Annotated in this window: 50 protein-coding genes (1 of these 50 cut by a window edge); 22 read left to right on the top strand and 28 right to left on the bottom strand. The window is 69.9% G+C overall.

All coding sequences use genetic code 11. The features are described 5' to 3' along the window. From rpsR to rpsF, 3 genes are all read right to left on the bottom strand, one after another. Nucleotides 1-195, bottom strand: the 5' portion of a protein-coding gene (rpsR, locus tag ACWDU4_RS16350; protein ID WP_007537290.1) for a 30S ribosomal protein S18. The gene continues 48 nt to the left of window position 1, outside the view; only the first 195 of its 243 coding nucleotides appear in the window; its start codon is at nt 193-195; the stop codon falls past the left edge of the window. Nucleotides 196-243: 48 nt separating this feature from the next. Further along, complete coding sequence (locus ACWDU4_RS16345; protein WP_450114955.1) at nt 244-759, bottom strand: single-stranded DNA-binding protein; 516 nt, start codon at nt 757-759, stop codon at nt 244-246. Between the two features lie 85 nt (nt 760-844). Next, the gene (gene rpsF, locus ACWDU4_RS16340; RefSeq protein WP_450114954.1) at nt 845-1,132 is read right to left on the bottom strand and encodes a 30S ribosomal protein S6; all 288 of its coding nucleotides are present in this window, start codon (nt 1,130-1,132) and stop codon (nt 845-847) included. 171 nt (nt 1,133-1,303) lie between these two features. On the opposite strand from rpsF, the gene ACWDU4_RS16335 reads away from it, so the two are divergent. Together ACWDU4_RS16335 and ACWDU4_RS16330 are read left to right on the top strand one after the other, a co-directional pair. Then, a complete protein-coding gene (locus tag ACWDU4_RS16335; RefSeq protein WP_450114953.1) occupies nt 1,304-2,671 on the top strand; it encodes a glycosyltransferase 87 family protein in 1,368 nt (455 codons plus the stop codon). Nucleotides 2,672-2,884: 213 nt separating this feature from the next. Continuing rightward, nucleotides 2,885-5,233 carry an arylsulfatase gene (locus ACWDU4_RS16330; protein WP_450114952.1) on the top strand — a complete coding sequence of 783 codons (2,349 nt, stop codon included), beginning with the start codon at nt 2,885-2,887 and terminating at the stop codon, nt 5,231-5,233. A gap of 302 nt (nt 5,234-5,535) precedes the next feature. Here the strand turns inward: ACWDU4_RS16330 and ACWDU4_RS16325 are convergent, their stop codons facing one another. From ACWDU4_RS16325 to ACWDU4_RS16315, 3 genes are all read right to left on the bottom strand, one after another. Beyond that, on the bottom strand, nt 5,536-7,149 hold the full coding sequence (locus ACWDU4_RS16325) for a glycosyltransferase family 87 protein (protein ID WP_450114991.1): 1,614 nt from the start codon (nt 7,147-7,149) through the stop codon (nt 5,536-5,538). A 24-nt stretch (nt 7,150-7,173) separates the two neighbouring features. Then, a complete protein-coding gene (locus tag ACWDU4_RS16320) occupies nt 7,174-9,363 on the bottom strand; it encodes a transglycosylase domain-containing protein (RefSeq protein WP_450114990.1) in 2,190 nt (729 codons plus the stop codon). A gap of 582 nt (nt 9,364-9,945) precedes the next feature. Next, a complete protein-coding gene (locus tag ACWDU4_RS16315; RefSeq protein WP_450114951.1) occupies nt 9,946-10,371 on the bottom strand; it encodes a DUF5318 domain-containing protein in 426 nt (141 codons plus the stop codon). Nucleotides 10,372-10,517: 146 nt separating this feature from the next. On the opposite strand from ACWDU4_RS16315, the gene ACWDU4_RS16310 reads away from it, so the two are divergent. The 6 genes from ACWDU4_RS16310 to ACWDU4_RS16285 all read left to right on the top strand — a co-directional run bounded on the left by ACWDU4_RS16310 (nt 10,518) and on the right by ACWDU4_RS16285 (nt 16,410). Next, nucleotides 10,518-11,372, top strand: a complete 855-nt coding sequence (locus tag ACWDU4_RS16310) for a DUF1707 SHOCT-like domain-containing protein (RefSeq protein WP_450114950.1) — start codon at nt 10,518-10,520, stop codon at nt 11,370-11,372. A gap of 5 nt (nt 11,373-11,377) precedes the next feature. Beyond that, on the top strand, nt 11,378-12,163 hold the full coding sequence (locus ACWDU4_RS16305) for a DUF1707 SHOCT-like domain-containing protein (RefSeq protein WP_450114949.1): 786 nt from the start codon (nt 11,378-11,380) through the stop codon (nt 12,161-12,163). A gap of 142 nt (nt 12,164-12,305) precedes the next feature. After that, entirely contained in the window at nt 12,306-12,866 is a 561-nt protein-coding gene (locus ACWDU4_RS16300) for a PadR family transcriptional regulator (RefSeq protein ID WP_450114948.1), read from the top strand. Then, complete coding sequence (locus tag ACWDU4_RS16295; RefSeq protein WP_450114947.1) at nt 12,859-13,953, top strand: inositol-3-phosphate synthase; 1,095 nt, start codon at nt 12,859-12,861, stop codon at nt 13,951-13,953. The genes ACWDU4_RS16300 and ACWDU4_RS16295 overlap by 8 nt, the downstream gene beginning before the upstream one ends. A gap of 309 nt (nt 13,954-14,262) precedes the next feature. Next, nucleotides 14,263-15,879 carry a ribosomal protection-like ABC-F family protein gene (gene abc-f, locus ACWDU4_RS16290; protein ID WP_450114946.1) on the top strand — a complete coding sequence of 539 codons (1,617 nt, stop codon included), beginning with the start codon at nt 14,263-14,265 and terminating at the stop codon, nt 15,877-15,879. An 87-nt stretch (nt 15,880-15,966) separates the two neighbouring features. Beyond that, on the top strand, nt 15,967-16,410 hold the full coding sequence (locus tag ACWDU4_RS16285; RefSeq protein WP_450114945.1) for a hypothetical protein: 444 nt from the start codon (nt 15,967-15,969) through the stop codon (nt 16,408-16,410). 66 nt (nt 16,411-16,476) lie between these two features. Here the strand turns inward: ACWDU4_RS16285 and ACWDU4_RS16280 are convergent, their stop codons facing one another. After that, nucleotides 16,477-17,484, bottom strand: a complete 1,008-nt coding sequence (locus tag ACWDU4_RS16280; protein WP_450114944.1) for an ABC transporter permease — start codon at nt 17,482-17,484, stop codon at nt 16,477-16,479. Between the two features lie 105 nt (nt 17,485-17,589). Here ACWDU4_RS16280 and ACWDU4_RS16275 point away from each other — a divergent pair, with 105 nt between their 5' ends. Next, on the top strand, nt 17,590-18,399 hold the full coding sequence (locus ACWDU4_RS16275; protein ID WP_450114943.1) for a TetR/AcrR family transcriptional regulator: 810 nt from the start codon (nt 17,590-17,592) through the stop codon (nt 18,397-18,399). 39 nt (nt 18,400-18,438) lie between these two features. On the opposite strand, the gene ACWDU4_RS16270 is transcribed toward ACWDU4_RS16275, so the two are convergent. Genes ACWDU4_RS16270 through ACWDU4_RS16260 form a run of 3 tightly spaced genes read right to left on the bottom strand, consistent with a single transcriptional unit; the run spans nt 18,439 to nt 21,502 of the window. Continuing rightward, nucleotides 18,439-19,200, bottom strand: coding sequence for an SDR family oxidoreductase (locus ACWDU4_RS16270; RefSeq protein WP_450114942.1), 762 nt, complete (start codon nt 19,198-19,200; stop codon nt 18,439-18,441). Then, the gene (locus ACWDU4_RS16265) at nt 19,200-20,273 is read right to left on the bottom strand and encodes a phosphotransferase family protein (protein WP_450114941.1); all 1,074 of its coding nucleotides are present in this window, start codon (nt 20,271-20,273) and stop codon (nt 19,200-19,202) included. Before ACWDU4_RS16265 ends, ACWDU4_RS16270 begins: the two co-directional genes overlap by 1 nt. Further along, nucleotides 20,270-21,502, bottom strand: coding sequence for an acyl-CoA dehydrogenase family protein (locus ACWDU4_RS16260; protein ID WP_450114940.1), 1,233 nt, complete (start codon nt 21,500-21,502; stop codon nt 20,270-20,272). Before ACWDU4_RS16260 ends, ACWDU4_RS16265 begins: the two co-directional genes overlap by 4 nt. 93 nt (nt 21,503-21,595) lie before the next feature. Between ACWDU4_RS16260 and ACWDU4_RS16255 the strand changes: the two genes are divergently transcribed. The 4 genes from ACWDU4_RS16255 (at nt 21,596) to ACWDU4_RS16240 (ending at nt 26,556) form a co-directional block, all read left to right on the top strand. Next, entirely contained in the window at nt 21,596-22,225 is a 630-nt protein-coding gene (locus ACWDU4_RS16255) for a TetR/AcrR family transcriptional regulator (RefSeq protein ID WP_450114939.1), read from the top strand. 144 nt (nt 22,226-22,369) lie between these two features. Further along, nucleotides 22,370-24,976 carry a LuxR C-terminal-related transcriptional regulator gene (locus ACWDU4_RS16250; protein ID WP_450114938.1) on the top strand — a complete coding sequence of 869 codons (2,607 nt, stop codon included), beginning with the start codon at nt 22,370-22,372 and terminating at the stop codon, nt 24,974-24,976. Between the two features lie 124 nt (nt 24,977-25,100). Next, nucleotides 25,101-25,529, top strand: a complete 429-nt coding sequence (locus ACWDU4_RS16245; RefSeq protein WP_450114937.1) for a hypothetical protein — start codon at nt 25,101-25,103, stop codon at nt 25,527-25,529. Nucleotides 25,530-25,608: 79 nt separating this feature from the next. Then, nucleotides 25,609-26,556: a DUF1254 domain-containing protein gene (locus ACWDU4_RS16240; protein WP_450114936.1), complete on the top strand. Its 948-nt coding sequence runs from the start codon at nt 25,609-25,611 to the stop codon at nt 26,554-26,556. A 102-nt stretch (nt 26,557-26,658) separates the two neighbouring features. Here the strand turns inward: ACWDU4_RS16240 and ACWDU4_RS16235 are convergent, their stop codons facing one another. From ACWDU4_RS16235 to ACWDU4_RS16210, 6 genes are all read right to left on the bottom strand, one after another. Beyond that, a complete protein-coding gene (locus ACWDU4_RS16235; RefSeq protein WP_450114935.1) occupies nt 26,659-28,863 on the bottom strand; it encodes a transglycosylase domain-containing protein in 2,205 nt (734 codons plus the stop codon). Nucleotides 28,864-29,042: 179 nt separating this feature from the next. Beyond that, nucleotides 29,043-29,246, bottom strand: coding sequence for a hypothetical protein (locus ACWDU4_RS16230; RefSeq protein WP_450114934.1), 204 nt, complete (start codon nt 29,244-29,246; stop codon nt 29,043-29,045). After that, complete coding sequence (locus tag ACWDU4_RS16225) at nt 29,243-30,283, bottom strand: carbohydrate ABC transporter permease (RefSeq protein ID WP_450114989.1); 1,041 nt, start codon at nt 30,281-30,283, stop codon at nt 29,243-29,245. Before ACWDU4_RS16225 ends, ACWDU4_RS16230 begins: the two co-directional genes overlap by 4 nt. Continuing rightward, nucleotides 30,280-31,368 (bottom strand): carbohydrate ABC transporter permease, encoded by a 1,089-nt coding sequence (locus ACWDU4_RS16220; RefSeq protein WP_450114933.1) that lies wholly within the window; start codon nt 31,366-31,368, stop codon nt 30,280-30,282. Before ACWDU4_RS16220 ends, ACWDU4_RS16225 begins: the two co-directional genes overlap by 4 nt. Nucleotides 31,369-31,478: 110 nt before the next feature. Next, nucleotides 31,479-32,759, bottom strand: a complete 1,281-nt coding sequence (locus ACWDU4_RS16215) for an ABC transporter substrate-binding protein (RefSeq protein ID WP_450114932.1) — start codon at nt 32,757-32,759, stop codon at nt 31,479-31,481. Between the two features lie 151 nt (nt 32,760-32,910). Then, nucleotides 32,911-34,011: an ABC transporter ATP-binding protein gene (locus ACWDU4_RS16210; protein WP_450114931.1), complete on the bottom strand. Its 1,101-nt coding sequence runs from the start codon at nt 34,009-34,011 to the stop codon at nt 32,911-32,913. 235 nt (nt 34,012-34,246) lie between these two features. Between ACWDU4_RS16210 and ACWDU4_RS16205 the strand changes: the two genes are divergently transcribed. The 4 genes from ACWDU4_RS16205 to ACWDU4_RS16190 all read left to right on the top strand — a co-directional run bounded on the left by ACWDU4_RS16205 (nt 34,247) and on the right by ACWDU4_RS16190 (nt 38,469). After that, complete coding sequence (locus tag ACWDU4_RS16205; protein ID WP_450114930.1) at nt 34,247-35,041, top strand: LLM class F420-dependent oxidoreductase; 795 nt, start codon at nt 34,247-34,249, stop codon at nt 35,039-35,041. Between the two features lie 147 nt (nt 35,042-35,188). Then, nucleotides 35,189-35,833, top strand: coding sequence for a DNA alkylation repair protein (locus ACWDU4_RS16200; protein ID WP_450114988.1), 645 nt, complete (start codon nt 35,189-35,191; stop codon nt 35,831-35,833). Between the two features lie 83 nt (nt 35,834-35,916). Continuing rightward, the gene (locus ACWDU4_RS16195) at nt 35,917-37,707 is read left to right on the top strand and encodes an ABC transporter substrate-binding protein/permease (RefSeq protein WP_450114929.1); all 1,791 of its coding nucleotides are present in this window, start codon (nt 35,917-35,919) and stop codon (nt 37,705-37,707) included. A 3-nt stretch (nt 37,708-37,710) separates the two neighbouring features. Then, entirely contained in the window at nt 37,711-38,469 is a 759-nt protein-coding gene (locus ACWDU4_RS16190) for an amino acid ABC transporter ATP-binding protein (RefSeq protein ID WP_450114928.1), read from the top strand. Nucleotides 38,470-38,472: 3 nt separating this feature from the next. On the opposite strand, the gene ACWDU4_RS16185 is transcribed toward ACWDU4_RS16190, so the two are convergent. Continuing rightward, entirely contained in the window at nt 38,473-39,246 is a 774-nt protein-coding gene (locus tag ACWDU4_RS16185) for a crotonase/enoyl-CoA hydratase family protein (protein ID WP_450114927.1), read from the bottom strand. Between the two features lie 165 nt (nt 39,247-39,411). On the opposite strand from ACWDU4_RS16185, the gene ACWDU4_RS16180 reads away from it, so the two are divergent. Then, nucleotides 39,412-41,310 (top strand): alkyl/aryl-sulfatase, encoded by a 1,899-nt coding sequence (locus ACWDU4_RS16180; protein ID WP_450114926.1) that lies wholly within the window; start codon nt 39,412-39,414, stop codon nt 41,308-41,310. A gap of 57 nt (nt 41,311-41,367) precedes the next feature. Here ACWDU4_RS16180 and ACWDU4_RS16175 read toward each other — a convergent pair whose 3' ends face one another. The 5 genes from ACWDU4_RS16175 to ACWDU4_RS16155 all read right to left on the bottom strand — a co-directional run bounded on the left by ACWDU4_RS16175 (nt 41,368) and on the right by ACWDU4_RS16155 (nt 47,205). Beyond that, the gene (locus tag ACWDU4_RS16175; RefSeq protein ID WP_450114925.1) at nt 41,368-42,108 is read right to left on the bottom strand and encodes a glycoside hydrolase family 25 protein; all 741 of its coding nucleotides are present in this window, start codon (nt 42,106-42,108) and stop codon (nt 41,368-41,370) included. A gap of 101 nt (nt 42,109-42,209) precedes the next feature. Then, nucleotides 42,210-43,547, bottom strand: a complete 1,338-nt coding sequence (ggh, locus tag ACWDU4_RS16170; RefSeq protein WP_450114924.1) for a glucosylglycerate hydrolase — start codon at nt 43,545-43,547, stop codon at nt 42,210-42,212. A 60-nt stretch (nt 43,548-43,607) separates the two neighbouring features. Then, complete coding sequence (locus ACWDU4_RS16165) at nt 43,608-43,898, bottom strand: hypothetical protein (protein WP_450114923.1); 291 nt, start codon at nt 43,896-43,898, stop codon at nt 43,608-43,610. Nucleotides 43,899-44,071: 173 nt separating this feature from the next. Beyond that, on the bottom strand, nt 44,072-45,586 hold the full coding sequence (locus tag ACWDU4_RS16160; protein WP_450114922.1) for an aldehyde dehydrogenase family protein: 1,515 nt from the start codon (nt 45,584-45,586) through the stop codon (nt 44,072-44,074). Then, nucleotides 45,583-47,205: a GMC family oxidoreductase gene (locus ACWDU4_RS16155; protein ID WP_450114921.1), complete on the bottom strand. Its 1,623-nt coding sequence runs from the start codon at nt 47,203-47,205 to the stop codon at nt 45,583-45,585. Before ACWDU4_RS16155 ends, ACWDU4_RS16160 begins: the two co-directional genes overlap by 4 nt. Nucleotides 47,206-47,324: 119 nt before the next feature. Between ACWDU4_RS16155 and ACWDU4_RS16150 the strand changes: the two genes are divergently transcribed. Continuing rightward, the gene (locus ACWDU4_RS16150) at nt 47,325-48,002 is read left to right on the top strand and encodes an SDR family oxidoreductase (protein ID WP_450114920.1); all 678 of its coding nucleotides are present in this window, start codon (nt 47,325-47,327) and stop codon (nt 48,000-48,002) included. On the opposite strand, the gene ACWDU4_RS16145 is transcribed toward ACWDU4_RS16150, so the two are convergent. The 4 genes from ACWDU4_RS16145 to ACWDU4_RS16130 all read right to left on the bottom strand — a co-directional run bounded on the left by ACWDU4_RS16145 (nt 47,999) and on the right by ACWDU4_RS16130 (nt 53,208). After that, nucleotides 47,999-49,171, bottom strand: a complete 1,173-nt coding sequence (locus ACWDU4_RS16145) for an NADH:flavin oxidoreductase (protein WP_450114919.1) — start codon at nt 49,169-49,171, stop codon at nt 47,999-48,001. The two genes, ACWDU4_RS16150 and ACWDU4_RS16145, sit on opposite strands and share 4 nt — an antisense overlap. A 184-nt stretch (nt 49,172-49,355) precedes the next feature. Beyond that, entirely contained in the window at nt 49,356-50,864 is a 1,509-nt protein-coding gene (locus ACWDU4_RS16140; RefSeq protein WP_450114918.1) for an MFS transporter, read from the bottom strand. A 301-nt stretch (nt 50,865-51,165) separates the two neighbouring features. Further along, entirely contained in the window at nt 51,166-52,824 is a 1,659-nt protein-coding gene (locus tag ACWDU4_RS16135; protein ID WP_450114917.1) for an FAD-binding protein, read from the bottom strand. A gap of 12 nt (nt 52,825-52,836) precedes the next feature. Further along, a complete protein-coding gene (locus ACWDU4_RS16130; RefSeq protein WP_450114916.1) occupies nt 52,837-53,208 on the bottom strand; it encodes a nuclear transport factor 2 family protein in 372 nt (123 codons plus the stop codon). Between the two features lie 273 nt (nt 53,209-53,481). Between ACWDU4_RS16130 and ACWDU4_RS16125 the strand changes: the two genes are divergently transcribed. After that, complete coding sequence (locus tag ACWDU4_RS16125) at nt 53,482-54,396, top strand: SGNH/GDSL hydrolase family protein (RefSeq protein WP_450114915.1); 915 nt, start codon at nt 53,482-53,484, stop codon at nt 54,394-54,396. Between the two features lie 253 nt (nt 54,397-54,649). After that, entirely contained in the window at nt 54,650-55,468 is an 819-nt protein-coding gene (locus tag ACWDU4_RS16120) for a DUF5602 domain-containing protein (protein WP_450114914.1), read from the top strand. A 12-nt stretch (nt 55,469-55,480) separates the two neighbouring features. Here ACWDU4_RS16120 and ACWDU4_RS16115 read toward each other — a convergent pair whose 3' ends face one another. Together ACWDU4_RS16115 and ACWDU4_RS16110 are read right to left on the bottom strand one after the other, a co-directional pair. After that, nucleotides 55,481-56,002, bottom strand: coding sequence for a flavin reductase family protein (locus ACWDU4_RS16115; RefSeq protein WP_450114913.1), 522 nt, complete (start codon nt 56,000-56,002; stop codon nt 55,481-55,483). Nucleotides 56,003-56,133: 131 nt separating this feature from the next. Then, nucleotides 56,134-56,706 (bottom strand): TetR/AcrR family transcriptional regulator, encoded by a 573-nt coding sequence (locus ACWDU4_RS16110; protein WP_450114912.1) that lies wholly within the window; start codon nt 56,704-56,706, stop codon nt 56,134-56,136. 98 nt (nt 56,707-56,804) lie between these two features. Between ACWDU4_RS16110 and ACWDU4_RS16105 the strand changes: the two genes are divergently transcribed. Next, on the top strand, nt 56,805-57,197 hold the full coding sequence (locus ACWDU4_RS16105; protein WP_450114911.1) for an SPW repeat protein: 393 nt from the start codon (nt 56,805-56,807) through the stop codon (nt 57,195-57,197). The last annotated feature ends 227 nt before the right edge of the window (nt 57,198-57,424 follow it).

Raw genomic sequence — 57,424 nt, 5'->3', positions numbered from 1 at the left:
CTTCACGGCAACCGCGACGTCCCGCTGGTGCTGGACGCAGTTGCCGGTGACACGGCGCGCGCGGATCTTGCCGCGGTCGCTGACGTACTTACGCAGCAGCGTCGTGTCCTTGTAGTCGATCTGCACGTTCTTTTCCTTGCAGAAGGTGCAGACCTTCTTCTTCATCACCTTGTCGCGCAACGGCGGCTTCGGCATTGTCCTTCTCCGTACTTCTCAATGTTCATCGCGTCCGACCCCGGAGGGTCAGAACGGCGGTTCGTCGTTTCCACCGCCACCGAAGGAACCGGACGCCTGCGGGGCGCTGCCCCACGGGTCGTCGGTCGGCCCGGCCGCGGGGCGTCCACCGCCCGCGCCGCCCGAGGAACCGAAGCCGCCACCGCCGCCACCGCCACCGCGGTTGGCCTTGTTGACCTTGGCCGTGGCGTACCGGAGCGAGGGGCCGATCTCGTCGACCTCGAGCTCCACGACAGTGCGCTTCTCGCCCTCACGGGTCTCGTAGGACCGCTGCTTGAGCCGGCCCTGGACGATCACCCGCGAACCGCGAGTCAGCGACTCCGCGACGTTCTCCGCTGCCTCACGCCAGATGTTGCAGCGGAGGAACAGCGCTTCGCCGTCCTTCCACTCGTTGCTCTGGCGGTCGAACGTGCGGGGCGTGGACGCGACGGTGAAGTTCGCGACCGCGGCACCCGCGGGGGTGAAGCGGAGCTCGGGATCGGCCGTCAGGTTCCCGACGACGGTGATCACGGTGTCGCCTGCCATGTGGTTCCTCCTGCAGTGTGTGGAATCCAGATGCCCCGAGCCTAGGGCGTCGATACGACAGCCGTCGGGCCCGGCGCGGACAGGATCACTTGTTGTGGCGCAGAACCTTGGTGCGCAGCACCGACTCGTTCAGGCCGAGCTGGCGATCCAGCTCGTTGACCGTGTCCGGGGTCGCCTTCAGATCGATCACCGCGTAGATGCCTTCGCTGTGCTTGGCGATCTCGTAGGCGAGGCGACGCTTGCCCCAGATGTCGACGTTGTCGACGGAGCCGCCGTCCTTGCGGACAACATTGAGGAACGTATCCAGCGACGGGGCGACAGTGCGCTCGTCCAGGCTGGGGTCGAGAATGACCATCAGTTCGTAATGACGCATAAGACCTCATCACCTCCTATGGACTGTGAAACGGTCACGGACGTTCCGTGACAGGAGGGTCGTTGCGTCAGCAACCTTTGCAGGGTACACGAGGTGCCCCTGACCTGCGAAATCGCACCCCTCGCCGCGGCGGAACCGAGTCCCGGCGCCCGGGCACCTAGGGTGGGGCGCATGCGGACACCGGCCCGGGCCAGCACCACCACGACCGTCGCCGTGACCCTGGTGTGCGGCCTGACGCTGGCCCTGGCCTACCTGAACAAGGCCCGCTGCGCCGGCGCCCCGTTCGACGCCCTCGGCCGCAGCCTGGTCTTCGACCGGATCAAGGACTCGTCCGTCTGCTACTCGGACATCCAGTTCCTGTGGATCGGCCGCGACATCGACAACCACGTCTTCCCCTACCTGACCGGCGGCATCACCGACACGGGGGTCCTCACCGGCGGCACGGTGGAGTATCCGGTGCTCAGCGGGCTGCTGATGTGGCTCGGCGGCGTAGGCTCGCACACCGACGCCGAGTTCCTGCTGCATTCGGCGCTGATCCTGACGCCGTTCGGGCTCGCGACCGCGTGGATGCTGGGCAGGCTGGCCGGGTGGTCGGCGCTGCTGTGGTCGGCGGGACCGCCGCTGGTGCTGTACGCCTTCCACAACTGGGAACTGCCCGTGGTCGCCGCGGCCACCGCCGCGGTGTTCGTGGTCGCCGTATTCGACCGGGTGCCGCTGCGGACCCGGGGCGCCCTGGCGGCGGTGCTGCTGGCGGTCGGGTTCTGCCTGAAGATCTATCCGGGCGCGTTCGTGCTGCCGCTGATGGCGTACGTGTTCACCGGCGGCATCGGCGGACGGGAACTGCCGGCGACGGTGCCCGGCCGGTACGACCCGAAGGGAGCGCTCGCCGTCGCCGGCGCCGCGGTCGCGACGACGGTCGCGATCAACCTGCCGTTCGCCGCGCTGGGCTGGCAGGGGTGGCTCGCATCGTTCGCGTTCCAGTCGGACCGCCAGGCGGACATCACCACGAATTCGGTGTGGTACTGGGGAGTTCGGCACCTGTTCACCTCGGGGGAGGGCCCGGACAGCGACTACGCCCACTTCGTGTCGGTGGCGTCGCCGCTGTTGATCTTCGCCGCGTTCGCGGCGGCGGTGTGGCTGGGGTGGCGGCGCCACCAGCGGGAGGGCACCTACCCGTGGGTGGCGGTCAGCGCCGCGATGCTGTGCGGATTCATGTTGCTGCACAAGGTGCATTCGCCGCAGTACACGTTGTGGCTGATCCCGTTCCTGGTGCTGCTACGGGTGCCGTGGACGCTGGTCGGCGCCTACCTGCTCGCCGACCTGGCGATGGGTGTCGGCGTGTTCCGGTACTTCGCCGCGCTCGGCGCCGGCGCGGACGCCTCCACCGAGGAGGTGTTCGTCGAGATCGGTGTCTGGGGTCGCGCCGCGCTGCTGGTCGTGTTCTACGTCCTCTTCCTGCGGGCCCGGCCCCGTACCCCCGCGGCCGAGCCCGTTCCCCACGCCGAGCCGACCCCCACGACCACCGCACGCACCGGATGACCGAATCCCACAGGCGGCGGCGGTCATTCGACACCCTCGACGTGAGGTTCACACTGTCGTGGCCCCGGGGGCGGCGATAGGCTCGGATTCGCGGTGCCCCACTTCGACGGTGTACGCGACTCGGACGTCCACGGCCCGAGCGTGCCGAGGTGTGCCCCAAGCGGGGGTACCGCGGTCGTCGGGCCACGCGTCAGCCGACCGAGGAGCGCCGCCATGGCCTATCGGGGCAAGATCAACATCGACATTCGCGACTCCGAGCCGGACTGGGAGCCCTTTCTCGCGCCCCGGGCGCCGGAGGGTGCACCGAACGTGCTGATGATCGTCTGGGACGACGTCGGGTACGGCACGATGGACGTGTTCGGCGGGCCGGTGGAGACCCCAACCATGCGGCGCATCGCCGAACGAGGGGTGCGGTACGCGAACTTCCACACCACCGCGCTGTGCTCCCCGACGCGGGCCTCGCTGCTGACGGGCCGCAACGCGACCACCAACGGGATGGCGACGGTCGCGGAGCTCAGCGCCGGGTACCCGGGATTCTCCACCCGGATCCCGTTCGAGAGCGGCCTGCTGTCGGAGGTGCTCGCCGAGCACGGCTGGAACACCTACTGCGTCGGCAAATGGCATCTGACGCCGGGAGACGAGACCGGGATGTCGGCGTTCAAGGGCCGGTGGCCGCTCGGCCGCGGGTTCGAACGCTTCTACGGATACCTCGGCGGGGAGTCGAGCAGTTGGTACCCCGACCTCGTGTACGACAACCACCCCATCGACGCCCCCGGCACCCCGGAGGACGGATATCACCTGTCGAAAGACCTGGCGGACAGGTCGATTCAGTTCATCCGCGACGCCAAGGTGATCGAACCAGAGAAGCCGTTCCTGCTGTATCTCGCCCCGCAGGCCGGGCACGCCCCGCACCACGTGTTCGCCGAGTGGGCCGACCGGTACCGGGGCGTGTTCGACGAGGGCTACGAGGCCATCCGACCTCGAATCCTGCAGCGCCAGAAGGAACTCGGCCTGCTCCCCGCCGACACCGAGCTCTCGCCGATCAACCCGCACGGCGAGCCGGACGTCACGGGACCCGACGGACAGCCGTGGCCGATGCTCGACACCGTCCGCCCGTGGGACTCGCTCACCGACGACGAGCGACGCCTGTTCATCCGCATGGCCGAGGTGTTCGCCGGGTACATCTCCTACGCCGACGACCAGATCGGCCGGGTGATCGACCATCTCGAGGAGTCGGGGCAGCTCGACAACACGATCGTGGTCGTGATCTCCGACAACGGCGCCAGCGGGGAGGGCGGGCCCAACGGGTCCTTCAACGAGTGGCGCTTCTTCAACGGGATGCTCGACTCCGCCGAGGAGACGTTGCCGCACATCGACGAACTCGGCGGGCCGGTGTCGTACAACCACTACAACACCGGTTGGGCGTGGGCGTTCGACACCCCGTTCCCGTACTGGAAGCGGTGGGCCGGTTACGAGGGCGGCGTCGCCGACATGTGCCTGGTGTCGTGGCCGGCGAAGATCCCGGCACAGGAACAACCACGGCAGCAGTACGTGCACGCCGTCGACGTCGTTCCCACCCTGTACGAGCTGCTCGACATCGATCCGCCGGAAACATTGAAGGGCCACACACAGATTCCGATCGAGGGCGAGAGCTTCGCGGCGTCACTCACCGATCCCGAAGTGCCCGGGAAACGGACGCAGTTCTACACCATGCTCGGCCAGCGTTCGATCTACCACGACGGGTGGCTGGCCTGTTCCCAGCATCCGCCGCTGTCGGGCTGGGGCCACTTCGACCACGACCGCTGGGAGCTTTACCGCCTGGATCTGGACCGGTCCCAGTCCACCGACCTCGCGGCCGACGAACCCGATCGGCTCGAAGCACTCAAGGGGATGTGGTTCTACTACGCGGGCCGCTACAACGGCCTCCCGCTCGACGACCGCAACACCCTCGAACAGATCCTCGCCGACCGGCCGCGGGCCGGCGTCGCCCGGGACCAGTACGTCTACTACCCCGGCAGCGCGGACGTGCCGGAGCCGGCCGGCGTCTCGATCGTCGGCCGCTCGTTCACGATCGCCGCGGGCGTCGATGTCGCCGCCCCCGACGCGGAGGGGGTGTTGTACGCGCACGGCGGGACGGCGGGCGGCCACAGCCTCTACGTCAAGGACCACCGGCTGCACTACACGTTCAACTGGGTGGGTACACACCTGCAGGAAGTGGTCGCCGACCGGCCCATCGAACCCGGAAGACACATCTGCACAGCCGAATTCGTCGCCGAAGGGAAGAACACGGACCCGGCCATGCCGGGATTCTCGGGCACCCTCAACCTGTACCTCGACGACCAGCGGGTCGCCACCGACCACCTCGTCACCCAACCCGGCCCGTTCTGTGCCGTCGGGGACGGCATCTGCGCCGGCCGCGACAGCGCGTCGCCCGTGACCCCCGACTACCGGTCGCCGTTCCCGTTCACGGGCGGCACCATCGACAAGGTCGTCGTCGACGTCTCCGGCGAGCGGTATCTCGACCACGAGGCAACGGTGCGAGGCTGGTTCCTCACCGACTGACCCGAACGAGCCCCCGCCGAGGGTCGGGGTTTCGGCGGGGGCTCGTTTCGACGCATGTCGTCAGAGGACGCTGCCGAGGCCGCCGAGCAGACCGCCCAGCACACCGCCCAGCAGTTCCAGCAGGCCGTTGACGGCCAGCCCGAGAGTTCCGAGAAGCATTCGTGTACACCTCCTTTCCTTTGTAGCAGTGATTGAGCGTTAAACACTAACAACGACGTGGCGAAGCCGCGTGGATTGAACATCCGTGTCGCGCCTCGAACGCGCGGCCCGGACGGATCGCCGCGAAGGCAGGAGAGGTCGGGTCAGCGCGCGACGGCCTGCGGGCCCGCGACCGACCAGGCGATCGACGTGGTCCTCGGACGCAGCCACCGCGGCAACCAGTGCGGCGGCGCGTCGGGTGCGCCGTCGAGGACGCCGCCGACCGGGTCGTCCACCCCGGCACCGCGCACCAGATCCTCCGCGGGCCGGTAGATCTGCCGAACGATCATGGCGCACAGGGCGAGCACCGCCAGGTCCCGGACCACGACGGTGGCGGTGAACCACTGCTCGGGCAGCCCCTTGTTGCCGACGCCGAGGTAGTAGTACATCCTCGGCACCCACACCAGGGCGTCGATCGTCATCCACGCCAACAGGATCCGGCGGTGCGGCAGCGCCAGCACCGCCAGCGGCACCAGCCACAGCGAGTACTGCGGGCTCCACACCTTGTTGGTCAGCAGGAACCCGGCGACGACCAGGAAGCACAGTTGCGCGACCCGCGGCCTGCGCGGCGCCGTCAACGCGATCCACCCGACACCGACGCACACCGCCACGAACAGCAACAGCGACACCGTGTTCAGGATCGTCGGGCTCTCACCGCGGGCAAGCACGCCGTCGAATCCCGCCCACCCGGTGAACGAGGAGACCACGTTGTACAACGAATCCGGGTCGGCGCCGCGCTCGGAGTTGAGCCGGAAGAACTCGCGCCACCCGTTCGGGAAGGCCAGGGCGATCGGCAGATTCACAAGCAGCCACGCCGCCGCGGCCGCGGCCGTCGCGCGCCACCAGTCGCGGAGCCGACCGGCGCGCAGGCACAGCACCAGCAGGGGACCGAGCAGCATCAGCGGGTACAGCTTCGTGGCCCCGCCCAGCCCGAGCAGCACCCCGGCCAGGACCGGCCGCCGCCGCGCCCAGGCGAGCAGTCCGGTACCCGCGAACGCCGTTGCCAGCGGATCGAAATTGGTGAACGCGTGCACCACCACCAGCGGCGAGACCGCGACCAGCGCCGCGTCCCAGACCCGGCGGCCTGCCAGCAGCACCGTCGACCACACCGTCACCAGCCAGGCCAGCGCCAGGCCGAACGCGACGACGTTGAAGTAGAGCACGACCTGCAGCGCGCCCGGCAGCCACGGCGTCGCGTGCCACGCCTTCGCGACCGTCATCGACGCGTACTGGTACAACCCGGCCAGCACCGGGTACTCCATGTACCGGGTCTGCACCGACCCGTCGGGAGCCGGTTCCTCCCACGACTTCTTGTACGGGAACGCACCCTCGTCGAGGCGTTCGGCCCCGTACAACGGCACGGTGTCCGAGTAGCACAGCGCGGTGTACTGACGGCTGCCGCTCCAGTCCAGTCCGAGCGCGCCGTCCGGCCCGTTCGGGGCCTGCTGGATGCACGCCGCCTTCGTCGACCAGCCGAGGCCGAGAAAGATCACCGCCAGCAGCAGGATCACCCGCAGCGGGGTCCAGAACCGCTGCCGCCCGATCAGGGCTCGGCGGCCCACCGGCCCGCCGAGCACCGACGACGCCTGCGCGGTCAGCGGGTCGGTGCGGCCGGGCAGGTCCCGGTCCGCGGACCGCCGGTCGTCCGCGAGCACGGCCGGCGATCCCAACGCCCGGTCCGCCGCACCCTCCGCTGTGCTGTCCCCTGAGTCCTCCACCACCGACGCGACGTTACCGACCGGCTAGCCGCCCTGTCCCCGCGGCACGGCCTGCCGCGCGCCCGGTTGCGCGACCTCGTCCTCCCCGGTGGTCGGCTGCCCGGGCAGCGGACCGGCGGTCGTCGCCGCGGGTGCCTGGGTGGTGGGCGCCGGCTTGAGGCCGGGGATCGGGATGGTGACGCCCGGCAGGATCTCCACCGGCGTCTGCGTGACCTCCATGGGCGGCAGCGTGAGCTGCGGAACGGACGTGCTCGACGGGGGAGCGGCGGTGGTCTTCGGCGGGGTGTACGGCGCGGTGTACGCGGGCACACCGGCCTGCCCGCCGATCGCGTCCGGCGTCGGGAACGACTCGACGTCGGTGCCCTCGAGCGCACCGTCCATCGTCGCCTTCCAGATGTCCGACGGCAGACCCGAGCCGTACATCAGGCCGCCCCACGAGTTCTGCAGCGGCAGGCCCTGTTCGGTGCCGACCCAGACCGCGGTCGCCAGCGAGGGCGTGTAGCCGACCATCCAGGCGTCCTTGTTCTGCCCGGTGTCCCCGAGCTGCGCGGTGCCGGTCTTCGCCGCCGACGGGCGACCGCCGGCGAGGCCGTGGCCCCGCGAGTAGGCGGCGATCGGCTGCATCGCGGCGGTCACGTTGTCCGCGACGGCCGGCTTGAGCCGGGCCTCACCGACGGAGGCGCCGCCCCGGTCGAGCAGCACCGTGCCGTCCGCGGTGACGACCTTCTGGACGAAGTGCGGCGTGCGGTACACACCGGACGCGGCGAGCGTCGCGTACGACGACGCCATGTCGATGACGCGGGACTGGTACTGGCCGAGCACGATGCCGTTCTCGGACTTGCCGTTCGACTCCTGCAGGCTGGTGCCCGCGACACCCGGGATGTCCTCCGGGATGCCCGCCTTGTGCGCGATCTCGGCGATCTTCTCCGGGCCGTTCTCGATCGAGAGCATCTGCCGGTAGAAGCTGGTGTTCAGCGACCGCTTGAGCGCCTCGGCGATGGTGCAGGTGCCGCAGGACTCGCCCTCGACGTTGGTGATGGTGACCCCGCCCAGGGTCAGCGAGCTGCTGTCGTACATCTTCGACAGCGGGATGCCCTCGTTCAGCGCCGACGCCAGACCGAACACCTTGAACGACGAGCCGGTCTGCAGTCCGGCCTGCGCGAAGTCGTAGCCCGACCCCTCGGCGCCGCCGTAGTAGGCCTTGACGCCACCGGTCTTCGGGTCGATCGAGACGACCGCGGTCCGCAGTTCCTCGTTCTCACCCTCCATGTTGGTGGTGACCGCGTCCACCGCGGCCTGCTGCGCCTGGTCGTCGATGGTGGTGGTGATCTGCAGGCCCTCGGTGTTGAGGACCTGCTCGTTGATGCCGTTGGCCTCGAGTTCCTTGACCACCTGGTTGCGGATCAGGCCGGCCGGGCCGCTGCCGACGGCGCCGGTGTCCACCTCGGACAGCGGGACCACGTGCGGGTACACCATCCCCGAGCGCTGCCCGGAGTCGAGCGTCTTGGCTCCGACCATGCCGTCGAGGACGTAGCCCCAGCGGGTTTCGGCGCCGGTCGGGTTGGTGGACGGGTCCAGGCCGTACGGCTGCTGGATGGTCGCGGCCAGGACCGCGCCCTCCTCCACCGTGAGCTCCTCGATGGGCTTGTCGAAGTACGCCTGCGAGGCGGCCGCGATGCCGAACACGCCGCGCCCGAACGGGATGGTGTTCAGGTAGGCGGCGAGGATGTCGTCCTTCGACCACTGCTGCGCCATCTTCGCGGAGATCACCAGCTCCCGCATCTTGCGGGTGATCGACCGCTCGGATCCGACCATCGCGTTCTTGACGTACTGCTGCGTGATCGTCGAACCGCCGCCGGCGCTGTCCTTACCGAGCACGTTGTCGCGTGCGGCGCGGGCGAAGCCGCTGATCGAGAAGCCGGGGTTGGAGTAGAAGTCGCGATCCTCCGCCGCGAGCACGGCGTCGCGCACGTGCTTGGGGATCTGGTCGATGGAGACGTCGGTCCGGTTGCCCTCGGGCGGCACGATCGTGCTCAGCACCGTGTTGCCGTCGCTGGCGTAGATCGTGGCGACCTGGTTGGTCTTCATGTCACCGGGGCGCGGGACGTCCTGGGTGACGTAGGCGACCATGAACGCGAGCAGCGGCACGACCATGCCGAGCGCGACGAGGCTGTAGAGGGTGCGGCGGACGATCTTCCAGCGTTTCGACTTCATCTTCTTCGGGGGTTGGGGTGGCTGCCCGCCGGTGCCACCGGATCCGCCGGAGCGGCCGGTCGGCGGCGGGCCCGCCGGGGGACGGCCACCGCCGCTACCCGCCTGGGTGGGGCGCGACGGCGTGGACGGACGGGGCTGGGCGAGGGGACGGGCCTGCGCCGCCGCATTGGGTTGTGCGGGGTTCGACTGCCCGGAACGGGGCGCGGCGGGCCGCTGCGGCTGTGGCCGCGGGGCGCCCTGCGGGGGATACGGCTGACCGGGCCGCGGCTGGCCCGGCTGCGGCTGGCCCGGCTGGGGCTGCGGCCTGCCGCCGGGACCGGTGACGTAGCGCGGCGGCATCGGCCCCGGCTGTCCGGGCTGTCCCGGACGGCCGTAGCCGGGCGGCGGCTGGTTCGGCTGCGAGTACCCCGGAGGCCGCCCACCCGGCTGCGGGCCGGTGGGACGTGGCGCTCCGGTGGGTCGACCACCCTGCGGATCGTTGTAGGGGGAACTCACGTGGGGACTCTCCAGATACTCGCGTTGGACACGGCTGTGTCACTCGGTCTCAGCCGTTCGGGCTGCGGTCAAGGTCGTCGGTGCGGCTCACTCACTCGCCATGCGCCGGCTCGGGCTGCGGGTCGAGCGGGTTCGGGTCCGCTTCGGCGCGGGTACCGAGCCGAGGACGTACGACTGCACCAGGTGATTCCAGTTACACGTCCGGCAGACCTCGACGACATGCACCGAGAACTCCTCCTGAGAGGCCGCCAGCCGAACCAGTTCCTCCGCCGTCCGGGCCGATCCGGAGACCGGGCCCAGCTTGTCGCCGAACACCCACGAGACGAGGGTGAGCTGCTCCTTCCGGCAGATGGGGCAGGTCACCTCCGATGGTCGCCCGTGGAACTTCGCGGCCCGCAACAGGTAGGGACTGGCGTCGCACACCTCGGTGACCCCGGTCCGGCCGGAGAACACCTCGGCCAGCAGGGATCGCCGCTGGAGGGCGTAGTCCACCACCTGCCGCTGCAATCGCACGTTGACCAGAGTACGTGGGCAGGACCGTCGGGTCTCGGGTCGTCCTGCCGATTCCCCACGACACGCCGGGGGAAACGCCGACGACGAGCAGGTGTGACCGCAGTGACGATCCACACAGCGGCGGGCGGCTTCCTATCATTGCCGTCGTGGCACAGCGACAGACCACCCTGCGGGCACGCGACACCGATCGGGTGCAGACCTGCGGGCTCCTCGACGCCGCCCTCGGCGACGGCCAGCTCACCGACGACGAGCACCGCGACCGCACCCGCGCGGCCATGTCCGCGAAAACGCTGGCCGACCTCGACGCCACCATCGCCGACCTCCAACTGCCCGCACACACCACGATCTCCCGGCCGGCCCCGCGCCGTCCGGTCCCGGTCCGCACGTTCGCGGTCGGCACCGCCGCGGTCACCGCCGCCGCGGTCGCCGCGGTGGTGATGCTGTCCGGCACCGACGACGCCGAGCCGACGCCGACGGCCCCCGTCGCCCGTGCCGCCCCGGACACCCCGGCCGTCCCGCAGGATCCGTACGCCGATGTCGCGCCGATCGTGGTCGAGCGAATCGACCCGCTCACCGCCACCGGGGTTGGGAAGTTTCGGGACGCCTACCTGGCGAAGTTCGGTGACACCCTGGTCGACGACGTGACCTTCTACGACGAGTACGTCATCGCCGAGCGCGTGTTCGACGGCGAGCCGCGCCGCAGCCAGGACTGGTCGTTCCGGGGCGGATTCGCGAAGTCGGGCAGCCCGAACACGGGCCGCGACCCCGACCTGCCCCGACTCGACCTCGCCACCGTGAATCTCGACGCGCTGGCCGGATACCTGGCCGGGGCCGCAGAGAGCGTGCACGTCCCGAACGGGACCATCTCCCACGTGAGCATGAGCGCTGACGACGGACCCGAGGTGACGATCTACGTCAGCAACGACGACACCGGCATGAGCGGATATCTGGCCCTCACTCCCGAGGGCGACCGGACCCGCGTGTCCTACGGCGACCGGTAGCCGCGATGCGAAGCAATCCGGCACCCCGCCTGCGGGCCCGCGACAGTGACCGCGCCGGTGTCCGCGAACTCCTCGACACCGCCTACGCCGAGGGGCAGCTGTCCGCGGAGGAGTACCGGCAGCGGGCGGACGCGTCCGATCGGGCGCGGACCCTCGCCGAACTCGACGGCCTGGTCCGTGACCTGCAGGTTCGCGGTCAGATGACGGACCGGTTGCCGGTGCCGCGGGCCGAACACGCCCGCCGCTGGATCGCCGGACTCGTGGCCGCCGCCGTCGTCGTGGTCGGCGGTGCCGTCGTCGCGGCCCGGATCACCGGCGCCGACACCGAGGCTCCCGACGCGCGTCCCGGCACCCTGCTGTCGGCGGCCGGTCTGGCCCGGATCGTGTCCGAGCTGCACGACGGCTACGGCGATGCGCTGGTCGACGGCATGACCGTCTTCGCCGACTACGCGTCGATCGAGATCCCCGTCCCGGGCGCTCCGGGAATGTCGCGGGATCTGCGCTTCGACGAGGACGGGCTCTCGGACAGCGGCACCTCTCCGGGGCGCGACCGGGACACCGTGCCGGTCAACCTCGACGACCTGGACATGCGCGGGGTCGGCGGGCTGCTGCTCGGAGCCCCGCAGACGCTCGGCGTCCCGGAGCCGGACTCGACGCACCTGTCGGTCGACGACGGCGACGGGAATCCGGTGGTGTCGATTCACCTGTCGAACCAGGTGTCCGGGCGTACCGGCCACCTGACCGCCGGCATCGACGGCGAGGTCCGCTCCGTGTATCGCGCGGACGACTGACCCACGCGTCCTCCGGCACCCCGATCCGAGGCACGTACTTTTCGTCACACCTACTCGTGTCGCCGTGCCCAACTATATCGGTGCGATATAGTTGGAGGTCGCATCACACGGTTAGGTTTGGACGACGGGAGGTGGGACACGGATGCTCGAGCTGGCAATTCTCGGGCTGCTCCTCGAGTCGCCCATGCACGGATACGAGCTGCGCAAGCGGCTGACCGGCCTCCTGGGCGCGTTCCGCGCCTTCTCGTACGGATCGCTCTACCCGACGCTGCGCCGCATGCAGGCCGACGGGTTGATCGCCGAGGACGTCGGCCCGGACGGGACGGTCAAGCGCCGCGCCCGCCGCGTCTACCAACTGACCGACAAGGGCCGGCAGCGGTTCACCGAACTGGTGGCCGACACCGGACCGCAGAACTACACCGACGACGGCTTCGGGGTGCATCTCGCCTTCTTCAGCCGCACCCCCGCCGAGGCGCGGATGCGGATCCTCGAAGGTCGGCGCCGTCAGGTAGAGGAGCGCCGAGAGGGGCTCCGCGACGCGATCGGACGGGCCAGCGGATCACTCGACCGCTACACCCGCCAGCTCCATCAGCTCGGACTCGAGTCGAGCGAGCGGGAGGTGCGGTGGCTCAACGAGTTGATCGCGGCCGAGCAAACACCAACAGCGTTACCCAAGAAAGAAGGAGAACCCGACCATGGGTGAGAACAGCACCGCGGTGCGCGTGGCCATTGTGGGCGTGGGGAACTGTGCCTCGTCTCTGGTCCAGGGCGTCCACTACTACAAGGACGCGGACGAGAACTCCACCGTCCCCGGCCTGATGCACGTGAAGTTCGGGCAGTACCACGTGCGCGACGTGCAGTTCGTCGCCGCGTTCGACGTCGACGCCAAGAAGGTCGGGTTCGACCTCTCCGAGGCGATCCTCGCCAGCGAGAACAACACCATCAAGATCGCCGACGTCCCGCCGCTCGACGTCCCCGTCCAGCGCGGCCCGACCCTCGACGGCATCGGCAAGTACTACTCGCAGACCATCGAGGTCTCCGACGCCGAGCCCGTCGACGTCGTCAAGGCCCTCAAGGACGCCCAGGTCGACGTCCTCGTCTCCTACCTGCCGGTGGGCTCCGAGGAGGCCGACAAGTTCTACGCACAGTGCGCCATCGACGCCGGTGTGGCGTTCGTCAACGCGCTGCCCGTCTTCATCGCCTCCGACCCGGAGTGGGCCGCGAAGTTCAAGGACGCCGGCGTCCCGATCGTCGGCGACGACATCAAGTCCCAGGTCGGCGCCACCATCACCCACCGTGTCATGGCGAAGCTGTTCGAGGACCGCGGCGTCGTGCTCGACCGCACCTACCAGCTCAACGTCGGCGGCAACATGGACTTCAAGAACATGCTCGAGCGTGAGCGCCTGGAGTCCAAGAAGGTGTCGAAGACGCAGGCCGTGACGTCGAACCTCACCGGTTCGCTCGCGGGCAAGGTCCACGACCGCAACGTCCACATCGGTCCCTCGGACTACGTGGAGTGGCTCGACGACCGCAAGTGGGCGTACGTCCGCCTCGAGGGTCGTGCCTTCGGTGACGCCCCGCTGAACCTGGAGTACAAGCTCGAGGTCTGGGACTCGCCGAACTCCGCCGGCATCATCATCGACGCCGTCCGCGCCGCGAAGATCGCCAAGGACCGCGGCCTCGGTGGACCGGTCTACCCGGCCTCCGCCTACCTGATGAAGTCCCCGCCGGTCCAGATGGCCGACGACAAGGCTCGCGCCGAGCTGGAGGCCTTCATCATCGAGGCGTAGCCCTCGCGACGGCCTGTGGTCGTCACACACGCTCGACCCCTGTGGCGGTGGGTGAGTTCTTCGGACTCATCCACCGCCACAGGTGTTTCCGGGCGAGACCGGCCCGGATAATCACTGGGTGCACGGATCATCCGGTGCTACGGTGACTTTCGTGGGCACTCTGAATCAGTAGATCGGGACGTCGCGACGAGCATGCTCCGCGGCGAGTCCTGAGCGCGCATCCACCGCCACCGCGTTCGGTGGGGTCCATTGCGCGAGGACACCTTTCCCCGATCTCTCCGGTTCTGCCGGGGCGCAAGGAGCACACCCATGCCCGCGGCACAGTTCTCCCTCCGGACGGTCTCGAAGCGCTTCGGCGACCGGCTCGTCCTCGACGGCGTGGAGCTGACCATTCCGCCGGGAGCGAAGGTCGGTGTCGTCGGCGACAACGGCTCCGGCAAGTCCACCCTGCTCTCGCTGTTCGCCGGACGTACCAGCCCCGACAACGGCGAAGTCCGTGTCGTCGCGCCGGGCGGAATCGCGTACGCCGCGCAGTCCCTGGACCTGCCGGTGGACGCGACCGTGCAGGACGCCATCGATCACGTCCTCTGCGACGTCCGGGCGCTCGAGGCCCGGATCCGTGACCTGGAGCGGGACCTTGCCCACCCCGCCCCCGGCGACCTCGACGCCCTCATGTCCGAATACACCCGTTCGACAGCCCTTTTCGAAAGCCTCGACGGCTACACGATCGACGAGCGCGTCGCGGCCGGCCTGCACGCGTTGGGCCTGCCGCACCTCGATCGCGCGCGCCCGTTCGACGCACTGTCGGGCGGGCAGCAGGCGAGGCTCGCGCTGGCCACGAGCCTCGCGGCGAACGCCGATCTGCTCCTTCTCGACGAGCCGACGAACGATCTCGACGACGCCGCCGTCGCCTGGCTGGAGCAGCGTCTGCTCGCGCACCGCGGCACGGTGGTCGCCGTGACGCACGATCGAGACGTCCTCGACCGCCTGACGTCGCTGATCGTCGAGGTCGCCGACCGTGCGGTGCGCCGCTACGGCGACGGCTACGACGGGTACCTCGCCACGAAAGCGGCTGAGCGACAGCGCATGCGGCAGGCCCACGCGGAGTGGAGGATCGAACTCGTCCGGAACGCCCGCCTCGTCGAGGCGAATGCGTCGCGGCTCGCGGCGATTCCCCGCAAGCAGGAGAAGGCCGGGTTCGGGCACGGGGCGTTCCGGGCCCGTGGCCGCGACCACGGTGCGATGGGGCGGATCCGCAACGCCAAGGAGCGGATCGAACGACTGACGACGAATGCGGTCGCGCCGCCACCGGACCGGCTGCGCTTCACGCCGCCGCTGTCCACGCAGACCACCGAGGCAGCCGGCGGTCCGCTGGTACGTCTCGACGACGTCCGTGTCGGTTCCCGGCTGTGGGTGCCGGAACTGGAACTGCACCCAGGTGGGCGGCTGCTGGTGACCGGCCCGAACGGCGCGGGGAAGACCACGCTGCTGAATGTGATTGCGGGCGAGATCGTTCCCGGCACCGGCCGGGTGCTGGCGCCCGCCCGGATCGGGTATCTGCGGCAGCGGGCACGCAGGTGGCCCGGCTCGGCGACGCTGCTCAAGGCGTATGCCGGGCAACGCCGGGGCGATCCGGACCGCGTGGAGGCGGAATTGCTCTCGCTCGGACTGTTCCGGCCCGACGACCTGCACCGCCCGCTCGCCGAACTGTCCTTCGGGCAGCGCCGGCGACTCGAGGTGGCGCTGCTGTCCACCTCCGATGCGGACCTGCTGCTGCTCGACGAACCGACAAATCACCTGGCACCTGCGCTGGTCGAGGATCTGGAGACCGCGCTCGACGCGTTCCCCGGTGCCGTCGTGGTCGTCACGCACGATCGACGGATGCGGCGGCGGTTCCGCGGGCACCGCCTCGCGATGGTGCCCTGAAACGCGCTGCCGGACCGGGTCACCCGGCTACGCTCGGGGCGGCGGCGTACGGCGGCCGTCACACCACGCCGCACGAGGAGCACCGTGATGGACACCGTCTGGACGTCACTGCAACTGCTCGCACCCGCGTTCTGGCTGGGTGCGGTGTTCGCGATCTCGTTCCTCGAGGCTCCGCTCAAGTTCCGTGCGCCAGGCGTGACGGTGCCCATCGGTCTGGGCATCGGCCGGCTCGTGTTCCGCGCCCTCAACGTCACCGAGCTGGTGGTCCTCGTGGTGCTGTGGGTCGCGGCCCTCGCCTCGCCGACCCCGCCGACCGCCGCGATGTGGTGGCTGCTCGGCGTGGCCACGGTGGTGCTGCTGGTGCAGGTCCTCGGAGTGCGGCCGCCGCTGACGAGACGATCGAACAAGGTGCTCGCCGGCGTCGAGCTGCCCCGGTCCCGCGCCCACCACGTGTACGTCGCACTGGAGGTCGTCAAGGTGTTCGCACTGGTGGCGCTGACCGTGGTGAGCGTCGACGCGTTGCTGTCGTAACGGGACCGACAAGCGCCGCAGCGGCGGTGTCATCGGAGAGACCCACCGCCGCAGGCGCTTTCGCGCTCAGTGATGGTCGGTCAGTGCATCGGCCGGCGCCGTGGACGCCTTGTCGCCCCGGCGGGCGGCGATGGCCGAGAGTGCGAGGCCGAAGACCGTCCATGCGGTGAGCACGAGGACGGGCCGGAGTGCACCGGCTCCGTCGAAGAAGGCGTTGGCGCGCAACAGGCTTCCCGAGGCCCCCGGCGGCAGCAACTGTCCGAGCGTGGACCAGCCGTCGGGCAGCCAGTGGTCGCCGGTGCCGATCCCGGACAGCGGGTTTCCCAGGAACATCATCACCACCGCACCGATCCCGAGACCGACGAAGCCGAACAGCGCCTCCAGCCCGAGCATCGTGCAGGCCAGAGCCGCCACCCCGAGGGCCAGGCCGGCCGCGGTGAGCCAGTAGTTGCCGGTCAGCGAGCCGGTCCCGTACTGCAGGAACGCGGTGATCGCGGCGCCGGCGACCACCGAGAACCCGAGCACGCCGATCAGACGGATCCGCAGGTTGGCCCGTCCGGGGAACAAGCGGGTCAACGCGACCGCCGGGATGATCCCGCCGAAGACGAGGGGCAGGGCGGCGGAGGTGAGCCCGGAGCCGCGCGGGTCACGTTCGGGGAAGGGGACCAGGTCCTCCACCGTGACCTGGAGGTGCTGTTGCTGGGCGAGGGTGGTGCCGACGGCAGTGATCGCCGACGCGGCGGTGGCCCCGCCGGCGCCGGCGGTGAGCACCCCGACGCCGTCCGCCCCGACGCTGATCCCGCCGGCGACGGACCGCTCGCGGATCGCGTCCGCGAGTGCCTCCCGGTCCGGGTAGGCGGTGACCTCCCAGGAGTCGCCGTCGAGCCGCTCCTGGACCGCCTGGACCACGGCTTGCGGGCCGGTCACGCCTAGCGGCATGGCGTGCGGTCCGCCGTGGATGTTGGGGAGCGCGAACGCCGCGAGCATCGCGATCACCACGGCCGACAGGCCGACGACCAGAGCGGCGAGCACCGCCCACGGGTTTCGCGTTGGCCGCGACCCTGCATCCGACATGTGCGTCACCTTCCGTGGAGAACCGAACCGTTTGAAACTCGGATACAAGCTACACCAAGCACAATGTCAGAACGAGATCCGATGACGGTGAAATAGAGTTCGGATGTGGTGGAAGGGAATGCGGCCGGTGGGGTGCCCGACGAGCTCGTCGACGCGGCCCTGCGGGCGGCGGAGGAGACCGGCCGGGACGTCGGGGCGGTGCCACTGGTCGAGATCGCCAAACGGGCCGGCATCTCGCGCAGCACGCTGCTGCGCCGACTCGGCGGCACCCGCGGCCCCCTCGACGCGGCGGTGCTCGCGAGTGGCGTCGATCCGGGCGGGCAGCGACCGGCCCGCGACCGGGCGATGGAGGCCGGCGCCCAGCTGATCGGCGAACGCGGCCTGGCCGCGTTGACACTGGAGGCGGTGGCGAGCGCCGCGCACTGCTCGGTGTACACCCTGTATCTGGCCTTCGGGAACCGGGCAGGACTGCTGCAGGCCATCTTCCAGGCCTACGGTCCGACGCTGGACCTGAGCACCGACGTCGATCCGCAGACGGATCTGCGCGCCGCGGTGGGCCGGATCTACCGGCAGATGATCCGGCAGTGGACCCGCGAGCCCCGCATCGCACCCGCCATCCTCGCCGAGATCCTGGCCCGCCCGCACGACCCGATGGTGGCCGAACTGGTCGAGTACGTGATGCCCCACTCGCCGCTGAACTCGGTACTGGCCTGGCTCGAGAAGCTGGTCGCGGCCGGCGAGATACGCGACCTGCCTCGGGTGCTGTTGGTGCAGCAGATGGTGGCGCCGCTGATGGTGCACGTCCTGTTACGGCCGGCCGCCGAGTCCCACCCCGCGCTCGCCATGCCCGGGCTGAACGAGACCTGCGCGATCCTCGCCGACAACTTCGTCCGCGCGGTGGGCACCGCCCGGTGAGTTCTTCCGGCCCCCGTGCGGGCCGGAAGAACTCACGGGTCAGGCCATTCTGGAGACCGCCGACAGCGGCAGCACTTTCATCGCCATCGAGATCGGCAGCCACGGCCAGGTCGGGACGTATGCCTTGTTCGGCTCCTTCTCGATGGCCGCCGCCAGTGCGCGGCATCCGGTTTCGGTGTCGACGATGAACGGCACCTTCTTCACCTTCTCGTTGATCTCCGAGCGGATGAAGCCGGGGAAGATGGTGCTGACGCCGATGCCGGTCTTCGCCAGGTCGGCGCGCATGCCCTCGCCGAGCGCCGCGACCCCGGCCTTCGATGCCGCATACGTCGTGAGGTTGCGCGGCATGCCCCGCATCGCGCTCACCGACGAGATCAGCACCAGGTGCCCGGCGTTCCGCGGCCGGAACAGCTCCAGCGCCGCCTCGCTCTGCGCGAGCGCGCCGAGGAAGTTGGTGCGGGCGGTCGCGGCGTTGGCGTGGAAGTAGCCGGTACCCAACGGTTGTCCCTTGCCGAGCCCGGCGTTCACGATCACCCGGTCCAGGCCGCCGAGCTCCTCGTCGAACTCACGGAAGACGGTGAACACGTCCTCGTGCACGTCGACGTCGAGGCTGCGGATCGCGACGGTGATCCCCGGGTGCGCGGCGAGGAGTTCGTCGCGCAGTTCCTCGAGCCGCTCGGTGCGGCGCGCGGCGAGGGCGAGGTTGCGTCCGCGCGCGGCGAACTCGCGCGCCATGCCGCGTCCGAGGCCCGAGCTCGCGCCGGTGATGAGGATGTTCGAACGCGTCGCGCGGTTGCCCACTACGTGCCCTCCGTCATGGTGTCGATCAGTTCGTTGCAACGAGTGTCCAGGTATCCCACGGCGATCCAGAAGTGCTCGAACGCGGGGTTCGTGGTCTGCCCGTGGTGGTAGCGGTAGTAGATCTGCTGGGCGATCACCGCGAGCCGGAACAGGCCGAACACCTCGTAGAAGGACCAGTTGTCGATCGGAAGGCCGGTCCGCTGCCCGTAGTACTCGACGATCTCGCGGCGGGTCAGCATGCCGGGCAGATCCGACGGCTGCCGCTTGGTGGCCTGCATCATCGGGTGGTCGTCGGCCTGCACCCAGTACGCCAGGCTCGCACCCAGATCCATGAGCGGGTCGCCGATCGTCGCGAGTTCCCAGTCCAGCACGGCGCGGGGCCGCAGGTCCTCGCCGAGGACGACGTTGTCGAGCCGGAAGTCGCCGTGGATCACCGCGGAGGCCACGTCGGCCGGCTGATGGTCGGCGAGCCACGTCGTCACCCGCGCGAAATCGGGGACGTTGTCGGTGCGCGCGGCGGCGTAACGCTTCGTCCAGCCTGCCACCTGCCGCGCCGCATAGCCTGTACCGCGCCCGAATTCGTCGAGGCCCGACGTTGCCGGGTCCACGCCGTGCAGTTCGATCAGCAGGTCGATCACCCGCAGGCACAGCTCGCGCGTGTTCTCGGGTGTGAGCCCGAGGTCGGCCGGGGGAGCGGACCGCAGGATCGCACCCTCGACGCGCTCCATGACGTAGAAGTCGCTGCCAAGCACCGACGGATCGGTGCACAGCCCCACCATCGCAGGCACATGCGGGTACACCGGCGCGAGCAGCGACTGGATGCGGTACTCGCGGACCATGTCGTGCCCGGACGACGGCTTGGCCCCGGCCGGCGGTCGGCGCAGCACCAGGTCGCGGTCGGGGTAGCGCAGCAGGTAGGTCAGGTTCGACGCACCACCGGCGAACTGACGCACCTCCGGAACTCCGTCGAGATCGCCGGATCCGTTTTCACGCAACCACTTCGCAACCGCTGAGACGTCGAATGCGTCCTCGTCGCGAACGGTGCGGGCGTTGTCCGGGAGGCCCCCGGTCACTGGTACTTCCCCAGCTCGAAACGGGCGACCAGGCCCTGGTGCACCTCGTCCGGGCCGTCCGCGAGGCGCAGCGCCCGCGCCGCCGTCCAGGCGCCGGCGAGCGGGAAGTCGTCGGACAGCCCACCGCCGCCGTGGATCTGGATCGCGAAGTCGATCACCTGCTGCGCCACCCGGGGTGCGGCGACCTTGATCTCGGACACCGCCGACCGGGCACCGGCGATGCCCTGGGTGTCGAGCAGCCACGCGGTGTTGAGCACCAGCAACCGCAGCTGGTTGATGGCGATGCGGGCGTCGGCGACCCGCTCCCGGTTGCCGCCGAGGTTGATCAGCGGCTTGCCGAACGCGACGCGTTCGGTGCCGCGGCGGATGGCGAGTTCGAGGGCGGCCTCCGCGAGACCGACCAGCCGCATGCAGTGGTGCACCCGCCCCGGCCCGAGCCGGCCCTGGGCGATCTCGAATCCCCGTCCGGGACCGGCGATGATCGCATCGAGCGGCAACCGCACGTTCGTGAACGACACCTCGCCGTGACCGCCGGGCTCGTCGTAGAAGCCCATCGCCGAGAGCATCCGCTCGACCTTGACCCCGGGGGTGTCGATCGGCACGAGGACCATCGAATGCCGTTGGTACCGGTGCGCTTCCGGGTCGGTGAGACCCATGAAGATGAGGATCCTGCAGTCGGGGCTGCCGATGCCGGTGCTCCACCACTTGCGACCGTTGAGGACCACCTCGTCGCCCTCGACCACGGCGGTCGCGGCCATGTTGGTGGCGTCGGACGATGCGACGCCGGGTTCGGTCATGCAGAAGGCCGAGCGGATCTCGCCGTCCAGCAACGGCTTCAGCCAGCGTTCCTTCTGCGCGGCGCTGCCGTAGTGGTGGAGTACCTCCATGTTGCCGGTGTCGGGGGCGTCGCAGTTGAAGACCGCGGAGGCGAACTGGGAGCGACCCATCTCCTCGGCGAGCGGCGCGTACTCGACGTTGCTCAGCCCGGCACCGAGGTCCGCGTCGGGGAGGAAGAGGTTCCACAGGCCCTGCGCGCGGGCCTTGGCCTGCAGCGCACGGAACTCGTCGGACACGCGCCACATCGCGGCACCGGAGACGTCGGCGCGCTGCGCGAACGGTGCCACCCGTTCGGCCCGCAGGCGCGCCTCGACCGGGGCGACCTCGGTCGCGATGAATTCACGCAGCCGGTCGAGGTACTCCTGCGACCGCGCGCTCTGGGCGAAATCCATGCCAGCCTCCATGCCGAGTGCCTAACTGAGCATTGCTCAGTTAGGCTAGACGTAGACTTGCCCGGCAATCAAGATCCTGGACGGTGTCTTCTCGTGTCGACCGAAACCGCGGCTTTCGGGCCCGCCACCACGCGGCGGCGGCTCCCCCCGGAGGAACGCAAGCGGCAACTCGTCGCCATCGGCCTGCAAGAACTGGCCACCCGCCCCATCCACGCGCTGTCGATCGACCAGGTCGCCGAGCGGGCGGGCATCTCCCGCAGCCTGCTGTTCCGGTACTTCCCGACCAAGCAGGACTACTACGTCGCGGTCGTGGGCGCGGCCGCCCGACGCCTGCTGCGCGCCGCGATCGCCGATCCCGAGGACGCGTCGGGGGAGCCGCTTCGGGCCGTCGTCCACGCGTTCGTCTCGTTCGTCGACCGGCACGGCGCGAACTACCAATCGTTCTTCCACGGTAGTTTCGGCTCCGACCCGCAGATCCACGAGATCCGCGAGAACCTGAAGAACACCATGGTCGAGCGCACCCTCGAGGCGACAGGCACCGAACCGTCCCCGGTCACCCGCATGCTGCTGCGGGCCTGGTGGTCGATGGTCGAGAGCCTCGCCGTCGACCGCACCACCGATCCGGTCTTCAGCGTCGACGAGGTCGTCGACCGGGCGCTCGAGGCGCTGCCCCTCCCGACCACGGCCCCCGGCCGCGCGCCCGGGGCGTCCCCCCGCGGGTAGGCGAGGCGGACCCGTCCGATCCGCCGCTCGACGTCGAGGCCCACGGTCCCGGTTGGCGTCCCACCGACCGGCGAGCCACGACATGCGACCCGCGCACGCGAGGTTCACGGCCATCGGCGCGGCGGTTGGCTAAGCTCCAGCGACATGGGGACGCGGCTGCACGGGCATTGGAGCCGCGCGCCCTGGTTTCTCGTTGCACCACCGGAACAGGCGTCACACGTCGCGGCACGACCGAGACTGCACACGCTCCTCGACGATGCCGTGGCCCGCTCGCCGATCACCCTCGTCGTGGCCCCACCGGGATACGGGAAGACGACCGCTCTCGCGGCGTGGGAACACCGCACCCCACGACCGACGGCCTGGCTGTCGTTGACCCGACACGACCTCGAGGGTCGCCAGTTCACCGAGGGACTGGTGTCGGCGCTGCTGCGTCTCGCCGAGCGGCAACCGTCGATCCTCGACGACCTCCCCGGATCGCTCACCGAAACGCCCGACCCGGCCACAGTGGTCGACCAGCTCACACGGTTGGCCCTCACCCGATCCGAGCCGATCGTCGTGGTGGTCGACGACGCCCAGTTCGCCGACCCGTCCGACGTGGTGGAGGTCGTGGAGACCACGACCGAACGGTGCGGCGGGCTGTTTCGCTTCGTCCTCGCCGGCGCCGGCGAACTCGACACCTGGTTCAACCGGCACGTCGTCGACGGGCGCGCGAGTCTGCTGACCGCCCGCGACCTCGCCTTCACCGCCGAGGAGATCGAAGCCGCCGTAGTGGTTTCCGGCCAACGGATCTCGGAGCCCACCGCAGCGGTCGCGCACGCCGAGAGCGGTGGCTGGCCGGTCGCGGTCCGGTTGGCGCTGCTCACCGCCGACCGGCACACCCCCGGGACATCCGCCCAACTGCCCGATGCCGCAGACGATCTTCTGACCGGCTACGTCGTCGAGTCGGTGCTGCAACAGCTCCGACCGGAACTCGCCGACTTCGTCCTCGCCACGACGACCTGCTCCCGCCTGGACGCCGATCTGGCCGAGGCCCTGAGCGGAAACCATGAGAGCCCGGCGCTGCTCGAGGAGTGCGTGCGCCGGGGGTTGTTCCTCGACCGGTACGTCAACGGGGACGACGACACCGTCTATCGCTGGCACGACGTCTTCGCCCGACACTGCCGAATCGCGCTGCGCCGCCGAAATCACAGCCGGTCGCGGCAACTCGACCTGACTGCCGCCGGGCGGCTCGCGGCGACGTTTCCGATCGAAGCGATGGTCCACGCGACCCGTGCCGGCGCGCCGGACCGGGCCGTGGAGATCATCCGGCACCACTGGGTCCGGCTGGTGATCGAGTCGGATGCAGCGAATCTCAACGCACGCTGCCTCGCGCTTCCGCCGGAGTGGAACAGCACGCCCGAGGTGCTCTTGGTCCGCGCGTGCTGTCTGGACGTGCTCGGCGACACGGCCGGCTCGGCACTGCTGTTCGATCGTGCTCGCGCGGCCACCCGCGACGACGACTCGGCACACGTCGCCGCGGCCCGCGCGTTCGCCGAGTTGTTCCTCGCCGACGACGCGACCGATCTCGCTGCCGCGGCCGACCGGGTACGGGCAGCACTCGGCACCGGGGCCGCAGCGCACCACGCGAACACCCACGGCCTGTTCCTGCTCGGATGGGTCGAGTTGCGTCTGCGGCGGGATCCGGCTGCGGCGGTGCGCTTCCTGACGTCCGCCCGTGACGAGGCCCGAACCTCCGGCCACCGTGTGCTCGCCCGCCGTGCGGGAGCCAACCTCACGTTTGCGCTCGCGTTCAGCGGACGCCTCACCCAGGCGCGCCGCGCCGCCGAACTCGACGACGACAGGGCCCCCGACCCGCAGTCCGAATGGTTTCACTACGACGGCGGCATCGAACACTTCGCGCGAGGATTCGTCGACTACTGGCAGAACGACCTGGCAGCCGCCCGGGCGCACTTCCGTGCTCTGGCCCTGGCGGGCGGACACGACGGCTCCTACGCCGCGCTCGCCCGCGTGTACTTCGCGCTGACCGTCGCCGCCGCCCACGATCTCGGCGCGGTCGACGAGGCCGAGTACCACCTGGACCACGTGAGCCGGGACGACGTTCACGGTGTCCCGTGGCCGGCGTACCGCGCCATCGCAGCCGCCGAACTGGCGGCCATGACCGGTGACATGGGAACCGCACTGCGCCTGGTGCAACCGTTGTCCACGGTGGGGGACCTTCCGGTGGTCACCGCCCATGTCGCGGATCTCTACCGGCGCGCGGGGAAACCGGACGAGGCCGCGGGCGCACTTCGGCGCATCCGCGGGGTGCCGACGTCCTTCGTCCGGGCCAGTGGGCTTGTCACCGCGTCCCGCATGACGTGGGATCGAGGCGACCGCGACCGCGCGCACCGGCAGCTCGAACAGGCCCTCGACGTCGCCACGCCGGAAGGCGCAGCACGCCCGTTCGGCAACGGGAGCAAGCAGTTTCGTGCCTTCCTCGCGGAGCACGCCGTGTGGGGCACCCGGCACGAGGACTTCATCGCCACCCGTCTCGCCCCACCCACGTCCGAGGTGCCACGGCGGCTTGCCTACGGCATGTCCCTCACCGCGAGAGAACGTGAGATCTTCGGGTTCCTGTGCACGCGGATGACCTCGGCGGAGATCGCCGCGAAGCTCTACGTGTCGGTGAACACCGTCCGCACCCACCAGCGCTCGATCTACCGCAAGCTGGGGGTCACCACGCGCCGCGAGGCGGTGCGCATCCACGTCTGACCGGGTGCCCGACACGGCCGACGTAATCAGTTGTGGATGATTTCCCGTGCGGACGCTGTCGGTCCGAGTCATCTCCTGGCAGCGTGTGACGGGTCAGCTACTACTTGGTTATCCAGGAGCCCGCATGTCCCGCAGTACCCGTTCGGCCGCGACCGCGCTCATCGCGATGGCGCTCACTCTCACCTTCGCCGGGTGCAGCAGTGACGACGACGCAACACCGGCCGAGAACACCGCCGCAGCCTGTGATGCCTACACCGCATTCGTGGGGTCGGTGGCGGAGGCGCAAACAGAACTGAACTCGTCCCCCACGATCGGGGAGATCGCCGAGACCCGCGGAGCCGTCGGCAACGCGTACGCGGAACTCACCTCCGCGGTCGACGCGGTCGGGGAGGACCGCCTCGACGCGCTCACCGACGCCTGGGAGAACTACGACGCGGCGGTGTCCGGACTCGACCCGAACCTGACCGTCCCCCAGGCCGCCCGGCTGTTGAGCGGCGACATCGACGCAATCATCGCGGCGCAGCAGAACCTCGGCGCCTCGCTCGGCTGCTGAACGCGACACGGTCCGGCAGAACGGGCCGGAGACGACAACGCCGACCACAATGAGGCAACGCCCGCAGAGGAGTGAAGTGATGGCAATACATGTCAGCGTCGACAACTTCGTACGAGCCGAGACGGACCGCATGTTCGCGGACCTGCAACGCGACGCCGGTGGGATCAACACGTTCTCGCACAACCGCGAGCCCGCGTCGATCGACCACCAGACCGTGATCCGGCTGAACCGAGACACCCTGTACAGCTTCGCCGTCGTCGACCTCGCCGAGGGCGCGACCGTGACCATCCCGGAGCACGGCGACCGCTACATGTCGGCGATGGTGGTCAATCAGGACCACTACGTTGGTGCGATCTTCCACGACGCAGGCACCCACGAGTTGCGGGCCGCCGACTTCGGCACCCGCCACGTCGTGGTCGCGGTGCGGACGCTCGTCGACCCCGCGCTGCCCGAGGACCTGCAGGCGGTCGCGTCCCTGCAGGACGGCCTCGCGATCACGGCCGGCTCCGCGCAGCCCTTCGCCATGCCCGACTACGACACCGGCGGCATGGACACCACCCGGAAGGCGCTGCTGACGCTGGCCGCCGGGCTCACCGGCTTCGACTCGATGTTCGGCCGCCCCGATCAGGTCGACCCGGTGCGGCACCTGATCGGTACCGCCGCCGGCTGGGGCGGTCTGCCCAGCGACGAGGCCTCCTACATCGGCGTCGTCCCCGAGGTCTCGGGCGGCAACCACGAGATCACCCTGCGGGACGTCCCGGTGGACGGCTTCTGGTCGATCTCGGTCTACAACGCGGAGGGCTTCTTCGAGAAGAACCCGCAGGATGCGTACAGCGTCAACAACATCACCGGGGCACCGAACCCGGACGGCTCGGTGACCGTGCGGTTCGGGGACTTCCCCGACGGGACCCCCAATGCGATCCCGACCACGGACGGATGGAACTTCCTCGTCCGGCTGTACCGGCCGCGGGCCGCAGTGCGCGACGGCAGCTGGAAGCTGCCCGCCCTCGTGCCCGCGCAGGCCTGACCCGGCCGCCTGAGCCCCTCGGGGCGACCCGACCGCGCCGCATGAACGGAACGTTCAGTCGATCTGATCGACTGAACGCTTCCGTTCATGCGGAAATGGGGGTCAGCCGGGGAGGGGGATGACGACGCCGGGCAGGATCTCCACCGACCGCGGCAGCTGCGGCGGGGCGACCGGGAGGGGGAGCGGGAGGGTGATCGGCGGCGGAGACGCCACCTCCGGCGCCGGTGCAGGCCCCGCCGCCGGCACCGGCGAGGGCGCTCCCGCACCGGTCGTCGCGGCACTGCCGCCGGTGGTGGCACCCGACCACGCCGGGACACCCGCCTGCCCGCCGATCGGCTTCGGCCACGGGAACGACTCCCAGTCGGTGTCGTCGAGGGCGCCGTCCATCGTCGCCTTCCAGATGTCCGCGGGCAGGCCCGACCCGTAAACCGATCCGCCCCACTGGGTGACGATCGGCTGTGACTGCTCGGTACCCACCCACACCGCTGTCGACAGCGACGGCGTGTACCCGACCATCCACGCGTCCTTGTTCATCCCGGTGTCCCCGAGCTGCGCGGTGCCCGTCTTCGCGGCCGACGGCCGCCCGCCCGCGAGCGCGTGCCCCCGCGAGTACGACGCGATCGGCGTCATCGCCTGGGTGATGTTGTCCGCGACCGGAGCCGGGATCCGCTGCTCGCCGGGGTCGGGGGCGCGGTCGAGCAGCACCCGCCCGTCGGCGGTGACCACGTGCTGCACGAAGTACGGTGCCCGGTACACCCCCGACGCGGCCATCGTCGCGTACGCGGACGCCATGTCGATCACCCGGGACTGGTACTGGCCGAGCACGATTCCGTTCTCGGGCGGCCCGCCGTCCTGGCTGAGAGTGGTGCCCGCGACGCCCGGGATCTCCAGCGGGATCCCGGCGGCGTGCGCGACGTCCGCGATCTTCTGCGCTCCGCCGTCCAGGGAGAGGGTCAGCCGGTAGAAGCTGGTGTTCAGGGACCGCTTGAGTGCCTCCGCGATCGTGCAGGTGCCACACGACTCGCCCTCGACGTTGTTGATGGTGACGTTGCCGACCGTCAGCGGCGCCGAATTGAACGTCGTCTGCAGGCCCCGCCCCTCCTCGAGCAGCGCGGCCAGACCGAACACCTTGAACGCCGACCCGGTCTGCAACGGCGCCTGCGCGAAGTCGAAGCCCGCACCGTCCGCGCCACCGTAATACGCCTTCACGCCACCGGTTCTCGGGTCGATCGAGACGACCGCGGTGCGCAGCTCGGACGGCTCCCCGTCGAGGGTCTCGGCGACCGCGTCCACCGCCGCCGCCTGCGCGGCCGGGTCGATCGTCGTGGTGATCTGCAGGCCCTCTGTGTTCAGTTCCTGCTCACTGATCCCGGACGCCGTCAGTTCCGCCAGCACCCGCGCCCGGATCAGCCCCTCCGGTCCGCGAGCCGCGCCCGCGTCGTCGAGCTTGGCCAGCGGCGCAACGACCGGGAACACCTGCGCGGACCGGTCGGCGGGGGTGAGCACACCCATCGACACCATGCCGTCGAGCACGTAGTTCCATCGCGCCTCGGTCGCCTCGGGGTTCTTCTCCGGGTCGAGCGAGGACGGGCTGCGGATCACCGACGCCAGCACCGCGCCCTCGGAGACCGTCAGCTCGCCGACCGGCTTGTCGAAGAACGCCTTCGACGCCGCGGCGATGCCGTACGCGCCGCGACCGAAGTAGATGGTGTTCAGGTAGGCGGCCAGGATGTCGTCCTTCGACCACTGGCGGGCCATCTTCGAGGAGATCACCAGTTCGCGCATCTTGCGGACCACGCTGCGGTCGGAGCCGACCAGGGTGTTCTTCACGTACTGCTGGGTGATGGTCGACCCGCCACCGGCGCTGTCCTTGCCCAGTACGTTGTCGCGGGCCGCGCGGACGAAGCCGCTGATCGAGAATCCGGGATTGGTGTAGAACTTGCGGTCCTCCGCCGAGAGCACCGCCATCCGCACCGGCTCGGGGATGTCGCCGATCGAGACCTCGGTGCGGTTTCCCTCGGGGGGAACGATCTTCGTGATCGGCGAGCCGTCGGCGGCGACGATCGTGGACACCTGGTTGGTGCGCATGTCCGCCGGCCTGGGCACCACCGCCCGCGAGTACGCGATCGCGAAGGCCGCCGCGGGCAACACGACGAGCAGGGCCACCACCGCCAGCACCGCCCACGCCAGCCGCCGGCGACGGCGGCGAGGCTTGCCCGCGCGGCCACCCGAACCCGCCGGACCGCCCCCTTCCGGTTCGTCCGGGGGCGTTTTCGGACTCGAGGTGGCACCGGACGATGGACTCACACGTACGCTCCCGAGGGGTCAGCTGGCAGACGGGCAGCAAACATCCGCCCTCCCGCATCGTGGCATCACCCGACGGCGAGGTCCATCACCGAGCGATCAGCGTGTCCGATTCGGCACTCGCCGCCGTCGGTCCCTCCGGCCCCGTGGCGGACCGGAAGACTCACGGCGCGCAGCGCAGATCAGCGGTTGCGCCGCCAGGCGGCGACCGCGGACAGCAACCCGATCAGGCACCCGAGCAGCACCAGGGACTGCGTCAGCCCCGGTTCACCGCGAACGATGCCGACCACCGCCGCGACGAACGCCATCACGGTGAAGAAGCCGAGCACGCCGACGAGCATCTCCAGCTGCTGTCGCCGCCGGGCCCGCCGCCGAGCGTCGGTCACGACTTCACGCCGCCCGCGGTCAGGCCGGAGACGATGCGGCGCTGGAAGATCAGCACCATGATCACCAGCGGGATCGTCACCAGCGTGCCGGCAGCCATGATCGCCGCGTACGGCTGACTGAACGCGTCCGGGCCCTCGAACCGGGCGATCGCCACGGTCACCGGCTCGGTCTTCTCCGTCGACAGCAGGCTGGCGAGCATGAACTCGTTCCAGGTGGCGATGAACGCGAGGATCGCGGTCGTGAACAGCGCGGGCGCGGCGAGCGGGACGATCACCAGGCGGAACGCCTGTCCGCGCGAGGCACCGTCGATCCGCGCGGCCTCCTCGAGTTCCCACGGCAGGTCCGACAGGAACGAGGTGAGCGTGTAGATCGTCAGCGGCAGCACGAACGAGATGTTCGGGATGATCAGCGCCTGGTACTGGCCGATCCACCCGAGGTCGCCGAACAGCTGGAACAGCGGCGTGACCAGCGCGACCGTCGGGAACATCGACGCACCGAGAATGATGCCGGTAACCAGATATTTGCCACGGAAGTCGATTCGGGCAAGGGCGTACGCGGTGAACACACCGAGCAGCAACGCGACGGCGGTGGTCACCGCGCCGATGATCAGGCTGTTGACGATCGCGCCGAGGAAGTCGTTGCCCTTGTCGGTGGCGAGCGCGTCGCGGAAGTTGTCGAGGGTGAGGTGGGTCGGCCACGGCGTGGTGTCGAACGTGTGTGCCTGATCCCGGAAGGCGGTGACAACCATCCAGTAGAACGGGGCCAGGCCCCACAGCAGGATGACGATCACCCCGATGTAGTTGCGGACCGCGGGGCCGACGGGAGGCCGGCGGCGCTGACGGTCGGCGGGCTCGGCGAGCGCCTCCTCCGGGGGAGGGGGGTCGTCGAGCACGGTCACGGCAGGGATCACCGTGGTCTGGAGCGAATCGTTCGGGACCTCGGACGTGAACCGCTCGTACGGGGCCGAAGCCTCGGGAACGCCTGCGCCTTCGCCCTGTCCGTGGGGATCCTCGGGAACGCTGTGCCGACCCATCAGTGATCACCGCCCTTGCGCTGCTCGTCCTGGGTACGCACGGCGTTCGCGCCGAGGAACTTCACCATCAGGAACGCCACCGCGAAGATTCCGATGAAGATCAACGTCGACAGCGCCGACGCGCTCTGCAGGTTGCCCTGCCGGATGTCGGCGACCGTGAGGATCGACACGCTGGTGACCGGGGTGGACCCCGACGTGCCGGACAGGATCGCCGGGAGGTCGTAGATCCGCAGCACGTCGAGGGTGCGGAACAGGACGGCGACCATCAGCGCCGGCTTGACCAGGGGCAGCGTGATCGACTTGAACCGCTGCCAGGCGGTGGCGCCGTCCACGCGGGCGGCCTCGTACACATCCTGCGGGATCATCTGCAGGCCGGCGAGGATGAGCAGCGCCATGAACGGGGTCGTCTTCCACACGTCCGCGACGATGACCGCGAACCGGGACGCCCACGGGTCGGTGGTCCACGCGATGTCGGTGCCGAGCAGGCTGTTCGCGACGCCGTTCTCGGAGAAGATGAAGAACCACAGCTTCGCGGTGACCGCGGTCGGGATGGCCCACGGGATCAGCACGCTGGCCCGCAGGAACGACCGGCCGACGAAGCTGCGGCTCATGACCGTGGCCATCCACAGTCCGAGAAGCGTCGAGATGCCGACGATGGCGACCGCGAACAGGAACGTGACCCCGACGGCGGGCCAGAAGTCGGCGCCGAGGGTGCCGGGCGGGCAGGTACCGCGACCGGCGCCGCAGTTGCCGGTCAGCCACAGCAGGTAGTTGTCGAACCCGGCGAAGCCGCCCTTGACGAACCGTCCCGTGTCGGGATCGACGCCGGGGTTGCGCTGGAAGGACAGCACGATGGCCTTGACCACCGGGTACACAATGACGATCGCGAGGATCACCATCGTCGGGGCGATCAGGTACAGCGCCCGCCAGTCGCGTCGACGCTTCGGCGGCGGGTCGGTGGGGGTGGCACCCGACGCAGGAGTGGAGCCCGCGGAGCGACCCGGGGCTCTGGCGGCGCCGCGACCGAAGTCGATCACTTCGGTCACGGCGTCCCCACTCTGGGCGCTCGGCTCGGCGGAGTCGGCCATCGTGAACTACCTGATTTCCTTTTCTCGGACGGGTTCGCCGAACCGGCGCGACCGCCCGGGGTGACCGGACCGTTCAGGTCTCCTGGAGCCCGACGGTCCGGTCACGTGAACTACTTCGCGGCGTTGGTGATCGCGGCCGACATGTTGGCAGCGGCCTGGTCGACGGTCGACTTGCCGGTCAGCGCGGCGGTCGCGTTGTCCTGGATCGCCTTCGAGATCGCGCTGTAGTACGGGGTGACCGGACGCGGCTGCGCGTTCTCCAGTGCGGCCTTCAGCGCCGGCAGGTACGGGTACTTCGCGACGAGCGCCGGATCGTCGTAGACCGACTTCAGGACCGGCGGGAACGACGCGTCCGCGAACGCCATCTGGTTCTCGTCGTTCTGGATGAACGCGATGAAGTCGCGGGCCGTGGCCTTGTGCGGCGAGAAGACGTTGATGCCGTCGTTGTAGCCACCCAGGGTGGACGCACCGGCACCGGCCGGGCCGACGATCGGCGCGACCGCGACCTTGCCCTTCACCGCGGAGCCGTCCTTCTCGGCGTTGGTGTACATGTACGGCCAGTTGTAGGCGTACATGGACTCACCGCCGACGAACGCGAGGTTGGTCTCCTCCTCGGTGAACGAGGTGGACCGCTTCGCGATCTGGCCGCCGGTGTAGGCGTCGACCAGGGCCTGCAGGCCGGCCTTCGACTGGGGCGACTCGACCTCGGGGGTCTTGCCGTCGTCGGCGACGACCGCACCGCCCCACGAGTTGATGAACTGGGTGGTGTTGACGGTCAGGCCCTCGTACTGCTTGAGCTGGGTGACCAGGCAGTCCGTGGTCTTGCCTGCGGCCGCGGCGCAGCTGTCGGTGAGCGCCTTCCAGTCCGCCGGTGCCGCCGGAACCAGGTCGGTGCGGTAGTACAGCAGCTGCGCGTTGGTGTTCTGCGGGGCCGCGTACAGGGTGCCGCGGTAGGTGGCGCTGTCGACGGTGGCGGGCAGCAGACCGGCGGTGTCGAGGGCCAGGCCACCCGTGAGCGGCTGCAGCCACCCGTTCGCGGCGAACTCGGCGGTCCAGGTGACGTCGAGCGCCATCACGTCGTAGTCGGCGTTCCCGGCCTGCAGCGACTGGACCAGCTTGTTGCGCTGATCGTCGGCCTCGCCCGGGAGCTCCTTGAGGGAGACCTTCTCGTCGGGGTGCGCCGCGTTCCACTTGTCGATCACCGGCTGCAGCTTGTCGACGTCGTTCTTGCCCATCGCGAACGAGATCGCGCCGCGACCGTCGAGGTTCTGGCCGACGGCTTCGTCGACGCTGCCGCCGCCACCGTTGTCACTGGAGCAGCCGGCGAGCGCGAGCATCGCGACGGCCGAAGCCGCCACCGCGATCCGCGACCGCGTGTTGAAAGAACGCATGGTCCACCTTTCGAAAGAGACGAATCTCCGGCGCCAGCTCACCGGGCCGAGGCATATGTCGTCGCCTACTGTGGCACGACCCGGGGGTGATTTCGCTCATTACCCCCGCACTGGATCGGTTACGGCCGCCGAGCGGCCCCTCCCTGCACGGTCAGCCGAGCCTGCGGCCGTCGACCGCGGAGAACAGGTGCAGCTCGGCGGGGTCGACGTGCAACCGGACGCGGTCGCCCTTGCGCGGCGGGCGCCGCCAGTCGGCGCGGGCGACGATCTCCTGCCCGAGTCCGGCGACGGACGTCCTGCCGTAGATGTAGGCGTCGGAGCCGAGCTCCTCGACCACGTCGATCTCCATCTCGACCCCGGCGGACGCCGCGTTCCCCGTGGATCCGTTCCCGACCAGTTCCAGGTGCTCGGGCCGGACCCCGACGACCACCTCGGACTCGTGCACCAGGCCGAGGGTGCCGCGCGGCACGGGGACGACGGCCTCGCCGAAACGGACTCCGCCGTCGGTGACGGGCAGCGTGAACAGGTTCATCGACGGTGAGCCCATGAACCCGGCGACGAAGACGTTGGCGGGGCGCGAGTACAGCTCCCGCGGGGATGCACACTGCTGCAGCACGCCGTCCTTGAGCACGGCGACCCGATCACCCATCGTCATCGCCTCGACCTGGTCGTGGGTGACGTAGACGGTGGTGGTGCCGAGGCGGCGCTGCAGTTGCGCGATCTGGGTGCGGGTCTGCACCCGCAGCTTGGCGTCGAGGTTGCTGAGCGGCTCGTCCATCAGGAACACCTGCGGCTGCCGGACGATCGCGCGGCCCATCGCGACCCGCTGCCGCTGGCCGCCGGAGAGCGCCTTGGGTTTGCGTTCGAGGTACGGCTCGAGATCGAGCATCTTCGCCGCCTCCTGCACGCGGCGCTTGATCTCGTCCTTCGGGGTCTTCGCCAGCTTGAGCGCGAATCCCATGTTCTCGGCCACCGACATGTGCGGGTACAGCGCATAGTTCTGGAACACCATCGCGATGTCCCGGTCCTTCGGCTCCGACCCGGTGACGTCGCGGTCGCCGATCAGGATCCGGCCCGAGTGCACGTCCTCGAGTCCCGCGAGCATCCGCAGCGACGTGGACTTCCCGCAGCCGGACGGGCCGACCAGGACCAGGAACTCGCCGTCGGCGATGTCGAGCCGAAGGCGGTCCACGGCCGGCTTGTCGGAGCCGGGGAACAGGCATGTGGTCGAGTCGTAGGTGACTGTCGCCATCGGTGTGCGTTCCCTTCACCGGCGTCGAACGCGCCGGACGATCCGTGGTCGGTACTGCGCGGCACAGTATTGCAGGCCCGTGCGCACAGGACACCGTCCAACTACTCGCGATGCGGGAACCATCGACCGTCCGGGCCCGCGTTCCGAGTCGCTGCGGCGGCGTTCTCCCGGGTCTACGGTGAGATTCACGCCGGAGATCTCACGGCGGAGTACTCACACCCAAGGAGTGCCGCAGATGACCCGCCCAGTTCGCATCGGTTTCCAACTCCAGCCCCAGCACGCACCCGAGTACCAGCTGATCCGGGATGCGGTGTTCCGCGCGGAGGACCTCGGGGTGGACATCGTCTTCACCTGGGACCACTTCTATCCGTTGGGCGGCGACCCGAACGGCGCGCACTTCGAGTGCTGGTCGATGCTCGCGGCATGGGCCGAACAGACCGAACGGGTCGAGATCGGGGCGCTGGTCTCGGGCGGTGGTTACCGCAATCCGGACCTGTTGGCGGACATGGCCCGCACCGTCGACCACATCAGCCGCGGGCGGCTGATCCTCGGCATCGGCGGCGGCTGGTTCGAGAAGGACTACACCGAGTACGGCTACGACTTCGGCACCGCGGGCAGCCGTCTACGTCTGCTCGCGGAGAACCTCGCGCGCATCCGGGCCCGGCTCGGCGAGCTGAATCCCGCACCGACACGGCACATTCCGATCCTGATCGGCGGCAGTGGCGAACGCAAGACGCTGCGCATGGTCGCCGAGTACGCCGACATCTGGCACAGCTTCGCCGACCTCGACGCGCTCGACCACAAGTCGCGGGTACTCGCCGACCACTGCACCGACGTCGGCCGGGACCCGCATCACATCGAGCGCTCCGTCGCGTGGCCGGGAACCGAGAAGGCGCAGGCATTCGTCGACGCGGGCGTCACGCTGTTCACCGTCGGCGCCGGCGGCCCCGCCTACGACCTGACCACCCTCGCCGAGGCCCTGCGGTGGCGCGACGAGCGGTCCCCGCAGCCCGTTGTCGGGTTGGCCTGAACGGGACGACACCGATACCGTCGCCCGGGAAGTCGGCTTCATCGGCGGCCGACGCCGAACGGCGGGTGGGGCCGAACCTCTCGTCCCGGGCTGAATCGCACGTGACGGACAGGAGGCCGGGTGACCGAGACGACGGTGGCCGAGGTGATGGCCGAGCTGGCCGCGCTCGAGGACCCGAAGGCGCGCGCGGTGAACGAGAAGCACGGCGACGATCACGGTGTGAACCTCGGCAAGCTGCGCGCCCTCGCGAAGCGGCTGAAGACGCAGCAGGAGCTCGCGCGCGGGCTCTGGCAGACCGACGACACCTCGGCGAGACTGCTGGCGATCCTGATCTGCCGCCCGAAGGTGTTCGAGCGTGACGAGTTGGACGCCATGCTCCGCGAGGCGCGCACACCCAAGGTGCACGACTGGCTCGTGAACTACGTGGTGAAGAAGAACCCGCATTCCGAAGAGCTGCGGCTCGCCTGGTCCGCCGACCCGGATCCGGTGGTCGCGAGTGCCGGCTGGGCGCTGACCACCGAACGGGTGGCGAAGAAGCCCGAGGGCCTCGACCTCGCAGGACTGCTCGATGTCATCGAGGCGGAGATGAAGGACGCCCCGGATCGCCTGCAGTGGGCGATGAACCACTGCCTGGCCCAGATCGGAATCGAGCACGCCGAGCACCGCACCCGCGCACTCGACATCGGTGAGCGCCTGGAGGTGCTCAAGGACTACCCGACCTCCCCGGGCTGCACGTCTCCGTTCGCGCCCGTCTGGATCGCCGAGATGGTGCGCCGACAGCAGGGCGAGTAGCAACCTTCGCGCTCGCGCCGGTGCCGATCTCCCTCCGCACGCGGCACCCGGTGCGGTGGACCCGACGCGGTTACGCTCTCCCCATGACCCGATCGCGATCGGTCAAGGTGTGGGTGCTCGCCGTGCTGGTACTGCTGGCGGGCACGGTCACCGCGTGCGGCGGGGGGTCGGGCGGCTCGTCCACCGACCTGTGCTCGCCGCCCGGGGTCGGCTCGGCCGCGGCGGCGCCGACCAACCTGGACGCGTCGGCGGCGGTGACGGTGGAGGACCGGTACACCACCGCCGGCACTCGCCCCGTCGACCAGATCGACACGAGCAAGCTCGGCCTGATCGTGCCCGGCACCCTCAGCGTCGGCACGCTGTCCGACGCGCCACCGAGCATCTGCGTCAACTCCGCCGGCACCTTCACCGGCTTCGACAACGAACTGCTCAAGGCGGTCGCCGCGAAACTCGGCCTGCAGATACAGTTCTCGGGCACCGAGTTCGCCGGCCTGCTCTCGCAGGTCGCGAACCGACGCTTCGACGTCGGGTCGTCGTCCATCACCACGACCGACGAGCGCCGCAAGACGGTCGGGTTCACCAACGGCTACGACTTCGGCTACTTCTCCCTCGTCGCCCCGAACGGCGGTAAGGTCCAGAGCTTTTCGGACCTGAACGCGAGTACCCGGATCGGGGTGGTACAGGGCACCGTGCAGGACGACTACGTCGTCAACACCCTCAAGCTCGACCCGGTGAAGTTCCCGGATTACAACACCGCCTACGCGAACCTGAAGTCCGGGCAGATCGATGCCTGGGTGGCGCCGTCGCAACAGGCCGAGGGGGCGATCAAACCCGGTGACGGCACCTCGATCGTGCAGAACACCTTCAGCCTCAACAACTTCGTCGGCTGGGCGGCGAACAAGGACAACCAGCCTCTGATCGACGCGCTGAACTCCGGCCTGGACGCCGTCATCGCCGACGGCACCTGGGCGAGGCTGTATTCCGAGTGGGTGCCGCGTGAGCTTCCGCCGGGGTGGAAGCCGGGCAGCAAGGCCGCCCCGGCTCCGGTCCTGCCCGACTTCGCCGCGCTGGCAGCCGAACAGGGTCAGGGCGGCGGCGAGCAGACCGCCCCGAAATCCACGCTGGCGCAGCTCGGGGACACGTTCTTCAACTGGGAGCTGTACCGCAAGGCGATCCCCGACCTGCTGACGACGGGCCTGCCGAACACCGTCATCCTGGCACTGACCTCGGGGGTGATCGGCACCGTCCTCGGCATGCTGCTGGCGATCGCAGGCATCTCCCGGACCCGCTGGCTGCGCTGGCCCGCCCGCGTCTACACCGACGTCTTCCGCGGCCTGCCCGCGGTGGTGATCATCCTGATCGTCGGCCTCGGTGTCGGCCCGCTCGTCAAGAACCTCACCGGGAACAACCCGTACTGGCTCGGCGCGGCGGCTCTGGCGCTGCTGGCGGCCGCCTACATCGGGGAGATCTTCCGCTCCGGTATCCAGAGCGTCGAACCCGGGCAGATGGAGGCCGCACGGGCGATCGGTTTCGGGTACCGGCGGGCGATGACGCTGGTGGTGATCCCGCAGGGCGTGCGGAGAGTGCTGCCCGCGTTGATGAATCAGTTCATCTCGCTGATCAAGGACTCGTCGCTGATCTACTTCCTCGGCCTGCTCGCCACCCAGCGGGAACTGTTCGCCGTCGGCCGGGACCTGAACGCGCAGACCGGCAACCTGTCGCCGCTCGTCGCGGCGGGCCTGTTCTACCTGGTGCTGACCATCCCGCTGACCCACCTGGTGAACTACATCGACAAGCGTCTGCGGACCGGCAGGGCCGACACCTCCGGCACCCTCGACGAACTCGACCAGGCCATCGTCGTGGAGAGGGGATAGCCAGTGACTGAACCGACGAGCCCCGAGACCGCCACCGCGTCCGGAACACTCACCGGCACCGGCCTGCACCTCGCGTTCGGTCGCAACAAGATCCTGCGCGGCGTCGACATCCACGTCGGCGCCGGCGCCACCACCTCGGTGATCGGACCGTCCGGGTCCGGGAAGTCCACCCTGCTGCGGGTGCTCAACCGGCTGTACGAACCGGACGCCGGCGACATCCTGCTCGACGGCCGGTCGGTGCTCGGCGACAACCCCGATGTCCTGCGGCAGCGGATCGGGATGGTGTTCCAGCAGTTCAACCTGTTCCCGCACCGGACGGTCGCCGACAACGTCGCGCTCGGCCCGCGCAAGCTGCGCGGGCTGTCGAAGGAGGGCGCCCGCGAACTGGCGCTCGAGCAGCTCGACCTCGTCGGCCTGCGGGCCAAGGCGGACTCGCGGCCGGCGAACCTGTCCGGCGGACAGCAGCAGCGGGTCGCGATCGCGCGGGCGCTGGCGATGAAGCCGGAGATCATGTTCTTCGACGAGGCCACCTCCGCGCTCGACCCGGAACTGGTCAAGGGGGTGCTCGCGCTGATGAGCGACCTGGCGTCGGGCGGCATGTCGATGATCGTGGTCACCCACGAGATGGGTTTCGCCCGAACGGTGTCCGACACCGTGCTGTTCATGGACGGCGGCGTCGTCGTGGAGACCGGCAAGCCCGAGGCACTGTTCGACGACCCGCAGACCGATCGCCTGCAGGCGTTCCTGTCGCAGGTGCTCTGACCCCTACGCCCCGTGCCTGCCGGCTCCGGCCTCGAAACGCGCCGCACCCGCGACACCCTCCGCAAGCACGGCAGGCACCCCGGCGGCTCCCTCGGCCCGGATCGCCTCGGCGAGCGGCAGATCCAGCGCGCGGTACGCGGAGGCGCGGTCGGTGAGCATGCACAGCTGGGGGAACGCGGAGATCTCGCGCGCCAGTGCCTGGGCTGCGGGGAGCGCGTCGCCGTCGGGCACCACCCGGTTCGCCAGGCCCATCGCCAGCGCCTCGGCCGCGTCGACGGCCCGCCCGGTCAGGATCATGTCCAGCGCCCGGCCCTGCCCGACGATCCGCGGCAGCCGCACCGTGCCACCGTCGATCAGCGGGACACCCCACCTGCGGCAGAAGACACCGAAGGTCGCCGACTCCTCGACCACGCGCAGGTCCGCGAGCAGGGCCAGTTCGAGACCCCCGGCGACGGCGTAGCCGCCGACCGCCGCGATCAGGGGCTTGCTCAGCGCCAACCGGGTCGGCCCCATCGGCCCCGCACCGCCGCCGTCCGGGTCGAGTTCGTGGCGCCGGGCCGGGTCCCCGATCGCGGTGAGGTCGGCGCCGGCGCAGAAGTTGCCACCGGCGCCCCACAGCACCGCGACCCGCTGCGTGGCGTCGGACTCGAACGCCTCGAACGCGGCGCGCAGGTCCCGCGCCATCGGCCCGTCGACGGCATTGCGCTTGTCCGGGTGGTCCAGAGTGATGGTGGTGATGCCGTCGGACGTCTCCGACCGCACCCGAGCGTCGGGCATGGTGGCCTCCTCGTCACGCGAATTCGTACCGCTCCAACCCGTCCGTTATAGCGCTGCCGGACGCTCCGCGTGATCGGTCGGCGCGATTCACCCGGTCGGGGTGAGGCGCATCCGGAATCCGCTCGTGAAGCTGGTGTCACACCCGAGACCTGCCAGGAGGGCGCAATGTGCCAGACCCCGAAGGATCCGAGTGCCGCGACCGTGGCCGCCAATCGCGCCGCGACGGAGAAGTACGACATGGCGAATCGGCAGGACTTCGTCGATTCACGCCGCGGTCTGATCGCCGATCTTCCCGGAAATGTCACGGGCGCAGACGGTTCCGTGATCTTCGATCCCGACGACTTCGGCTACATCGGTGACGACGAGCCCGCACCCGACTCGGTCGAGCCGAGCCTGTGGCGACAGTCGCAGATGATCCGCCCCGGCGGACTGTTCGAGGTCGCCAAGGGCCTGTACCAGGTCCGCAACAACGACATCGCGAACCTGACCGTGGTCGAGGGCGAGGACGGACTGATCGTCGTCGACTGCATGGCTGGCGTCGAGTCCGCCCGCCAGGGCATGACCCTGATCCGCGAGCACGTGAGCGACAAACCGGTCGTCGCGGTGATCTACACCCACACCCACATCGACCACTACGGCGGCGTCAAGGGTGTCGTCGACGCGGAGGACGTCGCGTCGGGCAAGGTGCCGATCATCGCGCCGGGCCACCAGTTCGACAAGTACGCGATCGGGGAGAACGTGGTGGCAGGCAACGCGATGGCCCGCCGCGCCGCGTACGCGTTCGGCGGCCTCCTCGAGTCCGGTCCGCGGGGCTTCGTCACCTGCGGCATCGGCATCGCGAGCACCAAAGGCCCCGAGGTGTCGTACATTTCGCCCACGGACCTGATCACCGAGACCGGCACCCGGCGCGAGATCGCGGGCCTGGAGTTCGAGTTCCTCTACGCCCCCGACACCGAGGCGCCGGAGGAGATGCACATCTGGATCCCGCAGCTGGCCGCGTTGACGTGCGCGGAGAACGCCAACCACTCGCTGCACAACATCCAGACGCTGCGCGGCGCCCGCACCCGCGACGCCCGCAACTTCGCGCGCTACCTCGACGAGACCCTGGAACGGTGGGGCGACGCCGCCGAGGTGCACTACGGCCCGCACACCTGGCCGGTGTGGGGCAACGAGAACGTCACCGCGTTCATCGAATCGCAGCGCGACACCTACAAGTACATCCACGACCAGGCGCTGCGGCTCGCGAACAAGGGATACACGCCGCTGGAGGCCGCCGAGGTCGTCGAGCTGCCCGAGGAACTCGGCCGCAACTGGGCCAATCGCGGGTACCACGGCACGCTGCACCACGACGTACGTGCGGTCTACACCAAGGAATTGGGGATGTGGGACGGGGATCCGGTGTCGCTGCACCCGCATCCGCCTGCCGAGTCCGCGAAGCGGTTCGTCGAGTTCGCGGGCGCCGACAACATTCTCGCCGAGGGCAGGCGCGCGATCGAGGACGCCGACTACCGGTGGGCCGTCGAGATCCTGCACAAGCTGGTCTTCGCGCAACCGGACAACACGGCGGCGCGTGAGTTGCAGGCGGATGCCTACGAGCAGATGGGCTACCAGGCGGAGGGTCCGCAGTGGCGCGGGATCTTCCTCAGTGCCGCACTGGAATTGCGTGAGGGCGTCAAGCCGATGCCGTTCACCACCGCCAGCCCGGACACAATCCTGGGCATGCCGATCGACATCCTGTTCGACTTCGTGGCCGTGCACGTCGACGGCCCGAAGGCGACCGACGTGGACCTCCGGATCGACTTCGCCTTCACCGACCGCGACGAGACCTGGACCATGTGGATCCGGCGCGGCACCCTGGGTGCCCGCCGCGGTGCCTCACCCGACACCCAGTTGACGGTGTCGGGACCGAAGGCCGCACTGACCGGGGTGCTACTCCAGCCCGGAAATGCGGGCAAGCTCGCCGAGTCCGGCGCGATCACCCTCGACGGCGACGCGCAGGCCCTGGCGACGCTGGCCTCCGTGCTCGACGAGTTCGATCCGGCCTTCCCGATCGTCACCCCGTGACCGGTGAGTCCTTCTGGTCCGCCGGCGGGCCGGAAGGACTCCGGGCGCCCGAGGCGCCTACGACCCGAACGGGTTCGAGAAGCCGCCGAGGTCGCCGAGCCCGCCGCCGTAGATGTTCAGATCGATATCGGCATTGACGCCGGGAATCCGCGCGGTGCTCGTGTACTGCCAGAACGTCCAGCGGGTCCATCCACCGGGCAGCGGACCCGGCTGGCTCTTGCCGTTGTAGTCGGCGATCCACAGCGGGTAGTTCGAGAACTCGGTGGTGTTCGCCATCGCGGTGCGCCAGAAGTTCGGATACGTGTAGATGATCGGCTGCTTGTGGGTCAGCGCCTGCACCGAGTTCAGATAGCGCCGCGTCCAGTCGGCGAGGGCGGCGGGCGGCAGACCCCCGGTGGCCTCCAGGTCGAGCACCGGCGGAAGGCCGCCGGATACGATCGGCGCCGCCGTCGAGGCGAAGAACGCGGCCTGCGCCTCCGGAGACTGGGACGGGTCGGCGTAGTGGTACGCGCCGCGGGCGATGCCCGCGGCGCGCATGCCGATGCCGTCCTGCACGAAATAGGGGTTCACGTAGCTCAGGCTCTCGGTGGCCTTGACCATCGCGAAATCGTGCCCGGATGCACGGACGGCGAACCAGTCGATGCCGGAGCCGCCGGGGTGCTGCCAGGAGGCGACGTCCGGGCCCTTGACGGGACCGGCCGCCGCGAGGGCGGGTGCTCCCAGCGCCAGCGCCCCGGCCAGCAACAGCGAGGCGAAGCGGATGACATTTCGGATACGGCCATTGCGCAGCGACGTCATCGCCCGAGACTAAACCGACACCGAACACCGGTGCAGCGCTTCCGGGACGATCGTTATCGCCTGTTCGAATGCCCGTCACCCGAGCCGCCGGGCCGGTCGGCTCAGCCCAGCCAGTCCAGCACCGCCGCCGCCGTCCAGGACTGCTGCATGCTGCCGAGAGGTTCACCGGTGAACGGCTCGTAATACTCGGCGAAGCTGCCGTCGCCGGCCTGGCGCAGGCCCTCGGCGCGCAGGTGCCGGGACCGCTCGGCCCAGCCGCGGCGGGCGAACACCCAGGAGAACAGCCACGTCATCACCGGCCACACCGGGCCGCGCCAGTACTCGCGGGAGCGGAAGTCGCCGGACACCGGCGACGTCGACGGCGGCACCGCATACCGCAGGTCGGGGTGCCCGCAGAACCGTGGCCCCTCGAAGGTCCGCAGCAGCGTCCGCTCGATGTCGCGGGGCAGTCCACCGCACAGCAGCGGCGCGAACATGGCGAGGGTGTCGGTACCGATCCAGCGGCCGGACCGCAGGTCGAAATCGCGTGCCGCCCCGGAGCGCGGGTCGGTCGTCGCGACGACACCGGACCGGAACCGCTGCGCCCAGTGGTGCAGGTCCCGGACGTCGGCGTGCGGCGCCGAGTACTCCTCGCCGATCGTGGCGAGCACGTCGCAGGCCAGGGAGAAGATCGCGCTGACGAAGACGTCCTCGACGGCAAAGCTCATGGCGGACACCAGATCCGCGTCGTCGTAGCGAACCCGCTTCATCTCCTCGAGCAACCACAGGTAGCGGTCGTACTCGGCGTTCGTCGGCCGCTGCGTCGGGTCGGCGACGACGACGTTGTCCGCGCGCCGGTAGGCCGGCACGACTCCGGGAATCACGTTGGCGTACGGCACATCCCAGCGAGGCGAGTTGTCCATCCCGGACTCCCACCCGTGATAGAGCGTCACCCGGCCCGCCTCCTTCGGGTCCCGGGCGTGTGCCAGCCAGCGGTGCCAGCGCATCAGATCGGGCCAGCGCCGGTCGAGGAACTCCTCGGCCACCGCCCGGGTGGTGCGGCCGTGCCGGCGGGAGTGGTCGAGGATGCGCTGCACCGCGATCGCGTGCACCGGCGGCTGGGTGATGCCCGACGTCTGCGGGGAACCCGGGGCCGCGGCGGCGAGGGCGGAGCAGGCCCACCGGTCCGGGCCGGGGAAGTAGCCGTCGACCCCGCCCGCGAACACGATGTGCGGGATCATCCCGTTGCTCCACTGCGCGGACAGCAGCGTGTCGAGTTCGACGACCGCGCGTTCGACGCTGAGCGGGGCCAGCCCGACCGCGACGAACGCGGCGTCCCAGCTCCACATGTGCGGGTAGAGGCGAGGGGCGGCGCTCGTCATCGTGCCCAGGTCGTTACCCCGCAGCAGGTAGGCGGCGCGCGCCGCGAGCTGGGTGGGGGTGAATCCGGGGTCCGACATGCCCACAAGTGTGCGGCCCGGCTGATCGTTTCGCCCGCCGGGCCCTGTCGATCGCCGAGCTCAGCCCTTGGGGCGCGCGACCTCGTCGGAGCTGCGGAACACCAGCCGCCCGTCGTCCAGCTTGATCGCCCACCGCTTCGCGAGTGCCCAGTCGCGGCCGTAGTCGGCGGGATCCTCGGCGAGGCTGCCCGCGAAGTCGTCGACGATCACGCCGGATTCCTGGGTCGGTGCACCCTCGCCCGAGACGGGATCTGCACTGGTCACGACCGCGTCGCCCACGGCGAACGGCTTGTCCCCGGACTTTCCGCCCGGCGCTGCGCCGGACCCCTTCGTCTCCTTGCCAGATCCCATGTTCGCGACTTCCTTCCTGCTCGCCGAGGCCCGCAGGAACTTGTGGAACGCAGCGGACCATGGCGCCGGTGCGGCACCAGTCTCGTAACCAGAATGTAGCTGACCCTGTACCCTCCACGCCGGATCGACGCGACGGCGGCGCGCGTTCCCCCTGGTCGCCGCCTCGACGCGCCCTACCCACGCCCGTACCTCAACGTGGTGAGGGTCGCGAGAATCTTCTCGGTCCGCGGGGTCCGGGCGAAGGTCAGCGTCGGCATCAGCGTGGGAAGCCGCCGATGGGTCACCGCCTTCGCGTACGCGAACTCCCTGAGGCCGTCCGGGCCGTGGATCCGCCCGAAGCCGGAGTCACCGACCCCACCAAACGGGAGGGCCGGGACGGCCGCGAACGCGAACACCGCGTTCACCGACGTCATGCCCGAGCGGATACGCCGGGCCAGCTCGACGCCGCGGGCCTTGCTGAACACCGCGGACCCGAGGCCGTAGCGGGAGGCGTTGGTCCGCGCGACCGCCTCGTCCATGTCCCGGACCCTCGCCACCGTGAGCGTCGGCCCGAACGTCTCCTCGGTGACCGCGACCGAGTCCTCCGGGACATCCACCAGGACGGTCGGCTGAACCAGCCGGTCCCCGACGGCGTCCGCTCCGCCGACGACGGCCCGCCCGCCGCGAGCGAGGGCGTCGCGCACGTGCCTGCGCACCACCTCGAGTTGCGACGGCATCGTCATCGGGCCGATCGGGGCGGCGGGGTCGGTGCCGGCGCGCAGTTCGCCTGCGAGCGCGGTCAGCCTGGCGAGGAACGGCTCGTACACCCGCTCGTGCACGTACACCCGCTCGGTGCCGATGCAGGACTGTCCGGCGTTGGCCATGCCCGCCCACACTGCGGCGTCCGCGGCCGCGTCGAGGTCCGCGTCCTCGTCCACCAGCAGCGCATCCTTGCCGCCCGCCTCGATGACGACCGGGGTCAGGGTGTCCGCGCAGGCCGCCATCACCTTGCGTCCGGTCGCGGGTGAGCCGGTGAACGCCAGTTTGTCGACGCCCGCGCGGCACAGTGCCTCCCCGGTGGGCCCGAGCCCGGTGACCAGTTGCAGCACCGGCGCGTCCGGCACCGCCTGCGCGAACGCGTCGACCAGCCAGGCGCCGACACCGGGGGTGAACTCGCTCGGCTTGAACACCACGGCGTTGCCCGCCGCCAGCGCGTACGCGATCGACCCCATCGGGGTGAACACCGGGTAGTTCCACGGCCCGATCACCCCGACCACGCCTCGCGGCAGGTACTCCACCGTCGCGGCCTGGTCGATCATGTCGAGACCGGATCGAACCCGCTTGCGGCCCAGCACCTTCGGTGCATGCTTCGCCGCCCACGACAGGTGCCCGAGCGCGAGGACGATCTCCAGCCGGGCGTCGGAGTCGGGCTTGCCGGTCTCGGCGTGCACGACGTCGGCCAGCTGTCCCATCCGCCGGGTGATGACGCCCGCCCACGCCATCAGATGGGTGCGGCGCTCGGCGAAGGTCAGCGCCGACCACCACTGGGCGGCCCCACGCGCCCGCTCGACCGCGGCCCGCACCTCGTCCGGACCCGTGATCGGGTGGGTGCCGACGACCTCACCCGTTCGGGGATCGAGGGAGTCGAATGTCTGTGGTGCGGAACCGGTCCCGATGTCGGTCCGGTCCCCGGTCCCGAGTGTGCTCATGGTGTGTCCTTCGGTGCATTCGGCAGCGCGGCCCTGCCGCGCAGGAGATCCGCCGCCTTCTCGGCGATCATGACGGTCGGGGCGTTGGTGTTTCCTCGGGTGACGGTCGGCATCACGGACGCGTCCACCACGCGCAGTCCCTCGACGCCGCGCACCCGCAGCTCGGAGTCGACGACAGCGCCCTCCCCGTCGCCCATCGCGCAGGTACCGACGGGGTGGTAGAGCGTCTGGGTCCAGGCCCGCGCGTGATCGGCGAGATCGCCGTCGGAGGCGCCGTCGAGGCGGGACGGCAGGAAGGGCCGGTCCAGGAACCGCGCGATGACCGGTTGCCGGGCGATGTCGACGATGCGGCGCACCCCGGCCAGCATCGCGTCCAGGTCGGCCGGGTCGTCGAAGTACCGCGGGTCGATCTCGGGGCGCCAGCGCGGATCGGCCGAGCGCAGACGCAACCGTCCCCGGCTCGCGACGCTCACGAGCGTCACGGCGACCGTGAACAGGCCGCTGGGCATCTCCCGCAGCGCGTTGTCGACGAAACCGCCCGGCGCCACGTGGACCTGGAGGTCGGGTGCGCGCAGCCCGTCTCGGCTGGAGAAGAACGCGCCGCCCTCGCCGACGTTGGACGTCAGCGGACCGCGCCCCGCCACCTTCCACTGCGCGAACCGGGCGGGCGGGGCGGTGATGTCCTTGAGATCGGTGGTTCCGGTGGTGTGCCACAGCACCGGCAACACCGGATGGTCGTGCAGGTTCTCCCCGACGCCCGGTAGGTCCGCGACGACGTCGATGCCGTGCTCGCGGAGGTGGCCGGCCGGGCCGAGGCCCGAGAGCATCAGCAGCTGCGGGCTGTTGATCGCGCCGCCGCAGAGCACCACCTCACCGGCCGCCCGGGCAACGTGCTCGGCACCGTCCCGCAGGTAGCGGACGCCGACCGCGCGGGTGCCGCGCAGATCGACGGCGGTCGCGAACGCGTCGGTCAGCACGGTGAGATTCGGCCGGCCGAGTGCCGGACGCAGGTACGCGTCGGCGGTGGACCAGCGCCGACCGTGGTGGCAGGTGACCTGGTACCGGCCGGCGCCCTCCTGCGCGGCACCGTTGAAGTCGTCGGTGGGCGTCAGACCCGCGTCCACCGCCGCGGCGATCCACCCGTCCGTCAGCTCGTGAGTGAACCGCCGGTCCTCGACCCGCAGCGGCCCGGACCGCCCGTGGAACGGTCCGGTCAGACGCGAATTATGTTCCGCACGTGTGAAATACGGGAGAACGTCGTCGTAGCCCCAGCCGACGGCACCGTGCACGTCGCGCCAGTCGTCGTAGTCGGCGCGGTTGCCGCGGATGTAGATCATCGCGTTCATCGACGAGCAGCCGCCGAGCGCCTTCATCCGCGGCCAGTACGCGGACCTGCTGTCGAGTTGCTTCTGCGGGACCGTCTGATAGTTCCAGTCCCACTTGGTCTTGAAGAGGGACGCGAACGCGGCCGGAATCCTGATCTCGTCGGCGTCGTCCTCGCCGCCGGCCTCGAGCAGCAGCACCGAGACGTCGGGGTCCTCGGTCAGGCGAGCGGCCAGGACGCAGCCTGCACTGCCCGCTCCGACGACGACGTAGTCGTACTCGTCCTTTTCCACCACGGCGACTCCTCGACCCGGGGAAGGCGGGTGTGATCGTCACCACACCCGTGTCCCAGTCTAGGAACACCGCGGCGTCTGCACACGGTTCGGTCTCCGGCGCGGCGGCATATCCTTCGGGAATGCGCCCGACAGCACTGATCACCGGGGCCGGCCGCGGCCTCGGCGCCGCCATCGCCCGCGACCTCGCCCCGACCCACGACCTGCTGCTCGGCGGCAGGGAGCCGGGTTCGCTGACCGCGATCCTCGCCGAGCTCGACGGTGCCCGCGGCTGGCCGGTGGACCTGACCGACCACGCCGCCGTCGCGGCCGCCGCCGATGGTGTCGACCGGCTCGACGTGCTCGTGCACAACGCGGGGATCGCCGAGATCGGCACCGTCGCCGACACCCCGGCCGCGGTGTGGCGGGACATGTACGAGGCGAACGTGGTCGCCGTGGTCGAACTGACCCGGCTGCTGCTGCCCGCACTCCGGGCCGCGAACGGGCACGTGGTGCTGATCAACTCCGGCGCCGGGCTGCGCGCCAACCCGGGCTGGGGCGCATACGCGGCGAGCAAGTTCGCGCTCCGCGCGTTCGGGGACGCGCTGCGGGCGGAGGAGCCTGCGCTGCGCGTCACCTCGATCCACCCCGGCCGCATCGACACCGACATGCAACGTGCCATCGTCGCCACCGAGGGCGGGGAGTACGACCCCACGCGGTTCCTCACGCCGGAGTCGGTCGCGCGGGCGGTCCGGAATGCCGTCGAGACGCCCCGGGACGCCCACCCGACCGAGATCGTGCTGCGGCCGGTCGCCCGTTAGCTCCGCTCCACCAGCACGCAGCGGGCGCCGGAGAAGATCGTCGGCATGCACTTGTTGCAGTGGATGCACAGCGACTTGGTGCGCTCGTCGGCGACGATCCGGTTGATCAGGTCCGGTTCCCGGAGCAGGGCGCGGGCCATCGCGACGAACTCGAAGCCCTCCGCCATCGCGGTGTCCATGCCCGCCTTGTCGGTGACGCCGCCGAGCAGCACCAGCGGCATCTTCACCGCGGCACGGATCTGCCGAGCGGACTCGAGCATGAACAGCGGCTCGTAGGGGTAGGCCTTGATGAACTTCTTGCCGACCAGCTGCACGCCGAGCCGCAGCGGCTGGTCCATGGCCTTGGCGAACTCGTGCACGGGGGCGTCGCCGCGGAAGAGGTACATCGGGTTGAGCAGCGAGCTGCCCATCGTCAGCTCGAGGGCGTCGAGCCCGCCGTCCGCCTCGAGCCACTGCGCGACCTGGATGGCCTCGTCCACCCAGAACCCGCCGGGGACGCCGTCGTCGATGTTCAGCTTCGCCAGGACCGCGATGCGGTCGCCGACCGCGTCACGGACGGCGAGCGCCGTCTCCCGCACGATCCGGGCGCGATTCTCCAGCGACCCGCCATAGGCGTCCTTGCGGTGGTTGATCAGCCGGGACAGGAACGAGCTGGCGAAATAGTTGTGGCCGAAGTGGATCTCGACGGCGTCGAAGCCGCCCTCGATCGCGAACCGGGCGGCGTCGGCGTGCGCTGCGGTGATCCGCTTGATGTCGTCGAGGGTGGCGGCCTGGGTGACCTTCATGCTCAGCGGGCTGAACGACTTCGTCGGCGCGAGAGCGGTGAGCCCGTTGGACTTGGCGTTGGCGACCGGGCCGGCGTGGCCGATCTGCGCGGACGCCGCGGCCCCCTCGGCGTGGATGGCGTCGGTGAGCCGGCGCAGACCGGGAACGACCTCCGGGCGCATCCACAGCTGGCCGCGTTCGGTGCGCCCCTCGGGGGCGACCGCGCAGTACGCGACGGTGGACATGCCGACGCCACCGGCCGCCGGGCGGCGGTGGAATTCGATCAGCTCGTCGGTGACCAGCGCGTCGGGCGTCTTGCCCTCGAACGTCGCCGACTTGATGATGCGGTTGCGCAGGGTGATCGGGCCGAGCTTGGCGGGAGCCAGCACGTCGGGATGGGTCACGTCATGTCCTCCGGTTGCGGGTGGACCGAGCCTAGGACGATTTCGTTACCAGCGGAACCGTAATTGCCCGATCAGTGGGAAAGTGCCCGTTCGCACCGCCTCCCCGGCCGGGCGCAATGTCACAGTGTGCTCACCTGACGCGCACGCTGTGACATTGCGCCGACCGGGGGAAGCGGGTGCCGGGTCAGTCGGTGACGAGAGCCGGCTCGGAGGGGTCCACGCCGACGGCGGCGGGGACGGCGACCTGTTCGATACGGCGCGGCAGTGCGAACGCCACCAGCGCACCGATGAGCGCGGCGACCGCGCCGATCAGGAAGGCGACCTGGAAGCCCTTGTCCGTGTAGAAAACCACACCCTGGGTCATCTCCAGCGGGATCGGGGCGATGTGCGAGTTGTTCATGACCGTGAACGCGACGACCGGCAACACCGCCGGGAACACCGACTGGAAGACACCGACGATGCTCGCGGTGCTCGCCTGCAGTTGCGGCGGCACGGCCTCGATGAGCAGGTTCGGGATCGACGCGTACGCCATGCCCATTCCGGTTCCGAACAGGCCGGCGAACACGATCAGCAGCGCCTTGTCGTCGTGCACCATCGCGACGCAGAGGAAACCGGCGGCCATACCGAGCATCCCGATCACCATGAGCGGCCGCGGCCGGATGCCGCGACCGACGAGCATGCCGACGATGATGCCGCCGATGACGACCATGCCGCCGATCGGCGCCTGGAAGATGGCGAATCCCTCTGCACTGACACCGAATCCGTAGCCGAGACCCAGGACGGCCGGGGTCATCGCGAGCATCGGAAGCAGGATGGTGAACAGTCCGCTGGATCCGTAGCAGAAGCCGGCACCGACGGCGGTGAGCAGGACCGGACGCTGCCTGAGCACGTCGAGGTCGATCAGCGGCTCCCGCACGGTGCGGGCCGAAATCAGCCAGGCACCGATCAGCACGATGCCGCCGACGAGGTAGGCCAGGGTCGAACCGCTGCTCCAGCCCCAGGTGGGTCCGAAGCTGACCGCGATCAACACACCGGCGATACCGGCGCCGAGCAGTACCGCGCCGATCAGGTCGATACGCGAACGCAACCGCACCGCCGACTCGTCGGTGGAGACCACGATCATCGCGCCGAGCACGACGAGACCGATCACGAAGAACCAGAAGATGCTGCGGAACCCGTGATTGTCGATGAGCCAGCCCGTGAGGAAGGGGGCAGGGATCGCGATCAGACCCATCCCGCTGGTGGCGATACTGACGGCCAACGCGACGGTCCGCTGCGGGAAGACGTCCCGGACCAACGAGTAGCTCAGGAACAGGCACGGGACCAGCAGGCCCGACAGCGCGCGACCGGCGACGAGGACGGCGTAGCTGCCTGCGAGGGCGGAGACCAGCGAACCGAGCGCCGCGACGGCCACACACACGAGCAGGAGCCGCCGCTTGCCGAACATGTCCGCGAGCTTGCCGATCAACGGGGCGGTGACTGCGCCGACGAGCAGGAAGGACGTGAGCAGCCAGGCGCCCTGGGTGGTCTGGTAGTGGGCGGCGATGGCGGGCAACGCCATCGAGATCATCATGTAGCTGACCGCGAGCATCTCGAGGAGCAGCACGATCGAGGCCAGCGAGAAGATCAGTCGGGGCGTCCACGTCTGGGCGGCGTGCTCGGCCGGCGCTGCGGCCTGTGGTCCTGTGACCATGGGGGTTCCTTCCGGATTCCCGGACCGGCCGTCGAAGTCCTGATTCGAGGATCGGGCCGAGATGTGATGGTTGGCAGACACATTCACCGGACAGCCGGTCAATCGTGTTGCCCACATCACACTCTCCGCTGTGTGTCGCGCACCACACCGTGTTCCAGTCAGCGGGACGCCCGTGGGACGGGTGCCGAAACGACGAATCCCCGGGGCAACATCGGGTCCACATGACGTGGATTCCGTTGTGCCCCGGGGATTCCGGGATCAAGCCCGCTCGGGCCCAGGCGGCCGCAGAACGGTCTTCGCGTCAGTGTCCGGCGGCGTGCCGAGCGCCGATGTAGCCGAACACCATCGCCGGTCCGATCGTCGCGCCCGCACCGGCGTAGTCGTGACCCATGACCGCGGCCGACGTGTTGCCCGTGGCGTACAGACCCTCGATCACCGAACCGTCGGCGCGCAGCACCCGGGCGTGCTCGTCGTAGACCATCCCGCCCTTGGTGCCGAGGTCGCCCGCGGCCATCCGGACCGCGTAGAACGGTCCGCTGTCGATCACGTCCAGCGTCGGCGCCGGGAGCGTGGGGTCGCCGTAGTAGTTGTCGTACGCGCTGTCACCGCGACCGAAGTCCTCGTCCCGGCCGGCCCGGGCGAACCCGTTGAACCGGTCCACCGTCTCGGCCAACTGCACCGCAGGCAACCCGATCGACACGGCCAGCTCCTCGATCGACTCCGCCCGATGCATCAGCCCGGTCGCGAACCACGACCTCGGGAACTTCTGCCCCGGCATCACGCCACCGAACTGGTAGCGGTTCTTCGCCTTTCCGTCGAAGACGAACCAGATCGGGTCGTGCCGACCGGCGATCTGCTCGTGCACGAACGTCACGTACGGTGCCGCCTCGTTGGTGAAGCGCCGACCCGACTGGTCCACGATGATCGAGCGGGGGATCGACCGCTCCGACACCAGCACGTGCATGATGCCGTCGGGCCGCCGGAAGGACGGCATCCACCAGGCATCGTCCATCAGATCCATTGCTGCCCCGACCTTTTCACCGGCGACGATCCCGTCACCGGTGTTGTCCACCGCCCCGGCGCTGTAGTTGTCCTTGCCACCCTCGCGCAGGTACTTCTTGCGCATCTGCTCTCCCTGCTCGAATCCGCCGCTGGCCAGCAGCACCCCGCGCCGGGCGCGGATCCGCAGGTCCGCACCGTCGCGGCGGACGAGCAGGCCGACCACCGCGCCCGAGGAATCGGTGATCAGCTCCCGCATCGGGCTGTCGAGCCACAGCGGAATGCCCGCGTCCTTGACGGTCAGTCGCAGCCGCGCGATCAGCGCCTGACCGAGAGTCTCCATGTGCCGACGCAGCACGAGGCTCTTGACCGCGCGCCACCCGGTGGCCAGCGCCGCCCGGCGTCCCGCCCAGGTGCGCATCACCATGTTCAGCTTCGCGAACTCCTTGGACGTGATGTACAGACCCGCGGGAGTCGCCAAAGCACCGGGCCGCAGCAGCTTTTCGTCCTCGCCGAGCCGCTTGAGGTCGAACGGCAACGGCTCGATCGTCCGCCCCCGCGGGCGTCCGCCGGGCTGCTCGGGGTGGTAGTCGGAGTAGCCGGTGCACCACTGGAACCGCATGTGCGGTCCGGCGGACTCCAGGAACTCCATCGTGGCCGGGCCCTCGTCGATGAACGCGTCGACGTTCGCCGACGGGACCCGGTCGCCGATCACGGCGTCGAGGTAGCGGCGCACGTCCTCCCGCGAGTCCGCGAGACCCGCGCGCCGCAGGGTCGGGTTGTTCGGGATCCAGATGTTGCCGCCGGACAGGGCGGTGGTCCCGCCGTAGACCGACGCCTTCTCCACGATCAGCGTGTCCAGCCCGCCGTCCTTCGCCGCGAGCGCACCGGTGAGTCCACCACAGCCGCTGCCGACCACGACGAAATCGACCTCGTGGTCCCAGTTCTCGGTTTCGGTCATGTTCGTCCCCCGTCAGGCGACGGTCATGTCGGACGGCGACCACACCGCGCGCATGCTGGTGATGCGGGCCTGGTCGTCGAAGGTCATGACGTCGATCGGTTCGATGGTGATCGTCTGGTCCCCGGTCTCGGTGACGACCCGGAAGTGGAAGGCGGCGGTGTTTCCCGCGACCTTGACGGCCAGCAGTTCGGTGCGGTTGCGGACGGCGTCGAGAGCCGAGTAGAACTTCTCGATCTCCTCCCGCCCGACCTTCGGCTCGCTGCCGACCGGGTCCTCGAGGGTGGCCCCCTCGGCGTACAGGGCAGCGATGTCGGCGGACGTGCCACCGGCGACCGCGTCCAGGTAGGTGGCGACTGCGGAACGGATGTCGTCTTCGAAGGCCATGTGATGACTCCAGGGTTTCGGGGGTGCTGCGGGTGCGACGGTAGCCACGTCCGTCTCGGAACGAACCCCCGTTCTCCCGGGGAGCGGGAGAACTCTCGAATTGCCCGTCGGGTGCGGGCGGGCGCCGGTGCGTTACGGCCGCCGCGGTGGAAACACCGGAAATCCCCTGGCTGTGCGGTCACCGTGGAGTAACGATCGACGCCGTCCCGGGCTCATCCACGGCCCGGCCGACCTACGCTCGATGCAACCGCCGACACGACCTGGAGCGTCGAGATGCGCGCGAAAGCCGTTCCTGCCCCCTTGTTCCGCTTTGTCTCGTTCTCCGTCGCCGCGATGCTCTCCTTCGTCGCGGTGTGCGCCGTGGGGGTCCCCGAGGCAACCGCGGCCGAACCCACCTACTACGTCTCGCTGGGCGACTCCCTGGCCGCCGGCTACCAGCCCGACACCCGGAAGGACGAGCCCGTCTCCTACACCGACGACCTGTTCGCCACGCTCCGCGCGTCCGATCCCAACCTGCAGCACATCCGGCTCGGGTGCAGCGGGGAATCCACCGCGACCATGATCAACGGCGGGCGGTGCACGTACGACGGCGCGACCTCGCAACTCGACGCCGCGACGAAGTTCATCACCGCGCACCGGGGACAGGTCCGGTACGTCACCGAGGACCTCGGCGCGAACGACGTCTACCCCTGCATTCGCGGCGGCGGCTCCGGCTCGCCGGGCTCGTCCGGAGTGCCCGACGTCGGGTGCGTCGCGAACGCCCTGGCGACGATCGGCACCAACCTCGCGACGATCAACCGTCAACTGCGCGCCGCGGGCGGTGAGGGGCCCGCCTACGTCGGGATGACCTACTACAACCCGACCCTCGCGAGCTGGCCGACCGGAACCACCGGACAGGCCGTCGCGGTCGCGACCACCGGCGCCGACAACGTTCTCGGCTCGACGATCGTCACCGCGAACTCCGGGGCCGGCTGGAAGACCGCCGACGTCGCGGCCGCGTTCTCCACCAACGACTTCGGGAATCCCGTTGCCGTGCCCGGCATCGGGACGCAGCCACACAACGTCGCCCAGGTCTGCCTGTGGACGTGGATGTGCACCGGCTACAAGGACATTCACGCCAATCCGGCCGGGCACCGGGCGATCGCCGAGACCTTCCTGCCGATACTCACCGGAGCATCGGCCCGGTAGAGGGCGGGATCCCGGACGAAGGAAAGGGTCTTCGCCTCGATGTGGTGATCCTGCTCAGTGAGATGCGCCAGGCCCCGCCGGGCCGGGCGTCTCGCCCGGCTCCGCACGCGCGGGTGGCGTCCGCCCCGAGATACCGGGATCGGAACAACCCAGGATTCTGGGATGTTCGGTGGCGGCGCCGACCACCAGTCTCGGTGACGACCAGACGATCGTGGGGCGGCGCCGGGCGGCGCGTGCCCGAAAGGACACACCGATGACTCTTCCGGTTGAGTGGCGCGCCGTGGCCGCGGGAACCGCGCTGTGCGTGGGTGCCGCGCTGGCCGGGTGCGGGGCCGCCGACGCGGACCGTCACAACGACGGCGCCACCTACTTCGGCCCTGGCCAGGACCTCGGCGACGGGACCACCCGCTCGTTCGTGCGACTCGACGCGGCCGGGCGCCCCGCCGAGGTCGGCCTGCGGATGTCGGCGGCGGCACTGGACGGCCTGCCCTCCGGTCCCGATGCCCGACCCCAGATGCTCATGCTCGCACTGCCCGACGAGGCAGGCGACACCGTCTTCGAGCACGTCATGCTCGACTGGAACCCGAATGGGCACGACCCGCAGGTGCTGTTCGGCAAACCGCATTTCGACATGCACTTCTACCTAGCGGACACGGCCGAGGTGCACGGCATCGACCCCGCCGACCCCGAGTTCGCGGTCAAGGCGGCGCGACTCCCGGATCCGCGGTACGTTCCGCTGAATTACGTCCCCCCGCCGGGGCCACCCGAGGCCAGCGTGGTGCCGGCGATGGGCCTCCACTGGAGCAACGCTGCGGATGGCCTGGTGCCCGGGGAGTTCGATTTCACCGAGGTGCTGCTCAACGGGTCCTGGGACGGCGAGTTCACCTTCATCGAGCCGATGATGACCCGCGAGTGGATGCTGACCAAGCCGACGCTGCGCGAGGACCTGGAGTTGCCGCAGGCATACCCGAAGTCCGGGTACTCGCCGACCACCTACACCGTCGAATTCGACGAGGGCACCGACGAATACGTCATCGCTCTCGGTGGGATGGTCGAGCGCACCGCCTCCTGAGACATCCGCCGGCTAGTGGGCGGCGAAATCTCCGTAGCCGCCCTTGAAGAAGAGCAGCGGCTGCCGGTCGACGTCGGCGGTCAGGTCGGTGATGCGGGCGATGACGATGGTGTGGTCGCCGGCGTCGTGCTCGACCTCGACGGTCGCGTCGATCCGGGCCAGGGTGCCGTCGAGCGCGGGGGCGCCGTTCTGGGCCGGGGACCACGACACGCCCGCGAACTTGTCGGCGCCGCTGGTCGCGAACTGTCCGCAGATGTCCTTCTGGTCGTGCGCGAGCACGTTGATGCACAGGTTGCGGGCCTCACGCAGCAGCGGCCAGCTCTTCGACGTCTTGGTCGGGCAGAACGAGACGAACGGCGGCTCGAGGGACAGCGAGACGACGGACTGGCAAGTGAACCCGAGCGGCTGCTCGCCGTCGTGAGCGGTGATGACGGCGACACCGGTGCAGAAGTGGCTCATCACCTTGCGCAGCGTGGCGGCGTCGGGGCCGGACAGCTCGATGTGCTCGGCGACGGCGGTCGGTTCTGCGCTCATGTGATTCCTCCTGACGAGACGGGCACCCAACAGCATCGGGCTCCGGTCGGCACTATGCCATCTGAGGTCCCGGTCAGTGGGCGCCTTTTCCGTGACGGATTTCGAATCCGACCGCAGGGCTCCGGTCGGGATCACCGCCCGCCGGTGGGTGTCCGGGCGAACGCGGGCAGCAGGGTGTCGACGACCCGATCGACGATCCCGGCCTCGTCTTCCGCCCCTCGGGCCCGGTGGGCGACGTAGGCACCGACGACCGAGTCCATGAAGGTGTCGGCGTCCAGGTCCGCGCGGACCGTGCCGCGGGCGATGTGCTCGCGCACCACGCCGGCCAGGCTGCCCCGGTGCCGGACCAGGATCGCCCGGATGACGTGGGTGAACGAGGGGTCCTCGTCGGTCACCAGTGCGGCGAGGCCGCCGAAGCCGATTCCGCTGTCGATCGACCGCAGGGACTGCTCGGTCAACCAGACCAGCACGTCGCGGGCGGTGGCATCCGCGGCGGGCGGGACGGGTTGGGCGATCGGCGCGAGTGCAGCCGTGAGCATTTCGTCCCGGTCGCGGTAGCGACGGTAGATCGTGGTGCGCGCCATCCCGGTTCGCGTGGCCACGCCCTCGATGGTGACCGCCCGCGGGCCCTTGAGCCGGAGCAGGTCGAGGACCGCGTCCGCGATGCGTTGCTCGGGGGCGGCCGGCCTACCGCTCGACGCCACTGTTGTTCTCCTCACTCCGTGGAACACCACTCGACCCGATAACGCTACACTCTATGTAGCTACACTACATGTAGCGTATCGATCGAGAGGTGTCAGTCATGAAGTTCTCCAGCACGTTCGCCGGAGGGGCGGCCCTGCTCCTCGGCCTCGTCACCATGTCCGCGTCGTTCTGGGCGGATACCACCCCGATCGGCTCCGGCCTGACACTCGGCCTGGGGGCCATCACCGCGATCTACGCGTTGTGGTCGCTGGTCGCCAAGGACCCGACCAAGGACCACTGGGCGCTGTCCATCGTGGGCCTGGTGCTGTTCATAGCCCCGTGGGTCGGACAGTTCGCCGGCGACGGCGCCGCCTGGACGGCGTGGATCGCCGGGGCGCTCGTCATGGCCGTCGCCGGAACCGCCTACGTCGCCGACGAATCCACAGAGCTCACCGACACGAACGCGCGACGTGACCGGGAGACCTACCGGGCAGCCCACGCGACCCGGTAGCTCGCCGGTCGGAAGGGTCGCAGGCCCGGCTCACCCGAGAACACGAAGACCCCGGACCGAATGGCATCGGTCCGGGGTCTCGGCGAGGTCCGGTGCGGTCAGGCCTTCGCGGCGCTCTGCCCGGCCCGACGGCCGAAGAAGCTGCCGTCACCGAGGGAGGCGCCGCTCGCGTAGCCACCGGCGCAGACGCCGGACGTGCAGCGACCGGCCGCGAACAGGCCCGGAAT

It is taken from the genome of Rhodococcus sp. NPDC003348 (assembly GCF_053589375.1).
This window is presented reverse-complemented; position numbering and strand designations above follow the sequence as displayed.

What these genes read in the sequence shown, in the direction of transcription:
- ACWDU4_RS16345 (WP_450114955.1), bottom strand. Translation starts at nt 759, where the DNA reads ATGGCAGGCGACACCGTGATCACCGTCGTCGGGAACCTGACGGCCGAT.
- rpsF (WP_450114954.1), bottom strand. Translation starts at nt 1,132, where the DNA reads ATGCGTCATTACGAACTGATGGTCATTCTCGACCCCAGCCTGGACGAG.
- ACWDU4_RS16335 (WP_450114953.1), top strand. Translation starts at nt 1,304, where the DNA reads ATGCGGACACCGGCCCGGGCCAGCACCACCACGACCGTCGCCGTGACC.
- ACWDU4_RS16330 (WP_450114952.1), top strand. Translation starts at nt 2,885, where the DNA reads ATGGCCTATCGGGGCAAGATCAACATCGACATTCGCGACTCCGAGCCG.
- ACWDU4_RS16320 (WP_450114990.1), bottom strand. Translation starts at nt 9,363, where the DNA reads ATGAAGTCGAAACGCTGGAAGATCGTCCGCCGCACCCTCTACAGCCTC.
- ACWDU4_RS16305 (WP_450114949.1), top strand. Translation starts at nt 11,378, where the DNA reads ATGCGAAGCAATCCGGCACCCCGCCTGCGGGCCCGCGACAGTGACCGC.
- ACWDU4_RS16300 (WP_450114948.1), top strand. Translation starts at nt 12,306, where the DNA reads ATGCTCGAGCTGGCAATTCTCGGGCTGCTCCTCGAGTCGCCCATGCAC.
- ACWDU4_RS16295 (WP_450114947.1), top strand. Translation starts at nt 12,859, where the DNA reads ATGGGTGAGAACAGCACCGCGGTGCGCGTGGCCATTGTGGGCGTGGGG.
- abc-f (WP_450114946.1), top strand. Translation starts at nt 14,263, where the DNA reads ATGCCCGCGGCACAGTTCTCCCTCCGGACGGTCTCGAAGCGCTTCGGC.
- ACWDU4_RS16285 (WP_450114945.1), top strand. Translation starts at nt 15,967, where the DNA reads ATGGACACCGTCTGGACGTCACTGCAACTGCTCGCACCCGCGTTCTGG.
- ACWDU4_RS16280 (WP_450114944.1), bottom strand. Translation starts at nt 17,484, where the DNA reads ATGTCGGATGCAGGGTCGCGGCCAACGCGAAACCCGTGGGCGGTGCTC.
- ACWDU4_RS16260 (WP_450114940.1), bottom strand. Translation starts at nt 21,502, where the DNA reads ATGGATTTCGCCCAGAGCGCGCGGTCGCAGGAGTACCTCGACCGGCTG.
- ACWDU4_RS16250 (WP_450114938.1), top strand. Translation starts at nt 22,370, where the DNA reads ATGGGGACGCGGCTGCACGGGCATTGGAGCCGCGCGCCCTGGTTTCTC.
- ACWDU4_RS16245 (WP_450114937.1), top strand. Translation starts at nt 25,101, where the DNA reads ATGTCCCGCAGTACCCGTTCGGCCGCGACCGCGCTCATCGCGATGGCG.
- ACWDU4_RS16240 (WP_450114936.1), top strand. Translation starts at nt 25,609, where the DNA reads ATGGCAATACATGTCAGCGTCGACAACTTCGTACGAGCCGAGACGGAC.
- ACWDU4_RS16220 (WP_450114933.1), bottom strand. Translation starts at nt 31,368, where the DNA reads ATGGCCGACTCCGCCGAGCCGAGCGCCCAGAGTGGGGACGCCGTGACC.
- ACWDU4_RS16215 (WP_450114932.1), bottom strand. Translation starts at nt 32,759, where the DNA reads ATGCGTTCTTTCAACACGCGGTCGCGGATCGCGGTGGCGGCTTCGGCC.
- ACWDU4_RS16210 (WP_450114931.1), bottom strand. Translation starts at nt 34,011, where the DNA reads ATGGCGACAGTCACCTACGACTCGACCACATGCCTGTTCCCCGGCTCC.
- ACWDU4_RS16205 (WP_450114930.1), top strand. Translation starts at nt 34,247, where the DNA reads ATGACCCGCCCAGTTCGCATCGGTTTCCAACTCCAGCCCCAGCACGCA.
- ACWDU4_RS16200 (WP_450114988.1), top strand. Translation starts at nt 35,189, where the DNA reads ATGGCCGAGCTGGCCGCGCTCGAGGACCCGAAGGCGCGCGCGGTGAAC.
- ACWDU4_RS16195 (WP_450114929.1), top strand. Translation starts at nt 35,917, where the DNA reads ATGACCCGATCGCGATCGGTCAAGGTGTGGGTGCTCGCCGTGCTGGTA.
- ACWDU4_RS16185 (WP_450114927.1), bottom strand. Translation starts at nt 39,246, where the DNA reads ATGCCCGACGCTCGGGTGCGGTCGGAGACGTCCGACGGCATCACCACC.
- ACWDU4_RS16180 (WP_450114926.1), top strand. Translation starts at nt 39,412, where the DNA reads ATGTGCCAGACCCCGAAGGATCCGAGTGCCGCGACCGTGGCCGCCAAT.
- ACWDU4_RS16175 (WP_450114925.1), bottom strand. Translation starts at nt 42,108, where the DNA reads ATGACGTCGCTGCGCAATGGCCGTATCCGAAATGTCATCCGCTTCGCC.
- ggh (WP_450114924.1), bottom strand. Translation starts at nt 43,547, where the DNA reads ATGTCGGACCCCGGATTCACCCCCACCCAGCTCGCGGCGCGCGCCGCC.
- ACWDU4_RS16165 (WP_450114923.1), bottom strand. Translation starts at nt 43,898, where the DNA reads ATGGGATCTGGCAAGGAGACGAAGGGGTCCGGCGCAGCGCCGGGCGGA.
- ACWDU4_RS16160 (WP_450114922.1), bottom strand. Translation starts at nt 45,586, where the DNA reads ATGAGCACACTCGGGACCGGGGACCGGACCGACATCGGGACCGGTTCC.
- ACWDU4_RS16150 (WP_450114920.1), top strand. Translation starts at nt 47,325, where the DNA reads ATGCGCCCGACAGCACTGATCACCGGGGCCGGCCGCGGCCTCGGCGCC.
- ACWDU4_RS16140 (WP_450114918.1), bottom strand. Translation starts at nt 50,864, where the DNA reads ATGGTCACAGGACCACAGGCCGCAGCGCCGGCCGAGCACGCCGCCCAG.
- ACWDU4_RS16135 (WP_450114917.1), bottom strand. Translation starts at nt 52,824, where the DNA reads ATGACCGAAACCGAGAACTGGGACCACGAGGTCGATTTCGTCGTGGTC.
- ACWDU4_RS16130 (WP_450114916.1), bottom strand. Translation starts at nt 53,208, where the DNA reads ATGGCCTTCGAAGACGACATCCGTTCCGCAGTCGCCACCTACCTGGAC.
- ACWDU4_RS16125 (WP_450114915.1), top strand. Translation starts at nt 53,482, where the DNA reads ATGCGCGCGAAAGCCGTTCCTGCCCCCTTGTTCCGCTTTGTCTCGTTC.
- ACWDU4_RS16120 (WP_450114914.1), top strand. Translation starts at nt 54,650, where the DNA reads ATGACTCTTCCGGTTGAGTGGCGCGCCGTGGCCGCGGGAACCGCGCTG.
- ACWDU4_RS16115 (WP_450114913.1), bottom strand. Translation starts at nt 56,002, where the DNA reads ATGAGCGCAGAACCGACCGCCGTCGCCGAGCACATCGAGCTGTCCGGC.
- ACWDU4_RS16105 (WP_450114911.1), top strand. Translation starts at nt 56,805, where the DNA reads ATGAAGTTCTCCAGCACGTTCGCCGGAGGGGCGGCCCTGCTCCTCGGC.